Source organism: Litorimonas taeanensis, assembly GCF_003634015.1.
GTDB classification, from domain to species: domain Bacteria; phylum Pseudomonadota; class Alphaproteobacteria; order Caulobacterales; family Maricaulaceae; genus Litorimonas; species Litorimonas taeanensis.
Genome location: NZ_RBII01000001.1, coordinates 1,211,102 through 1,268,772, shown reverse-complemented (window position 1 = coordinate 1,268,772; position 57,671 = coordinate 1,211,102). Strand labels below are relative to the sequence as shown.

The 57,671-nt window shown below is 48.4% G+C and carries 49 protein-coding genes (1 of these 49 cut by a window edge); 23 read left to right on the top strand and 26 right to left on the bottom strand.

Annotated elements, in window-relative coordinates; genetic code table 11:
* The 4 genes in view from pgl to DES40_RS05875 are tightly spaced (at most 26 nt apart) and all read left to right on the top strand, a layout consistent with a single transcriptional unit that may run on beyond the window.
* Positions 1-377, top strand: partial view of a 6-phosphogluconolactonase gene (gene pgl / locus DES40_RS05890; protein ID WP_121099592.1) — the 3' portion only. Its footprint begins 349 nt before the window's first position; 377 of the gene's 726 nt are visible here — the last part of the coding sequence; the start codon falls outside the window, past its left edge; the stop codon is at positions 375-377.
* Entirely contained in the window at positions 378-2,240 is a 1,863-nt protein-coding gene (edd, locus tag DES40_RS05885) for a phosphogluconate dehydratase (protein WP_121099591.1), read from the top strand. It begins immediately after the preceding gene.
* Positions 2,237-3,190 carry a glucokinase gene (gene glk / locus DES40_RS05880; RefSeq protein ID WP_170144900.1) on the top strand — a complete coding sequence of 318 codons (954 nt, stop codon included), beginning with the start codon at positions 2,237-2,239 and terminating at the stop codon, positions 3,188-3,190. The genes edd and glk overlap by 4 nt, the downstream gene beginning before the upstream one ends.
* Positions 3,191-3,216: 26 nt before the next feature.
* Positions 3,217-4,260: an SMP-30/gluconolactonase/LRE family protein gene (locus tag DES40_RS05875; RefSeq protein WP_121099589.1), complete on the top strand. Its 1,044-nt coding sequence runs from the start codon at positions 3,217-3,219 to the stop codon at positions 4,258-4,260.
* Here DES40_RS05875 and DES40_RS05870 read toward each other — a convergent pair.
* A complete protein-coding gene (locus DES40_RS05870) occupies positions 4,257-6,143 on the bottom strand; it encodes an ABC transporter transmembrane domain-containing protein (RefSeq protein ID WP_121099588.1) in 1,887 nt (628 codons plus the stop codon). The two genes, DES40_RS05875 and DES40_RS05870, sit on opposite strands and share 4 nt — an antisense overlap.
* 129 nt (positions 6,144-6,272) lie before the next feature.
* On the opposite strand from DES40_RS05870, the gene recQ reads away from it, so the two are divergent.
* Positions 6,273-8,063: a DNA helicase RecQ gene (gene recQ / locus DES40_RS05865; RefSeq protein ID WP_121099587.1), complete on the top strand. Its 1,791-nt coding sequence runs from the start codon at positions 6,273-6,275 to the stop codon at positions 8,061-8,063.
* Position 8,064: 1 nt separating this feature from the next.
* On the opposite strand, the gene DES40_RS13170 is transcribed toward recQ, so the two are convergent.
* Positions 8,065-8,232, bottom strand: a complete 168-nt coding sequence (locus DES40_RS13170) for a hypothetical protein (protein WP_170144899.1) — start codon at positions 8,230-8,232, stop codon at positions 8,065-8,067.
* 74 nt (positions 8,233-8,306) lie between these two features.
* Positions 8,307-8,747, bottom strand: coding sequence for a redox-sensitive transcriptional activator SoxR (gene soxR / locus DES40_RS05860; protein WP_121099586.1), 441 nt, complete (start codon positions 8,745-8,747; stop codon positions 8,307-8,309).
* 57 nt (positions 8,748-8,804) lie between these two features.
* On the opposite strand from soxR, the gene DES40_RS05855 reads away from it, so the two are divergent.
* Positions 8,805-9,326 carry a VOC family protein gene (locus tag DES40_RS05855; protein ID WP_233345447.1) on the top strand — a complete coding sequence of 174 codons (522 nt, stop codon included), beginning with the start codon at positions 8,805-8,807 and terminating at the stop codon, positions 9,324-9,326.
* 77 nt (positions 9,327-9,403) lie between these two features.
* Here DES40_RS05855 and DES40_RS05850 read toward each other — a convergent pair whose 3' ends face one another.
* From DES40_RS05850 to DES40_RS05830, 5 genes are all read right to left on the bottom strand, one after another.
* Positions 9,404-9,952 carry a GcrA family cell cycle regulator gene (locus DES40_RS05850; protein WP_121099585.1) on the bottom strand — a complete coding sequence of 183 codons (549 nt, stop codon included), beginning with the start codon at positions 9,950-9,952 and terminating at the stop codon, positions 9,404-9,406.
* A gap of 217 nt (positions 9,953-10,169) precedes the next feature.
* Entirely contained in the window at positions 10,170-11,753 is a 1,584-nt protein-coding gene (locus tag DES40_RS05845; RefSeq protein ID WP_121099584.1) for an ABC-F family ATP-binding cassette domain-containing protein, read from the bottom strand.
* Between the two features lie 60 nt (positions 11,754-11,813).
* Positions 11,814-13,136, bottom strand: coding sequence for a PepSY-associated TM helix domain-containing protein (locus DES40_RS05840; RefSeq protein WP_170144898.1), 1,323 nt, complete (start codon positions 13,134-13,136; stop codon positions 11,814-11,816).
* Positions 13,137-13,141: 5 nt separating this feature from the next.
* Positions 13,142-13,744, bottom strand: a complete 603-nt coding sequence (locus DES40_RS05835) for a hypothetical protein (RefSeq protein ID WP_121099582.1) — start codon at positions 13,742-13,744, stop codon at positions 13,142-13,144.
* Between the two features lie 63 nt (positions 13,745-13,807).
* Positions 13,808-15,973 carry a TonB-dependent siderophore receptor gene (locus tag DES40_RS05830; RefSeq protein WP_121099581.1) on the bottom strand — a complete coding sequence of 722 codons (2,166 nt, stop codon included), beginning with the start codon at positions 15,971-15,973 and terminating at the stop codon, positions 13,808-13,810.
* A gap of 242 nt (positions 15,974-16,215) precedes the next feature.
* Here DES40_RS05830 and DES40_RS05825 point away from each other — a divergent pair, with 242 nt between their 5' ends.
* Both DES40_RS05825 and DES40_RS05820 read left to right on the top strand, forming a co-directional pair.
* Complete coding sequence (locus DES40_RS05825) at positions 16,216-17,049, top strand: ABC transporter permease (RefSeq protein WP_121099580.1); 834 nt, start codon at positions 16,216-16,218, stop codon at positions 17,047-17,049.
* A 14-nt stretch (positions 17,050-17,063) separates the two neighbouring features.
* Entirely contained in the window at positions 17,064-18,269 is a 1,206-nt protein-coding gene (locus DES40_RS05820) for an aspartate aminotransferase family protein (RefSeq protein ID WP_121099579.1), read from the top strand.
* A gap of 33 nt (positions 18,270-18,302) precedes the next feature.
* On the opposite strand, the gene DES40_RS05815 is transcribed toward DES40_RS05820, so the two are convergent.
* Complete coding sequence (locus DES40_RS05815) at positions 18,303-18,674, bottom strand: UrcA family protein (RefSeq protein WP_121099578.1); 372 nt, start codon at positions 18,672-18,674, stop codon at positions 18,303-18,305.
* Between the two features lie 476 nt (positions 18,675-19,150).
* Here DES40_RS05815 and argF point away from each other — a divergent pair, with 476 nt between their 5' ends.
* On the top strand, positions 19,151-20,089 hold the full coding sequence (argF, locus tag DES40_RS05810; protein WP_121099577.1) for an ornithine carbamoyltransferase: 939 nt from the start codon (positions 19,151-19,153) through the stop codon (positions 20,087-20,089).
* 11 nt (positions 20,090-20,100) lie between these two features.
* On the opposite strand, the gene DES40_RS05805 is transcribed toward argF, so the two are convergent.
* From DES40_RS05805 to DES40_RS05795, 3 genes are all read right to left on the bottom strand, one after another.
* Positions 20,101-20,478 (bottom strand): VOC family protein, encoded by a 378-nt coding sequence (locus DES40_RS05805; protein WP_121099576.1) that lies wholly within the window; start codon positions 20,476-20,478, stop codon positions 20,101-20,103.
* Positions 20,479-20,597: 119 nt separating this feature from the next.
* Positions 20,598-21,071: a GNAT family N-acetyltransferase gene (locus DES40_RS05800; protein ID WP_121099575.1), complete on the bottom strand. Its 474-nt coding sequence runs from the start codon at positions 21,069-21,071 to the stop codon at positions 20,598-20,600.
* Between the two features lie 5 nt (positions 21,072-21,076).
* Complete coding sequence (locus DES40_RS05795) at positions 21,077-23,980, bottom strand: SEL1-like repeat protein (RefSeq protein WP_121099574.1); 2,904 nt, start codon at positions 23,978-23,980, stop codon at positions 21,077-21,079.
* 203 nt (positions 23,981-24,183) lie between these two features.
* Between DES40_RS05795 and DES40_RS05790 the strand changes: the two genes are divergently transcribed.
* The 5 genes from DES40_RS05790 to DES40_RS05770 all read left to right on the top strand — a co-directional run bounded on the left by DES40_RS05790 (position 24,184) and on the right by DES40_RS05770 (position 29,358).
* The gene (locus tag DES40_RS05790; RefSeq protein WP_121099573.1) at positions 24,184-24,726 is read left to right on the top strand and encodes a MerR family transcriptional regulator; all 543 of its coding nucleotides are present in this window, start codon (positions 24,184-24,186) and stop codon (positions 24,724-24,726) included.
* A gap of 21 nt (positions 24,727-24,747) precedes the next feature.
* Entirely contained in the window at positions 24,748-26,538 is a 1,791-nt protein-coding gene (locus DES40_RS05785; RefSeq protein WP_121099572.1) for an acyl-CoA dehydrogenase C-terminal domain-containing protein, read from the top strand.
* A 72-nt stretch (positions 26,539-26,610) separates the two neighbouring features.
* Complete coding sequence (locus DES40_RS05780) at positions 26,611-27,768, top strand: acyl-CoA dehydrogenase family protein (RefSeq protein ID WP_121099571.1); 1,158 nt, start codon at positions 26,611-26,613, stop codon at positions 27,766-27,768.
* A gap of 7 nt (positions 27,769-27,775) precedes the next feature.
* Complete coding sequence (locus tag DES40_RS05775; protein WP_121099570.1) at positions 27,776-28,477, top strand: crotonase/enoyl-CoA hydratase family protein; 702 nt, start codon at positions 27,776-27,778, stop codon at positions 28,475-28,477.
* Positions 28,478-28,482: 5 nt separating this feature from the next.
* Entirely contained in the window at positions 28,483-29,358 is an 876-nt protein-coding gene (locus DES40_RS05770; RefSeq protein ID WP_121099569.1) for an alpha/beta hydrolase, read from the top strand.
* A 26-nt stretch (positions 29,359-29,384) separates the two neighbouring features.
* Here the strand turns inward: DES40_RS05770 and DES40_RS05765 are convergent, their stop codons facing one another.
* On the bottom strand, positions 29,385-30,305 hold the full coding sequence (locus DES40_RS05765) for a thioesterase family protein (protein WP_170144896.1): 921 nt from the start codon (positions 30,303-30,305) through the stop codon (positions 29,385-29,387).
* 8 nt (positions 30,306-30,313) lie between these two features.
* Complete coding sequence (locus DES40_RS05760; RefSeq protein ID WP_121099567.1) at positions 30,314-30,754, bottom strand: transcriptional repressor; 441 nt, start codon at positions 30,752-30,754, stop codon at positions 30,314-30,316.
* Positions 30,755-30,925: 171 nt separating this feature from the next.
* On the opposite strand from DES40_RS05760, the gene DES40_RS05755 reads away from it, so the two are divergent.
* The 3 genes from DES40_RS05755 (at position 30,926) to DES40_RS05745 (ending at position 34,668) form a co-directional block, all read left to right on the top strand.
* The gene (locus tag DES40_RS05755; protein WP_121099566.1) at positions 30,926-31,720 is read left to right on the top strand and encodes a SapC family protein; all 795 of its coding nucleotides are present in this window, start codon (positions 30,926-30,928) and stop codon (positions 31,718-31,720) included.
* Positions 31,721-31,882: 162 nt separating this feature from the next.
* On the top strand, positions 31,883-33,979 hold the full coding sequence (locus DES40_RS05750; protein WP_121099565.1) for a protein-disulfide reductase DsbD family protein: 2,097 nt from the start codon (positions 31,883-31,885) through the stop codon (positions 33,977-33,979).
* A 65-nt stretch (positions 33,980-34,044) separates the two neighbouring features.
* Positions 34,045-34,668 (top strand): redoxin family protein, encoded by a 624-nt coding sequence (locus DES40_RS05745; protein WP_121099564.1) that lies wholly within the window; start codon positions 34,045-34,047, stop codon positions 34,666-34,668.
* Positions 34,669-34,737: 69 nt separating this feature from the next.
* Here DES40_RS05745 and DES40_RS13350 read toward each other — a convergent pair whose 3' ends face one another.
* From DES40_RS13350 to ffh, 3 genes are all read right to left on the bottom strand, one after another.
* Entirely contained in the window at positions 34,738-35,514 is a 777-nt protein-coding gene (locus tag DES40_RS13350; RefSeq protein WP_233345446.1) for a DUF2853 family protein, read from the bottom strand.
* Between the two features lie 149 nt (positions 35,515-35,663).
* Positions 35,664-36,137, bottom strand: a complete 474-nt coding sequence (gene rpsP / locus DES40_RS05735) for a 30S ribosomal protein S16 (protein ID WP_121099563.1) — start codon at positions 36,135-36,137, stop codon at positions 35,664-35,666.
* 42 nt (positions 36,138-36,179) lie between these two features.
* Positions 36,180-37,787 (bottom strand): signal recognition particle protein, encoded by a 1,608-nt coding sequence (ffh, locus tag DES40_RS05730; protein ID WP_121099562.1) that lies wholly within the window; start codon positions 37,785-37,787, stop codon positions 36,180-36,182.
* A gap of 391 nt (positions 37,788-38,178) precedes the next feature.
* Between ffh and DES40_RS05725 the strand changes: the two genes are divergently transcribed.
* On the top strand, positions 38,179-40,257 hold the full coding sequence (locus tag DES40_RS05725) for a TonB-dependent receptor (protein WP_121099561.1): 2,079 nt from the start codon (positions 38,179-38,181) through the stop codon (positions 40,255-40,257).
* 35 nt (positions 40,258-40,292) lie between these two features.
* On the opposite strand, the gene DES40_RS05720 is transcribed toward DES40_RS05725, so the two are convergent.
* From DES40_RS05720 to DES40_RS05695, 6 genes are all read right to left on the bottom strand, one after another.
* Positions 40,293-41,717 (bottom strand): sensor histidine kinase, encoded by a 1,425-nt coding sequence (locus tag DES40_RS05720; protein ID WP_121099560.1) that lies wholly within the window; start codon positions 41,715-41,717, stop codon positions 40,293-40,295.
* 210 nt (positions 41,718-41,927) lie between these two features.
* Complete coding sequence (rplT, locus tag DES40_RS05715; protein WP_121099559.1) at positions 41,928-42,305, bottom strand: 50S ribosomal protein L20; 378 nt, start codon at positions 42,303-42,305, stop codon at positions 41,928-41,930.
* Positions 42,306-42,335: 30 nt separating this feature from the next.
* Complete coding sequence (gene rpmI / locus DES40_RS05710) at positions 42,336-42,536, bottom strand: 50S ribosomal protein L35 (RefSeq protein ID WP_121099558.1); 201 nt, start codon at positions 42,534-42,536, stop codon at positions 42,336-42,338.
* A gap of 171 nt (positions 42,537-42,707) precedes the next feature.
* Positions 42,708-43,634, bottom strand: a complete 927-nt coding sequence (locus DES40_RS05705; protein ID WP_121099557.1) for a CPBP family intramembrane glutamic endopeptidase — start codon at positions 43,632-43,634, stop codon at positions 42,708-42,710.
* A 19-nt stretch (positions 43,635-43,653) separates the two neighbouring features.
* Positions 43,654-44,193 carry a translation initiation factor IF-3 gene (gene infC / locus DES40_RS05700; protein ID WP_121099556.1) on the bottom strand — a complete coding sequence of 180 codons (540 nt, stop codon included), beginning with the start codon at positions 44,191-44,193 and terminating at the stop codon, positions 43,654-43,656.
* 93 nt (positions 44,194-44,286) lie between these two features.
* The gene (locus DES40_RS05695) at positions 44,287-45,423 is read right to left on the bottom strand and encodes a glycosyltransferase family 4 protein (protein ID WP_233345445.1); all 1,137 of its coding nucleotides are present in this window, start codon (positions 45,421-45,423) and stop codon (positions 44,287-44,289) included.
* Positions 45,424-45,444: 21 nt separating this feature from the next.
* Between DES40_RS05695 and DES40_RS05690 the strand changes: the two genes are divergently transcribed.
* From DES40_RS05690 to clpB, 4 genes are all read left to right on the top strand, one after another.
* Positions 45,445-46,188, top strand: coding sequence for an alpha/beta fold hydrolase (locus tag DES40_RS05690; protein WP_121099555.1), 744 nt, complete (start codon positions 45,445-45,447; stop codon positions 46,186-46,188).
* 8 nt (positions 46,189-46,196) lie between these two features.
* On the top strand, positions 46,197-47,072 hold the full coding sequence (prmC, locus tag DES40_RS05685) for a peptide chain release factor N(5)-glutamine methyltransferase (RefSeq protein WP_121099554.1): 876 nt from the start codon (positions 46,197-46,199) through the stop codon (positions 47,070-47,072).
* 207 nt (positions 47,073-47,279) lie between these two features.
* Complete coding sequence (locus tag DES40_RS05680; protein ID WP_121099553.1) at positions 47,280-47,897, top strand: DUF4167 domain-containing protein; 618 nt, start codon at positions 47,280-47,282, stop codon at positions 47,895-47,897.
* Positions 47,898-48,042: 145 nt separating this feature from the next.
* On the top strand, positions 48,043-50,625 hold the full coding sequence (clpB, locus tag DES40_RS05675; RefSeq protein ID WP_121099552.1) for an ATP-dependent chaperone ClpB: 2,583 nt from the start codon (positions 48,043-48,045) through the stop codon (positions 50,623-50,625).
* 47 nt (positions 50,626-50,672) lie between these two features.
* Here clpB and DES40_RS05670 read toward each other — a convergent pair whose 3' ends face one another.
* Entirely contained in the window at positions 50,673-51,434 is a 762-nt protein-coding gene (locus DES40_RS05670; RefSeq protein WP_121099551.1) for a DUF4282 domain-containing protein, read from the bottom strand.
* A gap of 92 nt (positions 51,435-51,526) precedes the next feature.
* On the bottom strand, positions 51,527-52,993 hold the full coding sequence (locus tag DES40_RS05665) for a M23 family metallopeptidase (RefSeq protein WP_121099550.1): 1,467 nt from the start codon (positions 52,991-52,993) through the stop codon (positions 51,527-51,529).
* Positions 52,994-53,183: 190 nt separating this feature from the next.
* On the opposite strand from DES40_RS05665, the gene DES40_RS05660 reads away from it, so the two are divergent.
* Positions 53,184-56,417, top strand: a complete 3,234-nt coding sequence (locus tag DES40_RS05660; protein WP_121099549.1) for an intermembrane phospholipid transport protein YdbH family protein — start codon at positions 53,184-53,186, stop codon at positions 56,415-56,417.
* A 28-nt stretch (positions 56,418-56,445) separates the two neighbouring features.
* On the opposite strand, the gene DES40_RS05655 is transcribed toward DES40_RS05660, so the two are convergent.
* A complete protein-coding gene (locus DES40_RS05655) occupies positions 56,446-57,132 on the bottom strand; it encodes an MBL fold metallo-hydrolase (protein ID WP_121099548.1) in 687 nt (228 codons plus the stop codon).
* Positions 57,133-57,671 lie beyond the last annotated feature (539 nt).

Sequence of the window (57,671 nt, the reverse complement as noted above, 5' to 3'; positions counted from 1 at the left end):
AAGAGCTCACGAAGACGTTCGACGAAACTTTTCCTGATCCCATCGATGTATGCGTTATGGGTATGGGAAAGGATGGGCACACGGCCTCTTGGTTCCCGCACGCCTCAACTTTGGCGCAAGCTTTTGAGATAGATGGAGCGGATTCATTAGTCTGGCAGGACGCGACAGGCCAAGCAGGAAATAGCGGATTTTGTGACCGGATTACGGTGTCACTCCCCTTGGTAATGCGGGCTAGACATGTGCCGCTCTTAATTCCGGGGCATCAAAAGAAAACTGTATGGGACGTAAGCGGCGAAAAGGATGTTTTCGAAGCGCCTGTTACGACGCTGCGCGCGGCAGGCCCGCGATTGACCGTATTTACGCATCTAGGAGAATAAATGACGAACGCCCTTATTCAAACCGTTACGGATCGTATCATCAAACGGTCTAAGGAAACCCGACAAGCTTATCTTGCGGACTGTAAAGCCAATATGCGTCCCGGGCCGCGCCGACGTCGTTTAACCGAAGGCAACGTCGCACATGCTAGCGCCGCTTGCCCTGTATTAGAAAAAACAGAGATATTGGGCGCGAAGTGGGCCAATATCGGCATTGTTACGGCCTATAATGATATGCTTTCTGCACATCAGCCTTTTGAGCGATTTCCTTCGATAATTAAACATGCGGCCCGCCGCGCCGGTGCTACGGCACAAGTCGCAGGCGGAGTTCCAGCAATGTGCGACGGCGTAACTCAAGGCCAAGACGGAATGGAACTCTCGCTTTTTTCTCGTGACATTATTGCTTATTCAACGGCGATTGCCTTGTCGCATGATATGTTTGATGGCGTAATCCATTTAGGTGTCTGTGATAAAATCGTTCCGGGGTTAATGATTGCGGCCCTGAGATATGGATATTTACCCCAAATTTTCGCGCCAGCTGGGCCCATGCCTTCGGGGATTAGTAATCCAGAAAAAGCGCGTATCCGCCAATTATTTGCCGAAGGAAAAGTTGGCCGAGAAGAACTTCTTGCCGCTGAAAGCGCATCCTATCACGCGCCAGGAACCTGCACATTTTATGGCACGGCAAATACAAATCAGATGCTTATGGAAATTATGGGGATGCAGCTCCCTGGGGCCTCATTTGTACACCCGAATACCCCATTGCGGGATGCCATAACGGCGCAAACGACTCGGCGCCTCGTGAGCATGACGAATATGGGAGAGAGCTTTACGCCCGCTTGTGATATCATTGATGAGAGAGCGATTGTAAATGGTTTGGTCGGTTTGATGGCGACTGGTGGATCGACTAATTTGACCATTCACCTCTCTGCGATTGCGAAATCGGCTGGGATATTAATTAACTGGGATGATTACTCCGACATATCAAAGGCCGTGCCATTGATATGTAAAATTTATCCTAATGGAATTTCTGATGTAAATCATTTCCATGCTGCGGGCGGGATGGCCTATCTAATTCATGAGCTCATTAATGAAGGTCTCGTCCATACCGATGTAACCACAGTGGCCGGCGGTGAAGGCCTGATTGAATATACGCGTGAACCCATTAAAAATGCACATGCAGACCCAGACCCCGTCTTGTTCCGCAAAGGGCCAACTGAATCGCTTGACCCAGAAATTTTAGGCTCCGTGAAGACGCCTTTCCGCGAAGATGGTGGGCTACGATTAATGAGCGGTAATTTAGGGCGCGGCGTCATGAAGATTTCTGCTGTGAAACGCGAGCATTGGATTGTTGAGGCTCCTGCCATTGTCATTAATCATCAAAATGAACTGATGGAGATGCACAAGTCAGGCATTCTAGAACGTGATTTTGTCGCTGTTGTGCGTTTCCAAGGCCCAGCGGCCAATGGCATGCCAGAATTGCACAAATTAACGCCTGTATTGGGCGCGCTCCAAGATAAAGGGTATAAGGTGGCTCTGGTAACGGATGGTCGTATGTCTGGGGCTTCGGGTAAAGTGCCAGCGGCAATTCATATGCATCCCGAAGCGCTGCATAATGGCCCGCTCGCCAAGGTCAGGTCAGGTGACATCATACGCCTAGATGCAGAAACGGGCACAATTGATGTGATTAGTCCAGAAGAGCTAGACAGCCGCGAGGTGGCGGCAAGACCTAAGCCAGACAATCTTTCTGCCCTTGGCATGAACATGTTTGCCCCGATGAGAGAGCAAGCGGATAATGCTGAAGCCGGGGCTTCTGTCCTTGGTGATCCTGAATGGGCTGCCCATTTACGCAGGCCTCTTGCATGAGCGGCCTGACCCTAGTCGGAGATGTGGGAGGGACGAATTGCCGGTTTGCTCTGGCAGAACGTAACCCTCAAGGCACAATAGAGCTCCACCACTCTGAACGGTTCGCTGTCGGAGATTTTTCTAGTTTTCATGACGCTGTGAAAGGGTATTTAGACGCACAGAAACTGACACCGAAAAAAGCCGCCTTCGCCTTTGCAGGGCCAAAATTTGGTGATGAAATTCGTATGACAAATGTGGATTGGGTCGTCTCTGAATCAAGTTTAAATGAAAAGTTCGGTTTTGACGATGTTGTCGTATTAAATGATTTCGTTGCAATGGCGAATGGAGCCACCGTTATTCCAGATGATGGCTTTGACGTTTTGCTACCCGGTAAGGTCAATTATAATAAACCGATTGCGGTGATGGGGCCCGGTACAGGTCTTGGTATTTCCTGCATTATTCCCGGGCAACCTTTGCGGATTGTGCCTACGGAAGGTGGTCATACGGCCTTCGCGCCACAAAATGCTTTTGAGCAAGAAATTTTAACGCATCAATTGGGGTTAATGCCTTATGTTTCGGCTGAAAGCCTTATTTCTGGTCCCGGCATACCGCGTTTATATAGAGCGATTTGCGCCATCAGAGACGAGGTGGCAACCTTATCTAAACCAGAAGAAATTGTGGCAGCGGCACAAGCCGATCCTAAGTCGGCGGCGCGTTTAACGGTCGTCACATTTTGCAATCTACTGGGGGGCTTTGCGGGTAATGCCGCTCTAACAATGGGCGCGTCTGGCGGTGTTGTATTAGGTGGAGGGGTCTCGCGCCATATAGCGCCTTTCTTTGATCAATCTGAGTTTAAAGAGAGATTTAAATCTCGTGGACGTGGCAGTTTTTTCGTCAAAGATGTGCCTGTACGATTAATTACTATTGATTTTGTTGCTCTATACGGCGCGGCGGCAATGGTATTAAATTAAATCAAAAATTATTCGAGAGACCTGCTATGAAGACATTATTGCTTTTATCTCTGAGTGCTTTTTCTCTATTGGCCTGTCAGCCAAAAAATGAGGCGACTACAGCCCAAGGTGAGGCCGCTAACGTAGTAGAACCGTCCTATATCGGCGCAGTAGAGATGACGGCCTCTGGTATCATTGATCCTGAAGCAAAAATAGAGGATTTGGGCGGGGCCTTTGGCTGGTCGGAAGGCCCTGTTTGGATAGCAGAGGAGAGCCGAGTTTTATTTACGGACGTCCCCGGTAACATCATGTGGAGCTATAAAGAGGGGGAGGGTTTAACAGAGTTTCTTTCTCCATCGGGTTTGCCTGATCCCAAACCAGATTACATTAGTTCACAAGGGGCAAATGGACTTATTCGTTTAAATTCAGAAGAAATTCTGTTGCTCGATCATGGGCATCGCGGGCTCTATGCCATGAACCTTTCAACGCGAAAGACACGGCTGATTGTTGATAAATATAATGGGAAGGCGTTCAATAGCCCTAATGATGCGGTTTTGCATAAAACGGGTATTATATTTTTCACAGACCCGCCTTATGGTCTCGCAGGACAAGACCAATCTAATGTCAAAGAAATACCTTTCAACGGTGTTTATGCTTATTCTCCATCGGGAGAGGTGACACTTATAGATGACAGTCTGACGCGTCCTAATGGCATCATTTTGTCCCCCGATCAGCGCACGCTGTATGTGTCGAATTCAGACCCTGAAATCACGATATGGAAAGCTTACCCAGTGGCGGAAGATGGGGCTGTCGGAGACGGTGAGATATTCTTTGACGCAACAGCTGATTTTGCCAAGGGCGAACGGGGTAATGCAGACGGCATGGCTGTCGATACGGAAGGTCGTATATATGCCACAGGGCCGGGCGGCGTCATCGTATTTTCACCGCAAGGAGAGCGTTTGGGCCTCATTCGCACGGGTAAATTAGTCGCAAATGTCACCTTTGGCGGTGCGGACGGTTCTGTTCTTTATATGACCTCTCATGATATTTTAGCGCGCGTTCCTATGCTGGTCACAGGGCAGGGGTTTTAACCCGCATTAAACTGTAGAGAGGCGAGGCGGGCATAAAGGCCATCTTGCTGAACAAGGCTTTCATGCGTGCCTGTTTCGACTATTCTGCCTGCATCCATCACAATAATACGGTCTGCCTTTTTCACTGTCGCCAGACGATGGGCGATGACTAAGGAGGTTTTGGTTTCTGCCATAGTTTCAAATGCGATTTGAACCGCTCGTTCGCTCTCAGCATCAAGGGCGCTGGTCGCCTCGTCTAATAACAAAATAGGAGCATCCCTTAAAATCGCTCGCGCAATGGCAATGCGCTGACGTTGACCACCTGAAAGGGTTACAGCTCCTTCGCCCAGATCTGTATTATAACCTTCGGGTAGTTTTTCGATAAAATCATGCGCAAATGCGGCTTTAGCGGCGCGAATGACATCTGCATCTGTAGCGCCTTCGCGGCCATAACGAATATTATCATAGGCCGTCCCAGAAAAGAGCGGTGTGTTCTGTTGAACGATAGCAAATTGCTGACGCAGATTTTGAGGTGACATGTCTTTGATAGACACACCATCTAAATTAATCGTCCCTGTCTGCGTGTCATAAAAACGGAGTAGTAATTGAAATATCGTTGATTTGCCAGCCCCTGAAGGCCCGACAAGCGCGACGGTCTCGCCCGCTTTGATATCAAAGCTTATGTCTTGAATGGCTTGTTCCGTCGGACGGGAAGGGTAGGCAAAAGTAACATTACTGAAAGTCATTGCGCCCGTCGCTCGGCTGAGGTTCTGGGGATGGGTAGGGGCAATAATTTCTGCCTCCTCGGAGAGCAAAGCCATAACGCGTTCTGTGGCGCCTGAGGCTCGCAATAATTCCGTCCAAGTGCCAGTTAAGAAGCCGACATTTGAGACAGCGGAAATAGCAAGGAATATGAACTGAACAATGTCCCCGCCCGTCATGCGCGCTTCGCCTGCTGCATTCGTTTCATTCACAAGGCTGGCACCATACCACATCACCCCCAGCATGCCCGTGAGGCCAAGCCCAAAGATTACAAAGGTCATGATAGACCGAATGAAAATGCGTTTTTGATTGGACGAGAAAGTGTCTTCGACAGCGCTGGCAAAGCCTCTTCTTTCATAATCTTCACGCGTAAAGGCCTGAACCGTTGCCATAGCCGATATACTTTCGCTGGCGCGGGCAGAGGCAGAGGCCAGATTGTTTTGACCCCTGACTGATAGCTTTCGAATAGAACGGCCAATAAGAATGGCAGGCAGTAAAATGACAGGGCCAATCAGTAAAACCAGCAGGGTCAATTCCCAGCTTACAAAGAACATTATGATAATCGCGCCAATCGTTACGACGAGTGAACGCAGTGCAAAAGAGAATGACGACCCAATGACTGTTTCAATCAGTGTGGTATCCGTCGTAAGGCGAGATAAGACTTCGCCCGTTTTCAGAGTCTCAAAAAATCGCTGATCCAGTTCGGTCAATTTATCATACACAGCTTTGCGGATATCGGCGATGACGCGCTGCCCCAAAACGCTAATTAAGTAAAACCGTAAGGAACTAAAGACGGCCAATGCCAAAACAATCAGAATAGCAAATATAAAATAAGCGCTGAGGTCCTGACTTTGTCCGATGGCATAGGTCGCGCAATACTCTAGGGGTTCAGCATCACCAATAAAACCGCAATCGACGATAACTTTGGCCGCCAATGTCATGGCAAGGTTAAGTCCTGCGGCTATAATGAGAGCCGCAAGGAAAAAGACTAGCGTTAAAGGGTATCGGCCAATGAAAGGCCAGAGCTGTCTAAGGGGCTTAACCGTTTTAGCTTTTGTACGCTTATTTGAGTCCTCTTCGATTTGCACAGCCAAAGCGGCTCCGCTCCCTCGAACTCCATCCATATCCGCCGTTTCAGACATTCAAACAAACTTCCCTATTTGTGAACCGCCGCCATAGCGTTTAACGCAGAGAGAGGCGAGACATAATTATGCAGAACTATCTTGCCGATAGTGCTTGTCACCTCCTGTCAAAAACTTATCACGGCGTCTATGGCCAATCCCCGCGACATATTGAAAGCTCAATTCGGTTTTGACGAATTTCGTCCGGGTCAAGAAGGCATCATCTCTAAAATTTTAGAAGGACAACCTGTCTTGGCGGTGATGCCGACGGGGGCGGGTAAGTCTCTTTGCTATCAAGTGCCGTCACAAATTTTGGACGGGCCAACAATTGTGGTTTCGCCCTTAGTGGCGTTGATGGACAACCAAGTGGCTGGCCTTCGGGCAAATGGAATTATGGCGTCTTGTCTGCATTCAGGGCAGAGCCGTGAAGATAATATAACGCAATGGCGTGATGTGACGACAGGGCGAAGTAAAATTCTTTATGTTTCGCCCGAGCGTTTAATGACGGACCGTATGCTTTCTGCAATGAAGGCTCTTAAGCCCGCTTTATTCGTTGTGGACGAGGCACATTGTGTGTCTAAATGGGGGCCTGCCTTTCGGCCTGAATATGCAGATTTAAACCGTTTACATCAGCTTTTTCCCGAAACGAATTTAGCGGCCTTTACGGCGACAGCCGATGAGGCCACGCGTCAAGATATTTCCACGCAATTATTTGGGCAGGGCGGAGAAATAATCGTTCACGGCTTTGATCGGCCCAATTTATCACTGGCGGTGATGCCTGTTGATAATCGGCCTCGCCAAATCAATAATCTTTTGATTAATCAAAAAGGGAATAGTGGTATTGTCTATTGCCTGTCGCGTAAGAGCACTGAGACATATGCCCAATCATTACGTCAATCGGGTTATAAAGCGCTGGCTTATCATGCAGGTATGACAGCCGAAGCGCGGTACGAAAATCTAGAACGCTTCATGGCCGAGCCCGGCATTATCATGGTCGCCACTATCGCCTTTGGAATGGGTATAGATAAACCAGATATTCGTTTTGTTTATCACGTGAATATGCCGTCTTCGATGGAAGCCTATTATCAAGAAATAGGGCGTGCAGGCCGTGATGGATTACCGGCGGAGACGGTGCTTTTGTTTGGTTTGGATGATATTCGTCTGCGTCGTCAATTTATCACCAATGATGGCAGTGAGCGCGATCATCAAATGCGGGAATTTAAACGGTTGGATGCGCTTATTGGTTATTGCGAAACAACGGCTTGCCGAAAACAGGCATTGCTGCATTATTTTGGTGAAACGATTCAACCTTGTGGAAATTGTGATAATTGCTTGAATCCTCCCGAACAAGTGGAGGCTAGTCAGGCGGCGCGGGCTATAATTGCTGCGATCGAGCAAACAGGCCAGCGTTTCGGTACAGCCCATATTGTATCTGTTGCAAGAGGCGAAGACACGCCCCGAATTCATCAATTTAATCATGACAAATTACCGGCCTTTGGGCGAGCCAAGGATTTAGGTAAGGCTTTCTTACAAGCTCTTATAAGGCAAGCTGTAGCACGTGGTGTATTGGGGATGGATATTTCCCGTTATGGCGCCTTAACGCTGACAGGGATGTCAGAGGCGATTTCATCGGGACAGCCCTTTAATATACGTCCACCAATGAAGTCGACAGCGAAAGCAGAACGTCAAGCTAGAGCCAGTCAGCAAGCGGATATGTCAGATAAAGATCAAAGTTTGATGATCCGACTGAAATCTCGTCGTTCGGAACTCGCAAGAGAATTGGGGAAGCCTGCATTCGTAGTATTTTCAGACGCCACTTTGATGGATATGGTTGCAAAACGCCCAACATCTCGAGAAGACATGCTGGGCGTCTCAGGGGTAGGGGAAACTAAATTCGCGCGTTTTGGCGAAGCGTTTTTAGATATTCTTTTATCAGAATGATTTAATCATTCGTATCGACGTCAATACCATCTTCATCAACGTCAATAGACAGTGTGGGCTCATCTGCAGACTGTCCGCTGATATACATATAGCCAAGGCCGAGTACGGCTACGAGTAAGGCGCCGACGATGAAATAAAGACCTTTGTTTGAATCAGACCTGTTAGACATAAAATTCCCTCATATTTTGTTTTCGATAAGAGACAAACGCTGCAAGGGGAGCACAGTTCCCATATAAGTTTGTTTTACAAAAGAAATTGAGGGCCAGGGCCGTTTTCTCTGGCTTTGTCGTCAGTATTGTAAAGCGCGCAATGCTGCAATGATAAGCACCCGCAGCCCATACAACCCGTTAATTTCTGTTTTAATCGGGCTAAGTCTTCAATGCGTTTGTCAATGTTTGCCCCAAAGGATTGGCTGATTTTTTCCCAGTCTTTTAACGTTGGGGTGCGTCCATTGGGCAGGCTATCGAGCTCTGTCTTGATAACTTTGAGAGAAAAACCGAGTTTCTGAGCGATAATAATGAAGGAAATTCGCCTAATATCAGCCGCTTCAAAAACGCGTTGCCCGCCTGAGTTTCGTCCCGCTTGGATTAAGCCTGCTTCTTCGTAAAACCGTATGGCCGAAACAGCGACGCCTGTTCTTTCGGCGACTTTGCCTATCAAAATTCCTTTTTTAACTTTTTCCATAATATGTCTTGACCTCAACTTAACTTGAGGTCGTAGCCTGTTTTCAAATTAGAGGCAATGAAAGGTATTATCATGCAAATGGCGACACTCGAACATCTGAACATTTCAGTGCAAAATCCAAAAGCGACAGCGGAAATGTTGGGCCGAATATTTGGATGGGAAATCAGGTGGCAGGGCCCAAGCTTGAATAAGGGTTATACGGTTCATGTCGGCGCCGCCGATAGTTATCTCGCTCTATATTCTGTCGGAAAATTGGAAAACTCAGATATAAAGCGATTTCAAAAGAAGGGTGGGCTAAACCATATCGGCATTGTTGTGGACGATATGGAGTCTGTAGAGGCGAGGGTTATTGCCGAAGGTTTCGTTCCACGTAGTCACGCCGATTATGAACCGGGTCGTCGGTTCTATTTTTTTGATAAGGATGCCGTGGAATATGAAGTGGTAAGTTACATCGCTGCGTCACCATCAATGACACCATCAATGACACCATCAAAGGCATGGGCCGGGCGAGAGGATGATGCAAAGGGATTTAAACGGGTTTTTGGCCGTATGTGCGAAACCCTTAGCCTGTTGAAATAGGCTTGCTGAGAATCAGATATAAAAAAAGGCGGTCACCCAAGGGGTCACCACCTTTTTGAAAGCTAAAGGCCTGTCGACTAGCGTAAACGCTTACGTGATGTCGGCGACGGGCCAAGAGCTTTCGTATTACTAGAAGCGCCGCGGCGACGGCTTGGCTGATAGGCCACGCGAGAATGCGCAACGCAATAAGGCTCATCAGGGTCAGTTTTTCGGCCACAGAAGCGGAACTCTGAACTTGTTGGGTCGCCAATTGGCCACTTACACATATGGTCCGTAATGGTCATGATCGTGGCAAACTCACCATTTGACATAGGTTTGGCTTCGAGAGGCGGCGGCGCAGGGACAGCGGCGGCGGCAACGATTTGTTGCGGCGTACGCGGTGCAGAGGGCGCGCGTGGTGTACGGGCCTTGGGTGCAGGTGCCGCCGTCGTCGCTGTGGCTGTCTTCGGTGCGGCTTTTTGCTTAGGCCGCGAGGGTTTAGCGCGACCAGAAAGGCCAAGGCGATGTACCTTGCCAATAACCGCATTGCGGGTCACTTCGCCAAGTTCTTTGGCGATTTGGCTGGCGGATAATCCTTCCGCCCATAACTTGGTCAATTTTTCGACGCGATCTTCCGTCCAAGCCATAATAAAATCCTTTTTCGAGTCTGCGGCGGCAAAGCTACAAACACTATATCTTGTGTCATGTAATGAGTATTTTTATCCTCATCCCCAAGATAAGGTAGAGGGGATAGAGCAGACCACAAGGTGGAAGCTGTACTTCTCCACAGGAAAGCCACAGGCAAAACGTGATAAGCTGTGGATGGATGAGTTGTCCACAGGCTCAGAGAATTGACGCGAAGGATTAAGCGCGGTCTGCCTGCATGACGAGCTTCTTATAGTCACGTAAGTCGCCATCATAACGCTTGGCTTTGCCTTTATTGACCAACCATAACCGGTCTGCCGTCGCTTCTGCGAGGTAAACATCATGGGTAATCAACAAGACTGCGCCCGGGAAGTCATTGAGGGCATAGATCAGGGCTTCACGGCTATCGATGTCCAAATGCGAGGTGGGTTCGTCAAGAATAAGCACGTGCGGCTTATCAATGGACATGAGCCCTAAGAGTAAGCGAACCTTCTCTCCACCAGAAAGTTTTTCAACATTGGTTTCTACTTTTTCGTGAGAGAACCCCATTTGAGCGGCCGCGCCGCGCGCTTTGTGTTCAGGTGTGCCTTTGGGCAGTTTTTGGGTCACATGGTTGAGTACGGTTTCACCGGCCGTTAATTCGTCGAGCTGGTCTTGGGAGAAATAGCCGATTGTCAAAGAGCTTGAAGCCTTACGTTGACCGCTCATAAGCGGGAGGCGCTGCGCAATAGATTTCACCAAAGTTGTTTTGCCTTGGCCGTTGGCGCCGACAATGGCGACACGGTCATCCGGATCAAGGCGAAGATTTACGCCAGACAGAATTTTGGCGCCTTCACCATAACCTAACTCAGCGTTCTCAAGCTCTAACATTGGCGGGGCCAATTTGCCTTTGGGCTCTGGAAAATTAAAGGGGACAGCGCGTTCCGAAATCGGAATAGCGATATCTTGCATCTTTTCGAGCATTTTCACGCGGGATTGCGCCTGACGCGCTTTAGACGCTTTCGCTTTGAAGCGATCCACAAAGGCTTGTAAATGGGCCCGTTCGGCGTCCTGCTTGGCCTTTTGGGCCTGAAGCTGGGCGCGTTTTGAGGCCGCAAGGGTCATCCAATCGTCATAACCTCCTGGCGTCAACATTAATTGCTGATGCTCTAATGCGAGCGTATGAGTAACAGAGCGATTAAGCATTTCGCGGTCATGGCTGACCATAATGACGGTATGGGGATAGCGCTGGATATAGCCTTCAAGCCAAGCGGCGCCTTCTAGGTCAAGATAGTTGGTCGGTTCGTCAAGAAGGAGGACGTCAGGTTCGCTTACCAATACCCCTGCAATGGCCGCGCGCATTCGCCAGCCGCCAGAGAACTCTTTTGTTGCGCGGTGGAAGTCTTCTTGGCTAAAGCCAAGGCCCTGTAAGACGATGGCGGCTCGCGTATCAGCGTTCCACGCATCCATATCAGTTAAGCGCTCATATATATAGCCAAGACGATCTGGATCTGTGGCTGTTTCGCTTTCTTTCATCAGCGCGTCGCGCTCGCGGTCGGCGGCGAGAACCACATCCATTATTGTGTCGTCTGTGGCAGGAACTTCTTGGGCAACCCAGCCAAGGCGAGCATTTTTATTAAGCTTTATTGCGGCGTCGGCGGTGGGGTGTTCCACTTCTTCGCGGATGAGGCGCAGCAGAGTGGATTTCCCTGTACCGTTACGGCCAATCAAGCCGACCTTCCAGCCAGCCGCAATAAAAGCTGTCGCCTTTTTAAACAGCGGGCGGCCTTGAACCGCATAATCGAGATCATTAATCGCTAACATGGGCGCGCCTTAATCGAGATGCGCTAAAATGCAAGAGAGAAGGGCGGCTAATGACTGATGTTAAGGGGTTTGCGGGTTATCTTTCATCTCAAGGGCGGATTTCACAGCCCCTGCCAGAATAAACAGCACAAGTCCTCCCCAAAATAAAGCCGCTAAATGCGACTGCGTGACTGGGATGAAGCGTGACGCTAGAAAGGTCATCCCTAAGAGGAGAGGTGCCCCCCAGACCAAGCCTTGCCAGGCCCCTTGCAAGCGCGGTGCGGCTCGGCCTTTTTGTATTCTTTTCAAGAAATAGATTTTCAAACCTGCTGTGATGATGAACATGAGGCAAAGTCCAAAAATGCCAAAAGCGATTTTGACGGGCAGGCCGCCAAAGGCACCGAAGTGAATACGATATACGGAATCGGCAAATTGCTGTCCTAGTGTTCCATCCGCAGATCCGACTGTATCAATGAAGTTTCCATTGCCGTCGAAATTATATTTCTCAGCATAAATGAGCCGGTCTTTATGTTCAGCCATAATCTGTAAATATTGGCCCTTTGTGTTTGGGTCATGCAAAATGACATATAGGGGCGGTCTATCAGGGTGGTTCGCAGCCATATAATCAAGGGCCTTTTCAATATTCGCCATAGGTGCCTTGGTCATATCAACTTCGGGTTCGGCGCCGAAGACAGGGGCAAAAACAGCGCCAGTATCCCCGTTATATTTCAGCGGCGCGATAGCGGCAGCCGATAATACAGCCAGACCAATCATCGCCCCAGTCAGAGAATTTGTAATATGAAAAGGGGCCGTCCAAACGCTCAGGCGGTTATGTAAATCGACTTGTTTCAGCTGTTCAGACTTGGAACGCCGGAAAGTGAAGGCTTCTTTGAAAATGTTGGGGTGTGCCAATAAGCCTGTGATAGACATGGCAAAAAGGAAGACGCCAAAAATAGCAACAATAATCATCCCAAAGGATTTTGGCAGGTGAAGATAGTAATGTAGGTCAATGAGGAAAATAGACCAAGGGTGAGCGATGCGATCCGACATTTGTCCCTTTGAATTGATGTAAGTCTCGACATTATCTGTTTGCGCAATCGCACGCGGTTGCTCTGGTGTCGGCATATGGATGTATAGGTGAGCGGAGTCCGGCTCCATCTGCATCGCCTCAATTGCCGCCGACTGCGCCGCAGCCGGGGTGAGGTCGGTGACGAACGGTTCGCCCCGTTGCTCAATCAAATGAATATCCTCTTTAAACACACTGACTGTGCCTGAAAGGACTATAATATATAAGACAGCTGCAATGGCGAGGCCTAAGGCCGCATGGGCGCTAAGGGCGCGTTTAACCAAAGAGATTGGTCCCTTTTCTTTAGGGTCAATACGGATTTGTGGATTTATTGGCATGTCCATTACCCTAGACCTCCATTTCCTATTAATAATAAGGCAAAGCCAATCAGGGTCAGCCCTAATAATGGACCCCAGCGCAAGCGTTGGTTTCGTGTGATTAAAACAACAGATGCCAATGCAGCCCAGATGATGGGGAAGAAAAACAAAGCGGTGACGAGTGCATTAGAGACCAGCATACCCAGAGCGAGCAAACATTCATGTAAACCTAATGCGGTTAAGAAAGAGACTGCGCCGCAAAGTAGAACGACAGTCAGAAAAGTTCCAACCCGTTTTAACACTTCAAGCGCGGAGAGTTTAGACGTGGCCTTTTGATTTCGGGCTTTAACGGTCTTAATTCTTTTTATCTGGGGTTTATCTTGTGAGGCCGAATAGGCGACAAAAATTAGGGCTTGGAGTGAGACCACTATAATACCCCACGACACGCCTCTATCCGCGCCTCCACCAGCAAAACTCCATGCGATAAGGGCGAGGAATATAGCGCCCCATCCTGCGAGTATTATAGCAAGACCTGCTGTTTTCGTTTTCCATGCGTTCCGTAACGCAAAAAGCCCGCTGCCCGAAAGCACCGTGCCGATTGTGCCGCCCGCCAATAAAGTCAGTGACATAGCTCCCCCTTTAGAAAAAACAGCCCCTTGGGAAAGGGGCTGTTTGTCAATGTTTTATCTGAATTAGAAACGGTAAGCGACGCGCCCTACGACTGTGCGGCTTTCACCGATGAAACAATCACCGCGTGAAAGGCACGTGCCATAATATTCTTTGTCAAAGATGTTCCGCGCATTCAGAGTGACGCTGACATCATCGAAATCATAGCCAATCATACCGTCAATAAGAGTCGCGCCTTCTGTGCGTACAAAGTCACTGACATTATGACCGAAATAACGTGCGCCAGCACCGAGGCGGAAACCTGTCAAAGGTCCCGCGCTCGGGCTCCAGCCCCCCCAGACTGAAGCTTGGTCTTCTGGAATACTCGTGAAACGGTCTCCATCAGGGTCTTGTGTGTCAATCATGCTGAGACTGCCGTCGATGTCGAAGTCACCGAATTTAGCTTGAGCTTGGATTTCAAAACCATCAATTTTGGCAACGCCTTCTTGCTGTGAAGGGATGTCCTGCCCCGTTAAGGCAGAAGGGTTGGCGAGATTAGATTGCTCGATTTCAAAATACGCCGCGGTTAAATAAATTGGCAGACCTGCGGGTTGATATTTAACCCCAAATTCGATTTGCTCACCTTCTTGAGGCTTTAAAGGGTCGCCAGTGACATTATCAACGCCGATGACTGGGTTAAAAGACTCTGCGTAACTGATATAAGGGTTCAAGCCGATAGGTGACTTATATAGAGCGCCGAAACTAGTTGAGATGGCGTCATCTTCGGCTGTTCCTGATGGGCTAACATTCTCAAACTCGTCAAAGCGAACACCGGCTGTTAAGACAAAGTCACCCACGCTCATTTGATCATTGATGTAATAACCCGTTGATTTTAGGTCGCTAAAGTCATCCCCTCTTGATGCTTCCACCGTTGCGCTATCCGGAACTTCTGATCCGTCATAAACAGGATTGAACACATTAAATGTGGTTGGCAATCCATAGAGATAAGCTGCTTGCTGCGTTGTGCCAACATTTTGGTGGTTAATACCGGCTAGGATCTCATGACTAAGCGGGCCCGTATCGATATGCGCGCGGAAACGCGCATCTATAGCGAATTGTTCTGAATCCGATATGGAGTCATACCAAGACCTAGCGCGGGCCGTGCCGTCGCTGGTGACCCGGGGCACGCCATTGCCTAGGAAAGTAATCCAAGCTTGGCGATATTCGGCGTCCGAATTCCGTTGGCGGGCCGTGGCTTCAAATCGTAAGTTTTCTGTCAGCTCTTGCTCAAGGAACAGAGTGATGGATGTGGATTTTGTATCATAATCACTGAAATTAGGATCGCCGACGTTTAAGCCTGAATCTGGTGCTGTTAATGGGGCATCAGCACAGACAGTTGGCGCGTCTATCGTGACGTCATCTGATTGGCAGCCAGAAATAGTAAGCGGCGTAAATTGTTGTGCTGTGTCGCCATTGCGCTCTGAATAATTGACAAGAGCTGTGACGCGCGTGCGATCATTTTGGAAGGTCACAGAAGGCGCAATGACAAGTGCATTGTCTTCTACGAGGTCAATTTGGGTATCACTATCGCGGTAAACCCCTACGAGACGGGCCGTCCATTCACCGTCACCCGAAAGATCAAGGCCAAAATCTCCACCAATTTGGGCTCGATTATGTGTGCCATATTCAAGTGTGATTTCGTTGCTAAGATAATCTTTATTCGCTTGCTTACTTATGGTGTTTAATACGCCGCCCGGTGAACCTTGCCCATAAAGAACAGAGGCTGGGCCTTTTAATACTTCTATCTGTTCTAGGGTATAAACATCTGACCGTGTGTTATTATAATTTCCAAAAAGCACTTGGATATTGTCGAGATATTCAGGGATGTCGAGACCTCGAACACGCGGGAAATCGCCCCGGGTAGAAAAGCCAAATGTATCACCAACAACACCTGCTGTGTAATTCAAAGCATCGTCAATCGTCAGGGCGCCGCGCTCTAGAAACTCATCAGCAGAGATTACGCTAATTGAGCGTGCTGTTTCCAAAATTGGAATATCAGACTTGGTCGCACCAAAGGTCGAGACGCTGCCAGTGACAACAACCTCGTCGTCATTACTAGCGTCTTGCGCTGCAGAAACCTGAGAGAGCGAGAATAAGAGGGGGAGGGCGAGTGCCGCGCTTTTGAGCAGCGATTTCGTTTGGCTTACCGACAAAGCGGAGAGGGAGCTGGATGATGGAGCATTAAAGGGCATTCATATCTCTTTTGTATAAATCTTGCATTGCGAATAGTTCGCATTTGCGCATCCTTTAGTGCACTTAATAGTGACTCTCAAGAGCAAAAATAGATGAAAAGGATATTATTACTGGATAAATCGAGTGAATATGCCCGCAGGCCCACAGGGGGCACTCTGATAGAGGGGGAGGATAAATGCCTCTTGGTTCAGATTGCATATCGTGAATTGCTCTGACTAGAAAAGGGGCGTAGAGGGCCCTTATGTCTGATATGTCTACGCTCATAAATGATTCCACAGCCCAAGACGGGCAATCTCCATCCGCTCGTAAATTTGGCTTTGTCAATTGGATGGGGCTTTGGACGCTTTATAAAAAAGAGTGTATGCGGTTTATGCGAATTTTCCCGCAGACGCTTCTGGCGCCGATTATATCTAACTTATTATATATGACGGTTTTTGTCTTGGCGTTCGCGGCCTTACGGGATGACCCCGAAGCCTTTATTGCTTTCCTTGCGCCGGGCCTCATTATGCTTGGTATTTTAAACAATGCTTCAGCAAACAGTTCGTCATCTGTAATGCAGGGGAAAATGATGGGCAGTATGGGCGATTTGCTTATGACGCCTTTATCTTATTATGAGCTGGCCATTGGCTGGGTCGGTGGCGCTGCAACGCGTGGTATCGTTGTGGCTCTCTCAACGGCGCTCGCTTTGTCTTTCTTTGCACCGCTTATGCCCGTACATATATGGGCTGTGTTATTTTTTGGTGTTTCTGCGGCTTTTATGCTTGGCATGGTAGGCGTTTTATCTGGCATGTGGGCAGAGAAATTTGATCAACTCGCCGTCGTGAACCAATTTATTATTTTACCCTTATCATTTTTGTCGGGTACATTTTATCGGATTGAGGTTCTACCGACAGCGTTCCAAAAACTCATTATGTTTAACCCGCTCTTTTATCTGATTGATGGGTTTCGTTACGGATTTTTAGGGGAAGCTGACAGCAATATCGTAACAGGTGTTGCCTTTATCAGCGCAATCAATATCGTATTGTTCATTACCGTTTTGTTGGTGCTTCGCGCAGGCTGGCGGATAAAATCCTAATATAAGAGTACATCATGGCCGAAGGCGACCACCTCTATAATACTTATAAACCTCCTCAAATCGAATTTGTTCGCGGAGAGGGCGCATATCTTTACACGGATAAAGATGAAAAATACCTCGATTTCATTGCGGGTATTTCCGTAAATTGCTTGGGACACAATCACCCCGTACCGAAAGCGGCTCTCATTGAGCAAGCGAATAAAGTTTGGCATGTTTCAGGCATGTATCAGCTGACGGAAGCCAAGACGCTCGCAAAGAAATATTGTGATGCTTTGCCGTTTGCAGGCAAAGTGTTTTTCACGAATTCGGGTGCGGAAGCGCTTGAATGCGCTATGAAAACGGCGCGCCGCTATCATTATGATAAAGGCGATGTAGATCGCTATGACATTATTGGTTTCCAAGGCGCATTCCACGGCCGTACTTTTGCGACGATTAATGCTGCAGGTAACCCGAAATATGTAAAAGGGTTTGGTCCTGCTTTGCCGGGCTTTATTAATTTACCTTTTGGCGATCACGAGGCTTTGCTTGAGGCGATTGGGCCAAACACGGCGGCCATTTTGGTTGAGCCCGTGCAAGGTGAGGGCGGCCTTCGTCCGCTCCCTACAGAATATCTCAGAACCTTACGTACGCTTTGCGACGAAAAAGGCATTCTACTGATATATGATGAAGTCCAATGCGGCGCTGGCCGTACAGGTAAGTTATTCGCTCATCAATGGGCTGAAGATGCCGAGCCTGACATTATGGCTGTGGCAAAAGGCGTGGGCGGTGGTTTCCCTCTTGGAGCGTGTATCGCCCGTGAAGACGTAGCCGCCTGTATGGTGCCAGGCACGCATGGTTCGACATATGGCGGTAACCCATTGGCCTGCGCTGTCGGTAACGCTGTATGGGATGAGATTTCAAAGCCTGAATTCTTGGATCAAGTTGTACGTGTTTCAAATTTCCTCAAGCAACAATTTGAGGGATTGAAAGATGAGTTTCCTGATGTCGTTTCAGAATTGCGCGGTAAAGGCTTGCTTTGTGGTATGCAGCTTAAAAAACCAGCGATTGAAGTACGGGCGCTCATGCTAGAGCGCGGAATGCTAGGCGGTAGCGCCGGAGACAATGTGCTCCGTCTTGCGCCTCCGCTTATTATTACCGAAGATCACGTCCGTGAAGCGGTAGATATTTTGCGCGATTGTTTCGAAGAAGCGCGCAAAATGGATGATTTCGTTCCCGAATAAAGAATCGTCAATCTTTAAGAGAATGAGGCGGGGTTATCCCGCCTTTTTTGTTTGTTCAGCGTGATAAGTCATGAGGTCTTCGACTTCTGACGTCGTTACAAATTGCTCTAAAATATCGGCAATGCATTCCTCGCGTGAAATCTCTTGTCCCGCATCATTAATAGAGCGGCCCATACCACACGCCATTTTAGCCTTTTTTTCCATTCTTGAATAAACAGACTCGACACCTTCAGGAGCCATAAGCTCAGCGCGTTTAAATGTAAGTTTATATTCGCTAGTGACGATTTCTAAGGCATGCGATGTCGCTGGTGCTAAAGTTGTCATTGCCGCGATAAGGCCCATAGCAACGGTTTTCTTGACTCGGTTTGATTTTGCGGCCATTTCTAGTGTGTCTTTCTTTAGCATGTTCGTTCCTTTCGAATTTGGTTTTAAAGACCCAACGGTAGGGTGGCAGCCCTGCCGTTTTTTTGTGAGTGATGTTTGGCTCACAACTTTGGCTTAGGCGCTTATTTTAAAATTTTGTAGGAAAAGCGAGAAAGGCCGCGGACTTCTGACAGCTTGCTTCTAATTTAACGAAAATTTACCGCGTTTTGCATAAGAATTACGCGTGATCCTGTCGTTTTAAGCGATTTTATACCTATTTTCCCGCGTGATGAGGGTTGGATTATGCAAGAATATCTTAAGTGTCGCTGAAAACGTCCTGCGATTTATCGTTTTTCAAGAACTCGCCTGCATTAGAACATGGCTGTCTTGAAGATATGCAAGGCGGTGCCTGATCTCGGCGTTTGGGTTTCAAAAGCGTCTAAAAATTGGGCGAAAAATTGGGTTTTCAGCGTGACGAAAGACCGTTAAAGACTAATTTTAGTTATTAGGTCGTCATAATGATCAAACATTTTCTCTCTCTTTCTGATCTTTCAAAGGCTGATTTGCGCGCGATTCTTGATGATGCGCATGCAATGAAGGCGGCTCGGCTTGGGCAGCCGAAAGGGGCGCTAGACAAAGATCCGGCTCTGAGTGGTCATACATTGGCCCTAATATTTGAAAAATCGTCAACACGTACCCGGTTCTCTTTTGATATGGGTATTCGCCAATTGGGCGGCAGCTCTATCACAGCCACATCGAGCGACATGCAATTGGGCCGAGGTGAGAGCGCCGCTGATACAGTGCGCGTTTTGTCACGTTTTGTCGACGGTATTATGCTGCGGGCCAATAGCCATGATACGCTTACTGAGCTCGCGACATATTCTGATGTGCCGATTATTAATGGTCTGACAGACTATAATCACCCTTGCCAAATTATGGCGGACCTTATGACATTAGAGGAACGGGCCAAAGCCACACATGGCAAAGACCTATCAGAGATGACTCTGTCTTGGATTGGAGATGGTAATAATGTGTTGGTCAGTTTTGTTAACGCCGCAGCGCAATTGGGCTATGCTTTGCGTATCTCTAGCCCCGAAGGATACCGCGTAAATGGACAAACGCTTGAAGCCGCCAAAGCTAAGGGGGCCAATATTACCGCAGACCTGACCCCTGCCGAAGCGGCGAAAGGCGCAGACGCTCTTATCACGGATTGTTGGGTGTCGATGGGGGATACTGATAAAGAAGAACGTCTGGCAGCATTCCCGCCTTATCAAATTGACCAAAAGTTATTAAAGACAGCGGCCCCAGACGCAGCTTTCTTACATTGCTTGCCTGCCTATCGGGGGCAGGAAATGACGGCTGAAGTTTTCGAAGGGCCACAAAGTGTTGTTTGGGACGAAGCTGAAAACCGTATGCATGCGCAAAAAGCCGTCATTAAATGGTGTTTTGGAAAATAGCTAAACGGCGATTACCCTCTGCACATTGCGCAGACTTTATTGCCTGCAGGGTCTCTCAAATAAGCGAGATAAAGTCTCATGCCATTGGCTTCGCGCCAGCCGGGTGGGTCTTCGATAGCGGTTCCGCCATGGTCTAGACCGGCTTTGTGAAATGCATCTGCTTCTTCTGGGGTCGCCGCGGCAAAACCAAGCGTGCCGCCATTTGCGCCGCAGGCAGGGTTTCCGTCAATTGGCTTGGTTAGCATGAAAACGCTACCCTCATGTATATACATAGCGCGGCCTTTGGGATCGACGCGTCCAGGGCGAACGCCTAATGTCTCAAGAGCGGCATCGTAAAATGTTTTTGACGCTTCCACATCTTCGGCGCCGATCATAACGTGACTGAACATAGGGTCTCCTTCTCTTTGTTCTGTTTTGTGCTAGGAATATTAGGCCCTGTCGCAAAGCAATATTTGCGCATATACTCTATTAATACAGGGGGCTTTGAGTTGTGGCGGGGGAGTAGCGACTATAAGGCCAGCCGCATATATCGTGACTGAGAACCAAGCGGGTTTTCATAATATTGCTCTACATCCTGAAATCCCAAGACTTCATAAATGGCATTGGCATGGGCAAGGCCGGGGTCAGTATCTAAATATAACTCTGTATAGCCAAGCATACGCGCTTCATTAATGGCGGCTTGGCTGAGGCGCTTTCCTAGGTTTAATCCGCGCCCCTCAGGCGAGACATAAAGACGTTTTAATTCAAGTAGGTTTGGTCGCAAAAGTTTTAACCCGACAGCACCAACGGCGTTTTCGCCGTGCCGGGCCAGAAAAAGGCGCGTATAGGTCGTTGGGAAGTTAGCGAATTCTTTTTCCGTGCCTTGAAAGGATAAATCTTGGCCCAAATAGTCCGTTACGAATTGCAAATAGTCGAGAAATAACGCCTTTACTGCCGCGACATCTGATTTTGATGTCGCAGGGCGTACCTCCACATCCGGCATAATGTTTACGCGCCAGCGGCGATGGAGAGCTTATCAATAAGAGTGGGGGAGACTTGTCCCGTGACTTCCATGCCATTGGCCTGTTCAAACCGAGTGATGGCTTGACGTGTTTTACTTCCCATAATGCCGTCGGGGGCTCCTACTTCAAAGCCCATATTGCTCAGGAGTGTTTGCACTTGCTTCAGCTCTGCCACTTTGGCGGCGGCTTGGCGGTCTTTCTCCGCTTTATTCCAAGGAAGGTTCTTAAAGATACCATTCGCCGCTTGATTGATTTTGACGGGCTCAAAGTTTTGAACACGAATTTTCGCGGCCTCAAGTTCAGCAGGGGGCACAGAGGCGTCTAGGGCCTGCAGACGGGCTTTGGCGGCTTGGTCGCCTTGAGAGGCGGCGATCGAATACCAGAAATAGGCATCAGCCACATTCGGTTTCACGCCTTGACCGTTTTCATATAAAATGGCGAGGTTGAATTGTGAATCTACAACGCCGCGTTCTGCCGCTTTCTCAAACCATCCTGCCGCAGTTGTCATGTCGACCTCTACGCCGCCATTTCCATAAGCGTAATAAATGGCAAGATCATGCATGGCGATGCGATTGCCGGCGCGTGCAGCACGCTCCGTCAAATCTTTGGCCAGTTCTGTGTTTTTCTCAACGCCTTCGCCGGCCTCGTATATTTTAGCCAGACGATATTGCGCAGCGGGTAAGGTTTGCGACGCAAGGCGGATGTTTTTGACGCCAGCCTCGATATTATTTTGTTCTAATTGGGAAAGCCCTAATTGGAATTGTGCGATAGCGTCACCCTTGGCGGCGGCTTCTTGTAGGCTGCCTGCTTCAGCGGCTGAAATTCTGGGGGCTTGATTTTCCGCATACACGCCTATTGTCGGCGCTGCATTTTCTGCCAGTGACGAATCTATGGTTTGATGAGTATTGGTTTGACCTAAATCCTGCGTCAGAGACCCTCCAAGTGTAGGGTTCTGCAGAGGCTGTTCCGTTGTGACGGTTTTTGAGAGCGGGTCATTATTGCCAAATAAGATTGTTTTCGCAGCAAAAAGACCAATAAGCGTGACCCCTGTTGCCATAGCCGCAACGCGGACATTACGACCCGTTAAAGCGGGTAAGAGTTCAGACGATAATAGCGACCCAGATTTCTCTTTTTTGGCTTTGCGTGCCCGTTTGGTAGGCGTTGCGCCAATACGCACTTCATCCATACGCTCTTCGCCATAAGCAGGGTCAGCATAAGGCAGCATTGGGTCGCCTGCCGGTAGGTTCTCTACATCATTATAGTTCAGAGGCGCGTCTGTTTGCGCAACGTCGCCATAAGGGGAGGGTGCAAAATGAGCCGCCTCATTACCGCTTAAAAAAGGCGGAGGCGTAACGACGCCGTTATTATGGGGCAGTGGGTTTGAATAGGCCGTTTCTGGTTCTTGTAGGAAAGCCGGCTGTGCTGGTGCTTGCGGAGCATATAATGCCTGCGGCGCTTGAGGCTGATAGGCGGCAGGGTCAAATTCCACAGGGCCTGTTTGCGGCTGCGCCTCAATTGGAGCGTCAATTGTTTCAGTAAGAACGTATTCATTCACTTCGTCGGCAAAGGTTGCCGCGACAAGAGAGCGCCCTGCGGCCATAGGGGCTGCACTTGAATGAGGGTATGGCGCGGCAGGAATAGGCTGCGGCGCGGGGGCCGGCGGGGTTTGCGGCGTGAAGTTTACAATATTGGATGGGTTGTTTGGCGCATATGCTGTGCCCGCTACTGTGCCTACGGGTTCCGGCTGTGTCGGCGCTGGGCGAGATTCAATCGTTTCAACGCTCTGTTTTGTTTGCATCAAATCCTGACCCATGATTTCGGATTGGGTTTGAAGCGCTTCAAAATTAGCATCCATTGTATCAAGGCGTGATTGAAGCGTATCAATTTGCTGGGAGAGAGCCGCGATTTCATCAGATAGATGAATTTCAGGGAGGTCAGACGCGGCGGTATTGGCAAATTGCTCGGCTTGCGCGTGAATTTGATCTTGTATTTGTGCCTTAGTGCGAGCCAAATTGGTCGCAGCTTCTTTCCCGGCGGCTTCTAATCGGTTGATCCGCATTTCAAGAGACTGTGTATTGTTCTTGAACTCGGCTTCACTCTTGGCCGTGGCATCAGAAATTCTGGCGGAAATGATATCCGAAATAAAGTCATCTTCACGAGAATTACGTTTTGTGATTTCTTCGCTCAGGCTAGCGACTTTATCGCCAATCATGCCGAAAGCTTCAGTTGTGTCAGCTTCTATTGTTTCAAGGCGTTCAGATAGACGTTTCTCAACCAATCGCAGGGCTTCAGAGGCTGCAACTTGATCCTTTAAAATTCTATCCTCAACCGCTTTGGCCAAATTGGCTAAGTGACGGTTGATTTTCGCAATGGCGAGGGCTTGATGACGTTCAGAATTATTCAAGCGCGTTGTTGCTGAATTCAGCGCAGTTTGTACGGCTTCGGGGTTAGGGTGGCTCAACGCTGATGCTAGTGTGGCTTTTATTTCGGCCTGCGTCGTGGCGAGGCTTTGTTCCATTTCTTCTGATAAGCGGCCAACACGCCGTGAGAGTGCAGATTTTTGACTGGCGCTCTCTTTTTTTGTACGTGCGTCCAGATTGGCGACGACCTCTTCAAGCGTTTTTACGCTTTTGCGAGTAAGAGTATCTGCCCGCTTCATCCGCGTTTCAAGCGAGGCGAGCGACTTTTGCATTTCCGTCAGGGTCGGACGCTTGCTCGGCGCAGACTTCTTAGGGCCCGTTTTCTTAAGAGTTGTTTTTTTAGCGGCCGCCTTGTTGCGCGGTTCAGTTAGAGGCGCTTGAGTAGCAGGGCTTTCTTGGGGCAGGGCTTTGCTCTCGGCTGCACTTGCCGGTTTGGTTTTCGCTGAGGATGTTTTACGCGACTGGCTCATGCGACTCCCGACTTCCCAATAAGTCTTCTCAAACCCTATCTCTCCCGAAGAATCAGGTCCGATTTTGAGACAAACTGCGCCATTTGTAGTTAACGCCGCGTTAAGGCGTTAACCTTTTCCGCACGAATTATTCGTTTTTCGCCATAAGGACTCTCATACTGTTTTTGCTTGACGTTTACGTTAACGTAAACTATAAATGCCGCATGGAAGTCGCCACACATAAACATCGAGTCGAAAGTTGGGGTATTCGCCAATTTTCAGAGATGTTTGACGTGACGGCTCGGACAATCCGTTTTTACGAAGATAAGGGTCTGTTGAGCCCTGAGCGTGAGGCGGGTGTTCGTGTCTTTAGCCCCGCAGATCGTGCGCGATTTGAGCGTATTATGCGGGCGAAGCGATTAGGCTTTTCACTCGATGATATTAAAACGGTGTTAGATGTAACCAAAGGAAATGTCGCGGATAGGGGGGCTTTGACCCGTCGGCGCGCTAATTTTCAAGCGGTTATTGAAAGCCTCGAAAAGCGCCGCGAAGATATTGAGCTTATGAATAAAGATATGCGCGATATTGTGGCGATTATTGATGAACATCTTGAAACAGCCGAAGAAGAGCCAAGCGTAGAAAGTTTGGCCGCCAAATATGAGGCCGCCTTTAAAAAGAGCCTTGCCCATTCGGATGAGGGTCAAGGCTACAGCTTTGACTACCAAGCCGACGATTTTGCACCTTCCAACCCCGAAATTTCCAAATAAACCCCTATTAAGGAAAAAGTTATGCCTAGTTATAAAGCCCCCGTTCGCGACATGCAGTTTTTGCTTCATGAAGTTCTTGGATTTGAAGACCTTCAATCATTCGAAGCTTTTAGTGAGGTCGATCGTGACCTAGCGGATGCTGTTCTTGAGCAATCCTCAAAATTTGCCGAAGAAGTTTTGGCGCCTCTGAATATTGTGGGGGATCACGAAGGCTGTACGCGCCATGATGATGGTTCAGTCACCACCCCAACGGGCTTTAAAGATGCCTTTAAGCAAATGACCGAAAATGGTTGGACGGGGCTTTCCCTTGATCCTGAATATGGCGGCCAAGGCATGCCAGGTATGTTGGGCATTGCAGCGTCTGAAATGTGGTCATCTGCGAATATGGCTTTTGCGATGTATCCTGGCCTAACGGGCGGTGCCATTAAAGCGATTCACACAGGGGGATCGCCTGAACAAAAACAGACTTATTTGCCAAAAATGATTGCAGGTGAGTGGACAGGTACAATGAACCTGACGGAACCGCATTGTGGTACAGATTTGGGTCTGTTGAAAACAAAAGCCGTTCCAAATGGCGATGGTAGCTATAAGATTTCTGGTCAGAAGATTTTCATCTCGGCTGGTGAACATGATATGTCTGATAATATCATTCACCTTGTTTTAGCGCGTATCGAAGGCGCGCCAGCGGGCACAAAAGGAATTTCACTCTTTATTGTACCGAAGTTCAAATTGGACGAAAATGGAAACCCGGGCGAGCGTAACCTTGTGTCATGTGGTTCAATCGAAGAGAAAATGGGTATCCACGGTAACTCCACTTGCGTCATGAATTATGACGAAGCGGAAGGGTATCTTATCGGCGAAGAAAACAAAGGTCTTCGCGTTATGTTCGTCATGATGAACGAAGCCCGTATCGGCGTTGGTTTACAAGGCGTTGGGCAGTCAGAGGTTGCCTATCAAAATGCAGTTGCCTATGCAAAAGACCGTCTGCAAGGCCGCTCTCTTGCGGGCCCAAAAGAGGCTGATAAGCCAGCTGACCCTATCATTGTACATCCTGATGTGCGCCGCATGTTAATGGAGACAAAAGCCTTTAACGAAGCGGGCCGCGCGCTCTTATATTGGGCCGCAAAACAAGAGGATGTAGAAAAGCACTCAACAGATGAAAAACTAGTTGAGAAATGTGACGATTACCTTGGCCTTTTGACACCTGTTGTAAAAGGTTACCTCACAGATATGTCTATGAAGACAACGATTGACTGCCAGCAAATTTTTGGCGGTCATGGATTTATCGAAGAATGGGGCATGAGCCAATTTGTTCGCGATAACCGTATCGCGTTGATTTATGAAGGTGCAAATGGCGTTCAGGCGCTTGACCTTGTGGGCCGTAAACTTGCCCGTAATGGTGGCCGCGCGTTGATGACACTTAACAGTGAAATCGCTGAGTTCTTGAAAGAGAATAAAGAGACAGAAGGCCTTTCTGAATTTATGGATGGCTTGTCTGGCGCACAGAAAAAACTCACCGAAGCGACTATGTGGTTGATGCAAAACGGTATGTCTGACCCGAATAATGCGGGTGCAGGTTCTGTGGACTATATGCACATGATGGGACTATCTATTTTGGCCTATATGTGGGCGCAAATGGCTGTTGTGGCCCAAGCTGCAATTGATAACGGATCGAATGAAGACTTCTATCCGAACAAGCTGATTACGGGGCGTTATTTCATGTTGCGTATGCTGCCTATGCTCGACGCGCATTTAGCGAAAATTAAAACGGGCGCAGCCCCTGTTATGGCGCTTGATGAAGCGGCATTTTAAATAAATTAAAAATAAACCTCGGTCTCCGGGCCGAGGTTCTCTTACGTCTAACGATAACAAATTGGAGTTCCCATGGCCGCGATAGATTTTAAAAACCCTGATTGGTATGATGAAGAAGACATCAATATTTTCCGCGAAGCCGTTCACGGATTTTATGCGCGCGAAATGGCGCCCCATTCAGAAGAGTTTCGTAAGAACAAGAAAGTCGATCGTAAATATTGGAATATGGCGGGCGAAATGGGCCTGCTTAACTGCGCTATCCCTGAAGAATATGGCGGGGGCGGTGGAGATTATCGCCATGAGATGATTATCATGGAAGAATTGGTCAAAGCCAATGTCGACGGTTTTGGCCTCTCTCTCCATAACGCCATTGTTGCGCCATATATCCTGCATTACGGTACAGAGGAGCAAAAGCAAAAATGGTTGCCGCGTATGGCATCAGGCGAGCTTGTTGGCGCTATTGCCATGTCAGAACCAGGAACGGGTTCAGACCTTCAAAACGTAAAAACGAACGCTAAAAAAGATGGCAATGGTTGGGTGCTGAATGGTTCTAAAACCTTCATCACCAATGGCGGGACGGCTAACCTTATCGTGATTGTTGCGGATACGGGCGGCGAGGGCAAAATGTCCAAATCCTTATTCGTGGCCGAAACGGACGGCCTTGAAGGGTTCCGTCGTGGCCGCATTCTCGACAAGGTGGGTATGGATGCCCAAGACACGGCCGAGCTTTTCTTCGACGATATGAAATTACCAGCCGATGCCTTGCTTGGGCCAGAGACTGGTCATGGCTTTATTCAATTAATGAAAGAATTGCCGCAAGAGCGCCTTAACATCGCTGTTCAAGGTGTTGCGCAAATGGAAGCTGCTCTGGAAATGACGATTGAATATTGCAAAGAGCGTCAAGCCTTTGGCAAGCCCATCATGAGCTTTCAAAACACACAATTTGAGTTGGCTGAATGTAAAACCATTGTCACGATTGCCAAAGCTTTCACATATGATTGCGCTGAAAAACATCTCCGCGGAGAGCTCGACACAGTCACGGCATCTATGGCGAAATACTGGGTCACCGATAAAGAGTGCGAAGTTATTGACCGTTGTCTCCAGCTACACGGCGGCTATGGCTTTATGAATGAATACCGTATTGGCCGTATGTATCGCGATAGCCGCGTTCAGCGTATTTATGGCGGCACGAATGAGATTATGAAACTTCTCATTGCGCGGAGTTTGTAAGAACGCCATGACTGATCTTGTTACTTATACTCTGAACGGCAATGTGGCCACCATCGCTATGGATGATGGCAAGGCCAACGTCCTGTCGACCCAAATGATTACGGAATTGAATGAGGCTTTTGATAAGGCCGAAGCTGATGACGCCATAGTTGTTTTAACGGGCCGCGAAGGCATGTTTTCTGGCGGATTTAATCTTAAGGAAATGCAAGCAGGGCCAAAAGAAGCCATGATTTTGACCTCGAAGGGGTCAAAATTGGCGCGCCGTATAATGGCCTTTCCAAAGCCCGTTATCGCCCTTTCTACGGGGCACTCTATCGCTATGGGGGCTTTCTTATTATTGGCGTGTGATTATCGTATGATAGCAGACGGAGACTATAAGGTGGGGTTGAATGAAACCCTCATTGGGATGACGATGCATAACTTTGGTATTGAAATTGCCCGTTATCGCCTTGCGAAAAACTATTTCAATCGCTGCGTTATTAATGCTGAGATTTTCAATCCAAAGGGCGCTGTGCATGCAGGCTTTATTGACCGTATTGTGCCGGCTGAGCAAATGCCGATGGCCGGAGCAATGGCTGGGCAAATGTTTGGTCAGCTTAATATGACGGCGTTCAAAGGCACGAAATTACGCTCCCGAAAAGCCGTGTTTCAAATCCTTGATCAAGCCATTGAAGATGATCTTGACCCAGAGAAAATTCACGCTGTCTAAGCCCCATGCGCCGCGAAAATTATGATATTAAGGGCGGAACACTCTCTGCCCTTCATTTTGGGGATGAAAGCCAGCCCGTTAAACTGGTCATGTTGCATGCAAATGGACTGAATGCCCAATCTTATCGGGGTTTGCTTGAACCCTTAGGGGTGCATGCCCTTTCATTGGATTTGCGCGGTCATGGCATGACCCAATTACCGATTAACCCCAAAGGTCTTCGCAACTTTTATGGCTTTCGGGATGATGTCGTAGAGTTCGTGCAAAACTATATTGAAGGGCCGGTAATTCTGTCGGGCCACTCCCTTGGGGCTGTGGTCTCAATGCTCAGCGCACCGATTTTAAAAGATAAAATGGCGGGCTATGTGGGTTTTGACTTGCCGCTTTTATCCAGTTTCCTACGTGTGGTTTTTAAAATGCCGGGCGGCTTGGATTTTCTAAAATCTAAATTGCCGATAGCCGTTGCTGCGGGGCGTCGCCGCTCTGAATTTGATAGCTTAGAACAGGCTTTTGGGCGCTATAAAGATCGCGGAATATTTAAAGGGTTTCCTGACGCGACCCTGAGGGATTATGTAGAGGGCGGCTTTATCCCTTCCCAGAATGGCTATAAATTGGCCTGCAATCCAAAGTGGGAACAATCTATCTTCCCCTCTCATGACCATGATTTATTTGGCGCGGCCAAACAATTGCCACTCAATAATACGAAAGTTGTGTTTGCGACCTCGGATGCGCCCAGTACAGCGTTTACCCGAGCCCATATGCGCGGCGTGATTGGTAAAGAGAATGTAGAGCGTCTTGCGGATACCAATCATATGTTTCCGCTAAATCAGCCAGATATAGCGCGCCCATTTTTGCTGGACGCGATTAAACGCGCAAAAGTTTAATCAAAGCTCATATCCTTTGAAAATCTTTATCCCTTTAATTGCGGAATGACATTCTCATTCAGATGTTCGACTTGTTCTGGTGGTGTTTTTACCAATTTCCGAGTTTTGGTGTTGAACAAACAGCCTCTAGCCGTAGAAGTCATGTAACATTCGCCCGTCACAGGGTTGAGAAGGTTATGCATTATCCCGCGTGTGTAAATATCAGCGCCTAGAAAGGCAGGCACATAGGCATAAGCATCACCTACCTCTGGAAAGCTGTGAAACACGGCTCTGGCTTCGAGTAGGGCGCCCATACCACCGGCTTCGCGGTAATTTGGATCATGCAATTCGGGCCAACCATCGTGGAACCATCCGCCTGAGGACGTCGTTCGCCCAAAATAAGCCTGCGGCGTAATTTGGCCGATATTATTGCCTTCTTCTTCTCCAAAAACGCCCGCTCCGACAACGGATAACCCTAAATCGAGTAAAGCCTCTAAATTGAGCTTGAGAGGCTCTTTCGTCAAATCAATATTACGCGGCTTGGCTGGAGCGGGTAACTCTACCAAAAATCGAGGAGCCGCTTCTTTTACGCGCGAGGGCCAATTAAAGGCGCGGATTTCGTGGATGTAAATATGTTCAACGGTCTCGACGACTGTGGCGGCAATGCGTCCGTCATAATGATACATGATATGGCAAAGCTTCGCCGTTGTTTCATCTAACGAAATCAGTCCGCTTTCAATTTTCAGCGCGTCACCCGGGCGCGCTTCCGCTTGGTATTTGATGTGAAAGTCGCGAACGCGAACGGTGCTGTTTGCATCGTTTTTAAACGCGTCAGGAAGGCCCATGCGGATAATCAATCCCGCTCTGGCTTGTGCGGTTTTATAAACATAATGCCGCATATTCAGATGGCCCAGTTCATCGCACTCCCATGCTGAACACTCACCCGCCCATGTTAATGTAAATGGCATATCTGACCTTAAGCTGCGCAATGGGCGCATTGCCCATAATGTTCGACGACGCTTCGATTGATGTGAAATCCGTCTGGTTTGCAATTTGTATGATCATGCGCATGACGCTCTTCAACGGATTGACAGGCTTCGCATATGAAAAACTCGGCCAGATGACCCTCATGTTTATGATCACAGGCTATGAAGGCGTTAATGGCTTCTATGCGGTGGATGAGGCCGTGTTTGGATAAGAAGTCCAGAGCGCGATATACTGTAGGGGGCTTTGGCGAGCCCAATTGGGGGCTTAATCGGTCAAGCAGGTCATAGGCTTTCACGGCCCCGCCATCAGAGATAATCAATTCCAAGACATGTTCTCGCAGAGGGGTGAAGCGCTCTCCTGCGCTCGTAACCGTGTTTCTGGCGCTGCTAAGGCGTTCACTTAGGCTCTCAGTATCAATATTGTCTCTCATGCGGTGCTCTTAGCCTGATTTGACTTTATGTGAAAGGCGTCAATCCTGTGTTGAACCCATTCATCAAATTGTCTAAAGGCTTCATGGAATTTGGCTCTACTGGTCTTGACTAGTGGAGCTACATCTTATTTAGGACACGAAATTTAACACCGCCTTTGGGGAAGGACCACCATGGCCAAGAAACCAGAAACTAAAGCCGATAGCAGCGTTGGCGTAACGGGTAACGTAATGTTTTACAAAAACCCGCAACCTTTATCTTTGGAAGCTCATAAAAGTTTTGGCGTAAAGCCCGTTGCAAAACCTTTTGAATTTATGGCTGATCAGCACTTCTTGCCTATGACGGCTCCAGAATTTGGTGCAGCAGCTGCGTCATTCCCTATTATCTTTGCAGGTGAAAATCGTTTGCCTTTGGCCGTTATGGGTATCCGCCAAAACGAAAACCTATTCGTGACGGATGGACAGTATAACCAAGATTTCTATATGCCAGCTTTTGCACGCCGTTTCCCATTTGTTTTGGCGGCTGACCAAGCCAATGACCGCTTTGTTGTTTGTGTTGATACAGATGCAGAATGCGTCACAGATAAAAAGCCAACGCAAAGCTTCTTTGATAAAGACGAAACGTCAGCTTTCACAAAAGAAGCCTTCCAGTTCCTGCAAAACTATGAGCGTGATCGCCAAGCAACATCTGTCATGATTGAAGATTTCAAAAAAGCAGACCTTTTTGAGCAAAAAGAAATGAACTTCCGCGGACAAAACCCTGATGGTTCAGAAGCTCCTGTTCAAAAAATCGCAGATTACTTTGCCATTAGCGAAGAGCGTCTAAAGAATTTGCCTGCTGAAACACTCAAAGAATATTCAGACCGTGGTTACTTGGCTGTGGCTTATGCCCATCTTGTTTCCTTGGGGAACTGGCAGCGCCTTGTGAATATTACTTTGCGTCGTTCCAGAGACGAAGCCTCTGCTTAAGTTAAGCGAGGTTTTAAAGTTTAAACCCGGATTGGAAACAATTCGGGTTTTTTATTGTCTAAATCTTTAATCTATAAAAGCGGCGAACCAAACGACTTCACCTCTGCGTGAGGACAGGGGAAAGCCTGTTGGCCCTTTTATGAATTTGCGGTACGAGCCCATATGAAAGCTTTTCTTCTCAGCCTATTTGCGTTTTTAATTTCAATCTTACCGCTGACGGCCTTGACGGCTCATGCAGCGGAAAGCGCTGAGATTGATACAGGTAAAGTTGTGGCTTCGCTTGTTAGTTCCCATGACAGTGCGGCCCCAGGGGAGACCATTCATGTGGCTCTGCGTACCGTATTAGATAAAGGTTGGCACACATATTGGCGTAATCCCGGCGATAGTGGTGAGCCCGTTCAGCTCGACTGGGTGTTAGGCGCGGGCTGGGAGGTCGGAGAGATAGTTTGGCCCTTGCCAATGACCCTGCCGACAGGCCCCATCATCAATTATGGTTTTGAGGGCGCGCCGCTCTTTCCTGTGACTTTAAAAGTGCCAGAAACAGCCGCAATAGGTACGGTTGAAACGATTGAAGTCGATTTTTATTATCTCGTTTGTAAAGATGTATGTATTCCCGAAAATGGCGTTGCGTCTATTGATTTGCGCATTGGTGAAAACGTCAAAGACGTTTTGTGGGAAGCGCTCATTAACGAAGCGATTACTCAGGCCCCCAAGCCTGTTTCGGTAAAGGCTGGCGTTTCGAAAACAAATGATACAGCCACCATCACGGTAACAGAGTTGCCGGAAGGTGATTTTTCTAACGCATATTTTTTCCCTTTTGATCAGGGAATCCTGATGCATTCAGAGCCGCAAAAAGTGGAGCTGGGGACTAAGGGTATCGCTTTAACGAGCCCATCAGATTATGCGTGGGATGAGGGCCTGCCAGATACACTATCAGGCGTTCTATCTTATGAACAAAACGGCCGATCTGTCGGGGCTGAGATAGCCTTAACAGTCGGGGACAATTTGGATGTTGGCCTAAGCCCTGCAAAAGGACAATTGGCAGAGAGCAATATCGGCCTTGTTGGAGCAATATTCGCGGCGCTTTTGGGCGGCTTAATCTTAAATCTAATGCCCTGTGTTTTTCCTATCATTTCTATGAAAGCGCTCAGCATTGCAAAAACAGCGCATGGTGAACGTACTGTCATTCGGCGTGAAGCTTGGGCCTATACAGCTGGCGTGATAGCGACATTTATAGCCCTCACGCTTTTACTATTAGGGTTGAAAGCCGCCGGAAATGAAATTGGTTGGGGTTTCCAGTTACAATCACCGCCCGTTGTGGCGCTCTTGGCTTTGCTCCTCTTTGTAATTGGGTTGAATTTATTGGGCCTATTTGAATTCGGTGCCAGACTGCAAAATACAGGTTCTGGAATTGCCGCAAAAGGAGGGCTGAAAGGTTCATTCTTCACTGGGTTGCTTGCCGTAATTGTAGCCACTCCCTGTACTGCGCCCTTTATGGCCGGTGCTGTGGGGTATGCCTTGGCGCAGCCCGCTTTGGTCACGATTGCGGTGTTTATGGCCTTGGCCATTGGATTTGCCTTGCCGTTTTTAATCATGGCTTATGTCCCCGGATTATTAAAAGCGCTGCCGAAACCTGGGCCTTGGATGGTACGCTTTAAAGAATTTCTTGCCTTTCCAATGTTTGCGGCCGCAATTTGGCTTGTTTGGGTCTTAACTATGCAGGCAGGATCTGGCGGCATGATAGCTATTTTGATTGCTATGCTTTTGGTGGGGTTTGCGCTTTGGTTATTCCGAGTACAAAATTACGTGTCCAAAGGTTTGGCGATTATATTGTGTCTTGCGGCCATCGTTTTATGCCTAACCCTCACGACCGAGAGCGATACGGATACGGTCTTAGAAAAACAGGCGTGGTCCCCAGAGAAGGTAGAGGCTTTGCGGGCAGAGGGTCGCCCCGTCTTTGTGGATTTCACCGCGGCATGGTGCGTGACCTGCAAAGTGAATGAAAAATTGGTTCTGGATAAAGAAAAAACTAAAGCGCTGTTCAAAGAAACCAATACGGCTTTCTTAATAGCTGATTGGACAAACAAGGATGATGTGATTGCCGCTGAGCTTGAATCTTATGGTCGGGCTGGCGTGCCACTATATCTGATGTTTTCGCCCCATGGCTCAAGCGATTCTAACAATTCCGTGAGAGCTGAAGTTTTGCCTCAAGTGTTATCTTATAATGTGTTAAAGACTGCAATTGAGGAAGCCCAGTAAAGGGTTGTCACTCAAGCGCCCGCTATCGGCGTCAGCGCTCGTTTATCATTCTAAAGAGGATTATAATGACAAAATTATCACGCACTTTATCCCTAGCCCTAATTGCAAGCACTCTAAGTTTTGCCGGGACAGCGAGCGCCAAAATCGCAACAGGTTCCACAGTTTCCAACATGACGGTCACAGATTCTAACGGCATGACGCATAATCTATCGGATTATAAAGGTAAAAAAGTCATCCTAGAATGGACGAATGATGGCTGTCCTTATGTTCAAAAACATTATGAAACTGGGAATATGCAAGCCATACAAAAAGAAGCCACAGCGGATAGCGACACAGTTTGGCTCTCAGTCATTTCTAGCGCGCCCGGTAAGCAAGGCCATGTATCTGGCGCCGAAGCCAATAATTTGACTGTGACAAGAGACGCTGCGCCAAGTGCTGTTGTGCTTGATCCAGAAGGTACAATGGGTAAGGCGTTCAACGCCAAAACAACGCCGCATATGTATATCATCGATGCTGACCAAACTTTGGTGTATCAAGGTGCGATTGATGATAACCGCAGCGCGAAACATTCAACAGTCGCCACAGCGAAAAATTACGTCAAGGCGGCTCTTGCAGATATGGAAGCGGGTCGACCTATCGCAGAGTCAGACACGGCGCCTTATGGGTGTTCAGTAAAATATAAGAGCTAGATTATTCGAGCCTCTAATTAAAAAAGCCCGCCTAATTTGGCGGGCTTTTCATTTGGGGGAAGGCTATCGTTAAAGCGACGCTAATCGCCCTTCATTTTTCGCAAGAAGATAATAAAACGTGACGCGGTTCTTTTTATTGTCTGATTTCATTGTTTCGCAAACGGCCTGTACCTTGGCGTCTAAGATGTCGGTTTCATCTTCGAGGCCCAATTTCTTAATGAGCCAACTATTGCGTACTGTGTGACGTTCTGTCTCGTCTGAGCAGGCTACAAAACGACCGTCATTATTACGGAGTGCGATACCGCAATGGATGACGATTTTACGCACAACAGATATATCCGCTGCGGCGTCAAAACGCTGAACATCCGCGAGGTAAGGGGCGTATTTATCAGTGTCTGCTGTGGCTGAGGCAGGCTGGGTTTTTGGTGCAGGCGTTTCCTTTTGAACATTTTTGGTAACCGCCGCTTTTGCGGGCTGGGTTTTTTGAGGCTTAGCTTTTTTGGCCATTGGCTTAGATAATTTATCAATCTGCGCGTTTAAGCGTTCAATTTTAGCTTCCAGTTCAGCGACTTTTTTAGTGGAATTTGACGTCTTAAAAGCGCGTTTCGGCATTTTGAACTTCAGTTTTTCAGAGACATCCGTTTTGACTGTGGAAGACAGAGTATTGAACTGAGTTTCGACTTTTTCTCCATGAGAGACACAGGTTTCGAATAGGTTTTTAACGAGCGTGCTGGCCTGATCGCTTCGTAATTTAGCACGGTCATATGCAAAACCATGTAGGCCGATATAGGCGCGGCGCGCCGTCGTAAGAGGCTTAAGCTTTTTCTCAAGAGTCTTGGTCGACATAATGTCCCCCTAAAAGATGGATAATACATGTCTGATAGCGAGATAAATTAGAAACCGCGCCCTAATGCGGTGGGGGGAACATTTGAATGATTTGCGGCATAAAAAAAGCCGCCCCGAAGGACGGCTTCATGTCTAAAACTATCAAAAGACTATTCTTCTGATTTAGCTTCTTCAGCAGGCGCTTCTTCAGCAGGCGCGGCTTCAGTGGCTTCTTTTGCAGCCGCTTCAGCTGCTTTTTTAGCTTCAGCAGCGGCTTCTTTTGCTTCTGCTTCGGCGGCGGCGCGGGCTTCAGCTTTCTCTTTACGCTCTTCTTCTCGCTCTACAGCTTTTTGGCCAGGCTTACCTTTTTGAGGATTGTTTCCAGCTTTCCATTCCCAAAGGCCAGCGGCGCCAAGAAAACGTGCAACGCGCTCTGTTGGCTGTGCGCCTTTTGAAAGCCATTCTTTACACTTTTCGACGTCTAACTGTACGCGGTCTTCTGAGTCTTTTGGAAGCATTGGGTTGTAACGACCGACGATGTCGATGAAACGACCATCACGCGGCGCGCGAGAATCCGCAGCAACGATGCGGTAGTAAGGACGTTTTTTGGCGCCGTGACGGGCCAGTCTTAGTTTGAGAGCCATGATGTTTTTCCTTTTAATCTAGCAATCGGTTGAATTCTGTTTCTATTTCTTTTTACCAAAGGGGTTGGCGCCTAATCCCGGAAGGCCGCCGCCAAGGCCGGGGAGTTTCGGCCCCCCGCCGCCCAGACCACCAAGGCCAGGGAGCTTACCAAGGCCGGCTGGCAGGGATTTTTTTAGCTCTTCGAGTTGTTCTGGGGACATATCTGCAGGGTTAGGCATGCCGCCCATGCCTTTACCGGGCATCATACCGCCGGGCATTTTGGGCATGCCAGGCATACCGCCCATTTGCTGCATTAGGCCGGCCATGCCGCCTTTGCCCATTTTCTTCATCATATCAGACATTTGGCGGTGCATTTTGATGACCTTGTTCACTTCTTGCACACTCATGCCTGAACCGGCGGCGATGCGCTTTTTGCGCGAAGCCTTCATCAGGGCAGGGTTACGACGCTCTTCTGGCGTCATGGAGAAAATAATCGCCTGTTGCTGTTTCAAAAGATGATCATCAATCCCGCCAGCCGCGTCGATTTGTTTCTTCATTTTGCCCATGCCGGGCATTAATTTCATCAGGCCGCCCATGCCGCCCATTTTCTGCATTTGACCAAGTTGTTTGGCGAGATCATCCAAATCAAATTGGCCTTTGCGCATTTTCTCTGCGGCGCGTTCGGCTTCTTTTTGGTCGATGACTTCTGAGGCGCGTTCGACAAGCGAAACGATATCGCCTTGCCCTAAAATACGTCCTGCAAGGCGTTCTGCGTCAAAGGCTTCTAGCCCGTCTAATTTCTCGCCTGTACCTAGGAATTTAATGGGTAGACCTGTAACGGCGCGCATAGAGAGCGCCGCACCGCCGCGACCGTCGCCGTCAATCCGAGTCAGGACAAGACCTGTAAGCGGCAGGCGCTCATGGAAGCGCTTGGCCGTTTCAACAGCATCTTGGCCCGTCAGGCTATCTGCGACCAGAAGGGTTTCAATAGGCTGCGTTTCCTTGGCGATAGCCTCAACTTCGTCCATCAACTCATCATTGATGGTGGTGCGGCCCGCCGTATCGAGGAAGACAACGTCATACCCGCCCTTGGCGCCTTCGCTCATGGCGCGTTTGGCGATCTCGAGGGCGCTTTGCCCCTTGATAATAGGTAAGAAACCAACATCGGCTTGCTTAGCCAGCATACCGAGCTGTTCCATCGCGGCAGGGCGATTCGTATCCAGCGAGGCAAGAAGGATTTTCTTTTTAAACGCCTTTTTTAGGTAAAGCGCGATTTTACCCGATGTCGTGGTTTTACCAGAACCTTGAAGGCCCGCCATAAGAATGGCAACGGGCGGACGACCTGAAAGGTTAAGATGTGTGGCCTTGGCCGCTTCTTCTTTATCAGCGTCTTCATCAGAGAGCGTACCGCCAAGCATGTCGATAAGGGCGTCATTGACGATTTTAACGACCATCTGGCCGGGCTTGATTGATTTAATAACCTTTTCGCCAACGGCTTCGCGGCGAATTTTTTCGACGAAGGTTTTAACAACGGGCAGGGCCACGTCAGCTTCTAGCAAGGCGACGCGGATTTCACGCATAGCGGCATTAACGTCTTTCTCTGATAGAGCGCCGCGCCCTGTCAGATTGTCAAAGACATTACCAAGCTTATCACCTAATGTGTCGAACAAATGTTCACCTCAAAATTAGCAATGCCCAATGCACAAGAGCCGCGGTGAACGTAACACGTCGACCACGGGACCCCGTCTGCATCTCGCACAGCGCGGAGCGCAGGAATAAATCTGCGCTGAATTAAGGGGCGTTTATTGAAAACTGGCGGAAGTGTCAAGCAAGCTTATTCGCTGCGGATAAGCCCGTTCAAAGCGTAAGCTAGGATTATGTTTGAACACCTGCATAAGGTGTTGCGAAGTTTAATTGTTTGTAATTTCAAATTGTTTTGGCCGATTTATAAAATACAGATAATCAATCAAAATAAATGAAGTTGTGACGCAACTCTTATTCTCTTTCTGTCGTATCTGAATTAGAGGGATACCCCTGTCAGATATCGATATAAAGAGAGCCATGACTTTTACAAAACCACCATATTTTCATCAGAAACTTTCTCTGAAAAGCGTCTCAAGCCTTGGCTTAATGGTGGGGTTATTGTCCCAACCCGCCTTTGCCCATGATGACTTGCTTCACAGGGTTGATGAAGTTGTCGTATATGGGCGGGCTCTGGATAAGATCGGCGAAGCCAAGACAGCCTCAGAGGGCACTGTTGGCTATTCGGATTTCGAAAACCGACCGCTGAGTCGTTCAGGCGAGTTAGTGGAAGTCATCCCCGGGGCTGTGGCCACACAACATTCAGGTGAGGGGAAATCCAATCAGTATTTTCTGCGGGGGTTTAACCTTGATCACGGGACTGATTTTTCAGCCAGCGTTGACGGCGTGCCCGTCAACCTTCGCACCCACGGGCATGGGCAAGGTTATCTTGATCTGAACTTTGTTATTCCTGAACTTGTTGAGAGAGTGGACTACCGTAAGGGGCCTTATTCCGCGCAAGTAGGGGATTTCTCTACTGCGGGTTCGGCGCAATATCTGACACGAGAAAGCCTCGATCATAATTTTCTTCAACTGACGGCGGGGGAATATGGTTATCTGCGCGGCGTGGCGGCGGGTACGCAGCAGCTCTCGGAGAGAACAAGTCTCCTCTTAGGGGGAGAAATACAGCGCTATGACGGGCCTTGGGATCTGGATCAGGATTTGAAGAAGTTTAACGGTCTGGCCAAACTCATCCATGTGGGCGGTCTTAGCCGCTCTGTCTTGAGCGCTAGTTATTATCAAAGCGATTGGACGGCGACGGATCAAATTCCATTAAGAGCGGTGCAGGAAGGTACAATCGACAGATATGGCTTTATCGATGATGATTTAGGCGGTGAAACACATCGTGCCTCTCTGGGGTTTGACAGTCAGATTTTTTCAAGTAGCGGCGCCGAGACGAATATAAATTTATACATAGTAGATTATGATCTCTCTTTGTTTTCTAACTTTACTTATTTCTTAAATGACCCAGTTAATGGGGATGAGTTTGAACAGCGTGATAGTCGCCAATATTTTGGGGGCTCAGTAAATCATAGCCGTCAATTGTGGGATAATCTTACACTGAGTACAGGTGCAGAGTTCCGCCGTGATAATATTGGCGAATTAGGTTTATTTAATACCGCCGGGCGCGAGCGCCTCTCTACGGTTCGCCAAGATAAAGTCAAAGAGACGAGCGCCGCAATTTGGGGTGAAGTGGAATATGCCCTCACCAATAGCTTACGCGTGAATGGCGGGATTCGGGGGAATTATTTCAAAGCGGATGTCGAGGCCTTGTCTCTTGCGCAAAATGGCGGCGAAAGCGATGATACGCTCTTATCGCCGAGCTTGGGCCTTGCGTGGCAGGCCGCGCCTAATCTGGAACTTTACGCTAATTACGGGCAAGGCTTTCACTCCAATGATGTGCGCGGCACAACAATTTCAGTGGACCCTGTTACCCTTGACCCCGTTGATACAGTACCCTTGCTGGTGAAATCAAAAGGCCAAGAAATAGGCTTTAGACTCGAAAAGGGTGACTTTCGTTTAAACGCGGCCGCCTTTTACTTAGAGCTTGATTCTGAATTAGTATTCGTTGGCGATGCGGGCACAACCGAAGCCAATGATGCGACAGAACGTTTGGGTGTTGAGGGCAATATATTCTGGTTACCCAATGATTGGCTCGTTCTGGATGTAGGGGGCGCCTATACCGATGCGCGTTTCTCTGATGTCGCGATTGCAGATAGAATTCCCGGTGCCGTAGAGACGGTATTATCAGGCGGCGCATTGATGAAGTTTGACAAGCTCACTCTGAATACGCGCCTTCGTCATTTTGGGGCGGCTCCTTTGATAGAAGACAATAGCACGCGTTCAGAGCCGACAACCTTGGTCAATTTTTCCGCGCATTATGATTTGCACGATGTGACCTTTGGCCTAGAGCTTTTGAATGTCTTGGACGCAAAAGATTCCGATATTAGCTATTTATTTGAATCCCAATTAGCAGGCGAAGCGCAGCCTGTGGAAGACATTCATTTTCATTCCGTAGAGCCAAGGCAAATAAGGGCCAGTATTCGCTATAATTTTTAAGCTTTTCATACAGATAGCCTTGCCCAAGCTTTTGCTTATGCGATTTTTTGGGCGTGTATATGCGGCGAAATCGGCGCTCCTGAGGCCTTTATGTCTGCTGTAGTTTTATCTGTGTTCGGCGCTGTGTTCGGCTTTGTGTTTTCTTCGGCTTTCATCAATGGCAAGGGGATGTGGACGGTGAACATGGTGCCATAATTCAATCGGCTTTCTAGATTGATTGATCCCCCCATGGCTTCGACCATCCCTTTGGTAATCGAAAGGCCCAAGCCTGTGCCTTGGGTCTGTGTTGAATGGCGATTATCGACTTGCTCAAAGCGTTTGAAAACGCGCTCAGTATGCTCTTCGGAAATGCCAATCCCTGTATCGCGTACATAAAGATACAAATCGAAAACATCTAAATTACGGCTCATGCCTTTGACAAAGATATCTATACGGCCTTCTTTCGTAAACTTCACCGCATTGCCAATCAGATTATTGGCGATTTGTCTGAGACGGCTTTCATCCCCAATAAACATCGTCGGAACATAAGGGTCATAATGTAGGCCTAATGAAATTCCTTTTCCCAAAGAGGCAGGGTGATGCAATTGAACAAGGTCATTGAGAATTTTTGCTAAATTCAGAGGCGCGTCTTTCAAGACAATTTTGCCTGCATCAAGTTTTGATAAATCCAACACATCATTGATAATCGTGACGAGGCCATCACTACACCCCTCAATGATTTCTGAATATTGTCTCTGCTTTGGATCCAAATCTGTTTTAAGCAAAAGCCCCGCCATACCTATGACGCCATTAAGAGGTGTGCGAAGCTCATGGCTCATATTCGCCAAAAAGCTAGATTTTGCATGATTAGCTTCTTTTGCGAGGCGAACATGTTTCTCCATCAGAGAGAAAATATAGGCGATACTGAGAGAGTACAGCGCCATAATCGTCGAAATAATGAGCAAGGCAATTGTACATTGAATGGCGCGTTGGAAATTTTGCCCGTCATAAAGAATTGGATTAGCTGGGAGAGTGGGTGGGGCCTGTGATGAAATATAATAAAGATACCAAATGAAGGCTGTATTGATGACGCCAAATATAGCGACGAGGCGCCAATTCCCAATCGTACCATTGATGATGGCGCCCACCACTAACAGGGGTAACATGGCTGTGTTGATGCCGATGTGATCCGGGTAAGCCGAAGCGCCAATTCCAAGTAATATAAGGCCAGAACAGAACCCCGCATAGACAGAGAAGTTTTTATAATACCGAATGAGGTAAGTCGCGCCAATAACGCAGGCTGAGGCAATGATAGAAATCCAATGGTCATGCGTCCAGCCGCCATAGGTATAGGTCATAAAGATCAGGTTGACGATCTGTGACGCGATAAAGACCCAGCCAATAATATAGACAGTACGAGCCTTCAGCAGGTCAGCGGCTCCCGTGTCGTCTGCTGCGCGTAGCAAGCGCTCATATGGCATGAGAAATTTTATAATTTCGCCCTATCTAGAAAACTGATTATTTTCTTAGAAGACGATGATTACGAAACGGTTATTTTTACAATCATCAATGCGTAACTATAATTTATCACCCTTAGGCAGTTTAAATCTTTCCTATGGGGCATCCCTTTTGTTTCCCCAAAAAAAAAGCGCCCCTTATGGGACGCTTTGAATTCTCGTTTATTAAGCGGATTAGGCTTTAACAGTGTGCGGCTGGCTAGCGTGCTTTTTCGCAGTTTCAACAAGCGCTTTAAAGCTTTCTGGCTCATTGCCAGCCATGTCAGCCAAGACTTTACGGTCAAGGTTGATACCGGCTTTGTTTAGGCCATCCATGAAACGACCATAAGTCAAACCGTGTAAACGTGCAGCCGCATTAATGCGTTGGATCCACAAAGCGCGGAACTGACGCTTTTTCAGCTTACGGCCGATATAGGCGTACTGACCGGCTTTTTCGACGGCTTGGTTAGCGATACGGAAAGTATTTTTACGGCGACCGCGATAACCTTTGGCGGCGTCGATAATTTTTTTGTGGCGTGCGTGTTTTGTGACGCCGCGTTTTACTCGTGACATAATATTACTCCAGTAAGATAAGGGCGGCGATTAGCCGTTTGGCATGAATGATTTTTTGATACGCTTTGCATCACAGTCTTTAAGAACTGTTGTGCCGCGCAATTTACGAATTTGGTCATTCGTACGTTTGATCATTCCGTGACGTTTGCCGGCTTGGCCAGCTTTCACTTTACCACTAGAGGTAATTTTAAAGCGCTTTTTTGCGCCTGACTTGGTCTTCATTTTTGGCATTTCGGTCTCCTGATTTGGTGTCTTGCATCAGACCCGATGCGCGACACAGCCTTTGTGAGTGTATAGGCATGCCTGTTAGCCCATAGCACTGCGGTTTCTGAGTCACCTCAGAAGCGGGCCTTATAGTGTTTGCGCAGAGACAGTCAAGCGGTAGAGCACAGCTATACGGGCCTAAATACCTTTCTTTTGGTTTTGCTTTTCACGCCAATGATTAAACCCAATAATGATAGCTGTCAGAGCAAAAATGAGTACGGCATCCTCTATCGCACTCCGCCATGTTATCATAGGCTCTGGCCCTGTCCAAATTGCAGAGTGCGGCAAAGTTGGGTCTGCATATCCAAAGACTGTAAACACAAAGAAATTATTACCTATATGGACACCGATAGCGCTTTCCAGACCTTGATCGGCATAACTTAGCCAACACATGGCCATGCCAAAGGCAAAAATACTCAGCATATAAGGGAGCATTTGCTGATAGGCTTCGGGATTCGCCATATGTAAAGCCGCAAATAACCCACTGGTGATAATAAAGGCTATCCAAGGCCGTTTCGTTATCTGGCTAAGGCCTTGGTTTAAATAACCGCGGCAAAGAATTTCCTCAGAGGCTGATTGAATGGGCAATAGGAAGAGCATGATACCCAACATGATAAGGTACCCTTTCCAATCTGGGTGAAGTACGACTTCATCAAAATCTTCAAAGCCCAACCCATATTCCACTGCCGTCAAACTGCCATAAACAATGAGGACGATGACAAAGCTTATTAAAAGGCGGTTCCACCGAAATGTGGGGGCCGTGGTAAGAAGGCGTTTAAGCGGGAGCCGATGCCAATATTTATAGATAAGAAATGGGACGATAAAGGCCGGGATGAAATAGATCCAAAGCATCAGGGAATCCCCATAGCCACTTCGCGGGAAATTAGGGTCTAGGGGGAGTTGCCATTCAGCGGGTAGAAAATCAAAAAGGCCGAAAAGGGGAAGGGCCAAAAGGTCAGGGAGGGTTAATAGGATGAGCGCCCCAAAAAGCCAATGCCCATATGAAATACGCCGCGAAAGCGGCGCATTGGGAAACTTTAAAAAATAATTGGGAGTGTCTGACATTTACGAAAGACGGCGTGGCCTAGCGCGGGGCTAGCACCATAGTCATCATACGACCTTCGGTCTTTGGCTCGAACTCAACTTTGGCGGTTTCGGCAAAGTCTTCTTTGACGCGTGCCAAAAGGTCCATGCCACGATCCATATGGGCCATTTCACGCCCGCGGAATCTTACGGTGACTTTTACTTTGTCGCCTCGATCAAAGAATTTTGTCATGGCTTTCGTTTTCACGCCGTAATCATGCACGTCGATATTCGGGCGCATTTTAATTTCTTTGAGCGTCTGCGTCCGTTGGTTTTTGCGGTTCGCAGCTTTTTTCTTTTGATTTTCGAAACGTAATTTACCGTAATCCAAAACTTTGGTTACGGGGGTTTCACCGGGGGCGACTTCTACTAAGTCGAGGCCTGCTGCAGAGGCAGCGGCAAGGGCTTCTTCAAGAGAGACAACTCCTCGTTTTTCACCTGTCTCAGTGATAAGAAGGACTTTGGGGGAAGTAATGTCCCGATTGATGCGCGGACCCTTGGGCTTTTTAGCAGGGGCTGCGGCTAATGGGCGTCTAGCGATGCGGAATTCTCCTAAGATTGTTAACGTTGGTCAGAATATGGCGGTAAAACCGCAAATTTTCAAGTGGTAAGGCGGGCGCTAAAGGCGCTTTTCCTACCGTATAACGGCCCGATAGACGCCAATTGTGCGTAATTGCAATGATTTTTTTGAAAAATATCGCGCTATGCGAGATCGCGCCTTTCCCCCATCATAGCTTGGCCAAGCTATGGCTTTGCGAATGGCTTTCGCCATAGCTACAGAATCATGCGCGGGGACGAGCCAACCTGTCTCTTCATCCTTCACCGTTTCCAAGGCCCCGCCTAGGGCCGTCGCAACAACAGGGCGGCCCATTGCCTGTGCTTCGGCGGCGATACGGCCAAAGGCTTCGGGCTCATTTGAGGCGCTAAGGACGATATCGGCGGCGGCGAGAATAAGGGGCATATCAGGTCTATGCCCGGCGAGTATAACGCGATCAGAGAGTCCTAGGCTTTGGGCCTTGGCTTTAACTTCGGCGACATAATCATCACGGCCTTGGGGATCCCCCACAAGGATGAGGCGGCAGAATTCTGGCAGTTCGGCCAGAGCCTCTATGGCATCAAGCTGCCCTTTCCAGCGGGTTAACCGACCTGGCAATACAATAAGCTTATCGCGCTCCGTCCCCCATTCAAGTCTTTGCGCCGTAATGGCTTCTTGACTGACAGTCATGGGGTCAAAGCGTTTCATATCGACGCCGCGATGAATAACGGTGATTTTGTCAGGGGCGCATTTATGCGTTTTAAGAATATGGGCTTTCGTAAATTCAGAATTGGCAATCACGGCGTCGCCTTTGGCCATGACGGAATTATAAAAACGCTTTAGGCTGTTATTTGCATTATAAATGCCGTGATAGGTCGTCACGAAAGCCGTATTAGTGAGCTTGGCCGCAAAATAAGCGGGCCAAGCAGGTGCGCGTGAACGGGCATGTATCACATTTATATTATGGGCTTTGACAAGTTTTGCGATTTGCAAAATACGCGGAATTACTGTGAGCACGTTTTTACTGCCGATGGATGCGCTGTGTAATATACCGCCAAGCGCTTTTATTTCTGTTTCTAATCGCCCGCCCGCAGAGAGGACATGGGCTGTATGCCCTGCCTCTGTTAAGGCCTCGACAATCTCTACCGTCGTACGTTCAACGCCACCTGCATTCAAATCAGGTAAGATTTGCAGTATGCGCAGGGCAGGGTTATCGAGGCGAGACTCATTCATCATTTAGAACCTTAGAGGGATTTTATGACTAACGCACCAGACTTTCTTGAAATCTCTGACGGAACAAAATTAGCTTATCGCAAAGTTGAGGGATTCTCTCCGACTGTGATTTGGTGTGGGGGGCTTAAATCTGACATGATGGGTTCAAAGGCTGTATATTTGGACAGTTGTGCCAAAGAGCAAGGCTTCCGTTATATTCGATTTGACTATTTTGGGCATGGCGAGAGCGATGGTAACTTTACAGAAGGCACACTTAGTCGCTGGAGCGCGGATATTATTTCGGTCATTGACAAGCTTTGCGATGACGAAGTCATTTTGGTGGGGTCTTCAATGGGGGGCTGGGCCAGTCTCTTAGCGGCTCTGGAGCGCAAACAACGCGTTAAGGCTATGGTGCTTATCAATCCGGCGCCTGATTTCACAGAAAAACTTAGGCGCGCGAAATGGGGTGAAGCCGAAGAAAAAGCTCTCATTGAAAATGGCGTGGTATATGAAACGTCAGGGTATGATGAACCTTATGCCTATTCAAAAAAGTTGATGGATGATGGTAAAGCGCGGCAAATACTCGATGGGCCTATCGCGCTATCCTGTCCTATTCGGATTTTTCAAGGGTCAAATGATACAGTCGTACCGCCGGCCCATAGCCGATTAATCGTCGATGCTGTCGAGAGCGAAGATGTCACCTGCACGCTAGTAAAGGGGGGAGATCACAGCTTGTCGAGAGCTGGGGATTTGCGACTTATCTCTGCAGCTCTGAAGGCTTTGTTTTAGGCGGGCGTATGAGCACGGCGCCCAATACATCACAGACATATGTGGTTCAGAGCTATAAGCGCCAATTGACGGAGCGCTTTCGCAAGGCGGGTATTGTGGCTGCACAAGAAGAGGCGTTAGACCTCCTCATGGCGGTGACGGGCTTTAGTCTGACGGACATCGCCTTGCGCGGAAAAGATGAACTCTCTGAAGTGGCAATGATGTCTCTATCGAGACTTGCGGCGCGTCGTTTGGGCGGCGAACCGCTTGATATGATTTTGGGTTGGCGTGAATTTTATGGGCGCAAATTTAAAGTCACCAAAGATGTGTTATCGCCGCGTGGAGACAGCGAAACGCTCATCCTTTCTTGCCTCTCTGCGTTAGAGGGTAAAACATCACCATCAATCTTAGATCTCGGCACAGGGTCAGGGGCGCTTGCCTTAACGCTTTTGGCAGAGCGGCCGGATGCGCAGGCTCTGGCAGTGGACCTCTCAGACGCGGCTTTGTCCGTTGCCAAGGAAAATGCGAAAGCCTTAAAGGTCGTGGATAGATGTGAACTTATTCAGAGCGATTGGTTTGAAAATGTTACCGGGCAATTCGATCTGATAGTGTCCAATCCGCCCTATATAACGAATGCGGCCATGGAGGCCCTAGAGACCGAAGTTTTGAATTATGACCCCGATTTAGCCTTAAGGGGCGGGGAGGATGGTCTTGAGGCTTATCGTAAAATCCTATCGGATTATCGGCCATTTTTGAAAATTGGCGGCGCTCTATGGGTGGAAATTGGATATGACCAAGGGGCGAGCATTTCTGAGCTTTTCAAACAGAACGGGGTCGTCGCGCCTAGAGTTGTCAAAGACCTAGCAGGGCATGATCGCTGTGTGGGCGGTGAATACCAAATTTAAAGGTTATATGAAATTTAAATCAAAAAAGACTTTGCGATAGTGGTTGGGTTTGCTACGTCAAAGTCACAGGCCAGAACAGTCCCGTTAAAAGATTCGTGGAGAAATTTAACAAGGACACAGCCTAAAGTCCCAATTGCTATGACATTTATGCCTAATCCGAGGCTGATGCGTGCGAGGGGAAGAACATTATCCTTATAGGACAAGACTATGAAGCGTCAGCGCGGTCGTAATCGTAATAATAACAATAATCGAAACAATAATAACAGTAATCGATCTATGGACAGTAATGGCCCAGACGTGAAAGTTCGCGGTACGGCCAGCACAATCTATGAAAAATATACGACTTTGGCGCGCGATGCGGCGAGTTCTGGAAACCGCGTAAAAGCCGAAAGCTATCGTCAACATGCAGAGCATTATCTGCGTTTGATGAACGCTCAAGAAGCTGCCAAACAAGAAGCCCGTGAAAAGGCTGAGGCCGAACGTGCGGCTCGCGGTGAAAATGAGAACGATGACGAAGACGGAGATCGCCGTAATAATAACCGTAATCGCAATCAAAATAATAACCGCCGCCGTCAACAAAAGACCACGGATGATGAGACAGCGAATACGGGAACAGAAACCCCTAAATCCCCTGACGGGTTAGAGGTTGTTAATCCTGAAGCCGAAGTCGCTATTGTTAAAAAGACGCGCAAGCCTAAAGCTGTGAAAGCTGAAGCTGCCGCAGTGGACACTGCAGAGGCGGAATCAGAAGAGGCTGCCCCCAAACGCCGCCGCAAAGCGCCAGCAAGAAAAACATCTGACGACGCGGTCGAAGCCGCCGAGTAAGCAGATTTTCTGGCGAAGACATTCAAACCTCGACTTAACCGTCGGGGTTTTTTGTTATGGGCCACTCTTGAAGGTGAGGAATAAAATCCTACATGTCTATGCGAAAGAGATGTTTGCTTTCCGAACTTAGATTTTAAGGTGAAACATGGATATCCAAGCCTATACACAACGGGGCCGTACTGTCATCCAAACGGCTCAGACTGAAGCGCTAACGCGTGACCATCAACAATTGACGCCGCTTCATATTTTCTATGCCCTTTTACAAGAGCAGGGCGGTTTACCGAAAACCCTGTTGAAAATGGCCGGTGGGAACATGGCGATATTAGAAGCCGAAATAGAGAAGGCACTTGGTAAGCTCCCACAAGTCCAAGGCGGGGCGGGATTGTCATTATCAAAAGAGAGTGCCAAGACTTTTGCGAATGCTGAAAAGTCTGCCAAAACCGCAGGCGATGCATTTGTTACGGTAGAGCGGCTATTACTCGCCACAGTCTTAAATGCAGATAAAACCTTGAACGCGGTTTTAACGGCGTCAGATATAGAGAGTTCAAAGCTACAAGAGGCGATAAAATCTGTGCGAAAAAATGATGATCCTGTGACCTCTGATGCCGCTGAAGATCAGTATGATGCGTTATCAAAATATGCGCGAGATTTGACCCAAGCCTCACGCGACGGAAAGCTCGACCCTCTCATCGGACGGGACGAAGAAATCCGCCGTACAATCCAAGTGCTATCCCGCCGTTCTAAAAATAATCCTCTCTTAATTGGGGAACCCGGTGTGGGTAAAACCGCCATTGCCGAAGGGTTGGCGAACCGCATCGTGTCAGGAGACGTTCCCGAATCTATCCGCGATAAGCGCCTCTTGGCTTTGGATATGGGGGCGTTGATTGCCGGCGCGAAATATCGCGGGGAATTTGAAGAACGCCTCAAAGCTGTTTTAAAAGAGGTCGAAGCCGCCAATGGCGAAATCATTCTCTTTATTGATGAAATTCATACGCTTGTTGGCGCGGGTAAGACGGATGGGGCCATGGATGCCGCTAACCTTTTAAAGCCCGCTCTGGCGCGTGGAGAACTGCATTGTGTCGGCGCAACAACGCTGGATGAATATCGGAAACATTTAGAAAAAGACGCAGCCCTAGCGCGCCGTTTTCTAACCGTGTTTGTCACAGAACCGACCGTCGAAGATACCGTCTCTATTCTACGCGGATTGAAAGAAAAATACGAAGTCCATCACGGTATTCGAATTTCCGATTCCGCCATCGTTTCGGCGGCTCAACTTTCAAACCGTTATATCACGGATAGGTTTTTGCCAGATAAGGCCATTGATTTAATGGACGAGGCCGCGTCACGCCTGCGTATGCAAGTGGATAGCAAGCCTGAAGCGCTCGATGAAATTGACCGGCGTTTGGTACAATTAAAAATCGAAGTCGAAGCGTTGAAAAAGGAAAAAGATCAAGCCTCCAAAGACCGCCTGAAAAATCGCAAAGAGGAAATCAAAGACCTCGAAGCGCAATCAAGCGATATGACTTTGGCGTGGGAAGCTGAAAAGTCCAAATTGGCCTCTGCCGCAGATGTAAAAGAACAGCTAGAACAAGCCCGGCATGCCCTGCAAGATGCCGTGCGCCGCGGCGATTATGAAATGGCCGGACGTTTGCAACATGAAGATATTCCAGAACTTGAAACCAAAGTGCAAAAGCTAGAATCCCAGAATGACGATACAGCGTCTTTGGCCTCTGAGACTGTGACCTCAGAAACCATCGCGGCGGTTGTGTCTCGTTGGACGGGTGTACCGGTTGAAAAAATGCTCGAAGGCGAGCGAGATAAATTGCTGACAATGGAAACCGTTTTGGGCGCGCGTGTCGTTGGCCAAGAAAAAGCGGTCGAGGCCGTTTCCGATGCTGTGCGCCGTGCTCGCGCGGGGCTGAGAGATCCTGCGCGGCCCATTGGCAGTTTCATGTTTTTAGGGCCGACAGGTGTAGGTAAAACGGAACTGACCAAAGCGCTCGCCGAATTTATGTTTGATGATGACCAAGCGATTACACGCATGGATATGTCTGAATATATGGAGAAACACTCGGTCGCCCGCTTGATTGGGGCGCCTCCGGGCTATGTTGGATATGATGAAGGCGGCGCGTTGACCGAAGCGGTAAGACGTCGTCCCTATCAGGTTGTTCTTTTTGATGAGATTGAAAAAGCGCATCCCGATGTCTTCAATGTGTTACTGCAAGTCTTGGATGATGGCCGCCTAACCGATGGGCAAGGCCGAACTGTGGATTTCCGAAATACGCTTATTATCCTGACATCCAATATAGGGGCGCAGCATCTGTTGAACCTCGCCGATGGCGATAATGTAAATGCGGCGCGTGTCGGTGTGATGGCAGAGGTGAATAGCTATTTCCGTCCAGAATTCCTCAATAGGCTGGATGAAATATTGCTGTTCGAACGTCTGAAACCGGAACATATGGGCGCGATTGTCGACATTCAAATGAAGCGGCTCCAAGGGTGGCTGAAAGATAAATCTATCACGCTCAGCCTATCTGATTCCGCTCGTACATGGTTGGGTGAAAAGGGATATGATCCGTCTTATGGTGCGCGCCCATTAAAACGTGTCATCCAAAAATCCGTCCAAGACGAACTCGCGCGCGAGATATTGGCGGGTCGAGTCTCTGATGGGGATGAGATAAAGATTAGCGAAGCGGGTGGTAAAATCCGTATCAGTAAAACCTCATAAAAAAACCCGCCAATTTGGCGGGTTTTTTATTTAAAGGCTTAACAGGTTTAATCTGCTTTTTTCGGACCCGGCTTTGCGCGCGGTGTACCGTCTTTTTTCAACAAATTACCGTCTTTATCACGCAGAGCTTTGGTGCCTGGTTTTGGGCCGCGTTTCTTTGTTGTCGTGGTCTTTTTAACGGCTGTGGTCTTTTTGGCTGTTGTTGTTTTCTTGACCGCCGTAGGGGCCTTTTTTGTAGAAACCGCTTTGGTCGTCGTTTTCGCCTCTATGTCAACCGTTTCCGAGGTGGCTTTGGACGCCGCTGTCTTTGATGCCGCTGTCTTTTTGGCAGAACTTACTTTGGTTTTTGTGGCGCTTGTAGCGGCTTTGGCTTTGGACTGAACCGTTTCAGAAATGTCTTCCATACTGTCCTTCACACCATCTACGGACGACTTGGTTCTTTCCGTTGCGGCTTGTGTTAATTCACGCGCGCGCTTAGAGGCGGCTTCTGCCGCTTTTTTGGTTTCGGCCATAATATCAATATCCGCGCTTTCAGACTTCCCGCCATCGGGCGATAAATTGTCATTAATGCGGAAAATTGCCACGGCGATCTCGCTGACGAGGCGGATCGTGAAGAGCGCAAATAGAATTGTCGCAAAGGAATTAATGAAAATTACAAAGCCAGCGATTGGGCCGAGTTTCAATGCCGCCAGACCTTCAGCAAAGAGGTCGAGCCCCCAAACAATAATGGCTAACCAGAAAAATGGAATGATAAGTTTTTCTTTCAACAATTTGTCGAAAGAAAAGAAAAAGTTAAATAGATTTTTCATGCGGGTCTATCCTTTGACTGTGCCTAAATCGCAGCAATAAAACGAGTTTAGCGCTTCTGGCAAAGGAATCAACTTCCACGTAAAGTCGTTACCTATTGCTGTTCAGGCGAGGGTGAATGTGTCGGCTCGCTGGCTTCTACGCTTAAGACAACTTCGCCAATGGGGGCGGCGGGTCTGATGACTTCGGACTTTTCACGAAGGGCATCGATTTCTGCGCGTCTTTGTTTGAATTTCGGCATTTCTGTTTTACCCAATGGTTTGCCTGAAAGTTGAGACAAGCGGCGAGGGTTAATTTTCTTGCCATTATGTATGACTTCATAATGTAAATGCGGCCCCGTAGATCGCCCAGTCGTTCCCACATAACCGATGACTTGGTCTTGGGTGACATATTTACCCGCGCGAATGCCGCGCGCGAAACCATTCAAATGCGCATAAGCGGTTTTATAACCATCTGTATGACGAATGCGTATATAATTACCAAAACTTCCAAATCGATTGGCGCGTTCTACTGTGCCTGAACCTGCTGCCAAAATGGGCGTTCCGCGCGGAGCAGCAAAATCAACGCCGGCATGCATTTTACGATAACCCAATATGGGGTGTTTCCGGCGACCAAAGCTCGATGAGAGGCGCGCGCCATTAATGGGTGTCGCGCGTAATTTACGTTTCGCTGTTTTACCGTCTTGGTCGTAAAAATTCTCGCGTCCATCCTCTCCGGTATAGAGATAATATTCCGAAGTTTTACCGCGCGGAGAAAAGCTCGTGTAAAGAAGGTCTCCAGATTTTATCATCTTACCTTTGCGATCACGGGCGACTTCAAAAAACATCTCAAAACTGTCACCGGGTTGGATGTCACGTTGAAAGTCGACGGAATATTCATAGATATTGGCAAATTGGGCCACGACCCGATCTGGCGCGCCCAGCCGCGTGGCATCCAAGTAAAGTGAGTTCTCAATCGTGGACTGTACGGACACCGTTTCATATTTGAATTCCGCACTTACGCCGCGAGCAGTGTAGTTTTCGCCTCTGCGTTCCACAAAAACAGTTTGTTCCAGTGTGGGGCGGAAGGTCATATTCTCCAGCGTTTGTCCCTTGAAATAAAGGTCAAATTTTTGGCCAACTCGGACATTTCTGGGTTTGTAAACTTCGGCGAAGGCTTGCGTTACGCGATAGGCCTCTGGGCCTGTCAGGCCGTTATTTTGCAACATTGGGCCGAGGCTATCTCCAGATTTAACCACGAGGGTTTTTTGCGTAATAGGCGTGTCAAAAGGGTCTGAGTCGAGCGCCATGTCATAACGCGTTAAATCCACTGTGGGGACTTTCACGCTCATGACCGCAGGCGGCGAGTCTGCTTCGGATTCACCATTGGGCAAAGCAATGGCGGCGACAAGTGCGACAACGGCTGTGGCGCCTAAGAACTTCCAACGATTGCGTCGCGGAATAGCCGTGTTTGAATAGTCTTTATAGGCTTTGGCGCGCACAATTAATCCTGACTTAGCGGCCTCAAGCGGCGACTTTTTAGGGGGAAGTGGGTCAAAGTTAGACTTTTCATCGCCGGACATAAATTACCTTAAGTATGTTTGTATTTTGTCTGTCAAAGACACGGTGTTAACCTAGTTTGCAGAATGACCCCTAAGCAAGTGTTAAATCTTTTCTACTGCGCCGTAAACTTACGAAGTTTTTATATAGTCGCAGGGTTTTTCTTGCCGTAAAGTTATTTCACCTGAGCGGGGAAAGGACCTATAAGCAACTATGCTAACACCGAGCCAGCCCGGCGCCGAAAAAAGCCCCTCTGACAAGAGTCCGAATCCTAAACGCGGGTCTGTTTGGAAAATCGTGCTTTGGGGAGTGGCCGTCCTTTTTGTCATCGCCATTTTATTGGCTATTTTCTTTTGGACGCAGCGATACAGCTTGATTGAAAATTACGCCAAGAACCTGCTGAGGGAACAAGGCATAGAGGCAGAGCTCTCTATCACAAGCCTGTCTCGGGAGGCTGTCATCCTGCGCGATGTGTCTTTGACCTATCAATCAGAGCCTTATCAATCAGAGCCCTCGCCATTTTTTAAAGCCAAACGCATAGAGGCGGATTATATTTTAAAAGAGGCGATGAATGGGCGTATGAAGCGTCTAAGGTTGGTTGAACCATTTGCCAAAATTACGTTGGATGAACAGTTCCGTATTATTGATGGCTGGCTCCCGCCCCGTGACCAAGAGTCAAATGGCGCGCCAATCACTATTCCAGAATATGGTTTGCAGATCGAAGACGGAGAATTTGATATGGTGACGCCATATGGCGAACCTATCATTTCTATCAATGCGGACATAAAAGAGACCGACCAATTCGTTGCCACGCTTTTGTTAAAACCTTCGTCTTATCAATACCAAGATTGGACAACCGAGGGCAGTGCGCGCCTCGATATGAAAGTCGATGGAAATAACAAAGATATAGATGGTTTGATAAAAATCGATAGCTTAGCGGGTGAGGGCTTAGTCGTTTCAGAGGCTACCTTATCCATAGTGGGGCCTTTGACGGTAAATACACAATTGCCGATAGATATAGATACGCTCGATATGGATTTTAACGGGCGCATCACAGGGGCGGCGGAACTGATTAAAAACAGGGTTTTTAGTTTAGACACAAGCGAGTTTGACTGGTCTGGCGCGATTATGCGGCGCACTCAGAGCCGTGTCTCTCCACATGTTGAAGGTCAGTTGGGCCTCGCAACAGAGAAGTTTTCAATCTTGAATAAAGACAGGGCAAAGGAATTGGCGCAATTGCTGACCCTGTCTGAGCCTTTGTTAAAGACGCCTATAGCACAACATTTTTCTCCATCCCTGACGGCGACCCTTGAAAACCTATTGGAGCAATCGGCGATTGATACGCGCGCAGATATCAACTTCGACGGCGAAACGGCAAGTATTGCTCTGGTGGCTCCGTTTAGAACGCAGCGGAATAAGCAGACTCTTGAGGTCTGGCCCAGTGCTGACGCGCCTCTATATGTTTGGAACCATTCTGACAAAGCCATGCAATTGGCCTTTAATGCGAATTTGAACCGCCCCGTTCCCTTGGCGCTGACAAATGCGCGAATGGGCGCCGTGTCATCAAATGCGTGGCAGTTACAAGGCGTTACACAGTTTTCAGGGCAGATGGCTACCCAGGCCAGTTGGCGCGTCAAAGCCGATGGCGAAGCCACACGATTGGCGCCTTTCAAAGCCAACCTCAATTATGTCTCAAATGAGAAAACAAGGCGGCTTATGGTGCAAGGCGGCATAGATTTCGATGGGCGCTTGCCAATGGGCTATGTCGAAAAATTGGTGACGCGCGGGCGCGTGGATCTAAACCTTGCGCCCTTGGGACAAAATGGTTTGTCCCTCAATTATACGCCGTCTGACCCGATAATGACCTTGTCGAAATTGACCAATGACACCGATTGGATTTTAAAGGATGTGTCTTTCAAACTTGCGCCTAAGGCATCAAAAGCGGGCCCGCATTTTGCGACCCAAGGCCTTGATAAAGCGAAAATAGCGGCTGGTCTTGAAACGGTTTCATTCTCTGCATTCCATAAAACCGAAGATAACAACTTTGCAATTCAGGCCGATAGCGTCGTTGCTGATGGGGCTCTGAATTTTACCAAAGCAGTGCAAGATTGGACATTAGATTTTCAATCGGCGCATATGACGTCTGATACCCTGCCGATGCCTGGCACAAAAGCCTATATTCCGACAGGCTCTGCGGCGATTAATTACACAACAGACGCTTTGAATTTTGACTTTGAAACCCCGTCTTTGAATGTGTCTTTATTGCAAGGCAGCGCTGAAGGCCTCGCCGTGAAGGCCAATGGCACCCCTGATGATTTTTGGATTGAACATTCGGGCGGTGTCATTGAAACGGATATGGCCGATATACCGCAATGGCCCGTGACGGGGAGAGCGCATTACACGACAAGCGGTATTTCAGGCCATGCCGAGGCCGTTGTACCGCGCGCCAATAACGCCATTGTCAAATCGGATTATCATTATTTCGAGGGCGCGGGCAGCGCGCAGGTTAATCTAGAGAGCCTCGTCTTCAAGCCAAGGGGGTTTCAGCCACAAGATTTAATCCCTGCGCTTCGCGGTAAAATCACCTCTGTTGAAGGCGTCGTCGCGGCGACTGTAAACCTGACCTTCGCCGATGGAGCCCTAGAACAATCAGATGGCGTTCTGGATTTAACGAACATGAATTTCAGTACGCCGCCCGGCCCGGTAAAGGGGCTTAATACGCAAATTAAACTTAGCTCGCTTTTACCGTTTCAGAGCCAAGGGGTTCAAACCCTGACGCTAGAAGAGTTCAATCCTGGCATTGCCTTGAAGGGCGGGGCGGCAGAGTATGAGTTATTGCCCGAAGGGGTTAGAATTACGAGCGCGCGCTGGCCATTAGGGGAAGGGGCTTTTGCTTTGGATCCCTTTACGTGGAGTTACGGCGCGCTTCAGAACCGCGTTGTTATGCGACTTGACGACATTCCGATTAATGAGCTGCTCAAAACATTTGGGAATGAAAAAATCGAGGCGACAGGTATCGCGAGAGGCGAATTCCCCGTGGTTGTTGAAGGTATCAAAGTGACGGTGGATAAGGGCTTTATCGAGGCCAAAGACGGCGGAACTATCCGATATAATCCAGATGAAGGCACCGCCGTGACCTATTCTCAGGAACAAGCCTTAGACATTATTCGCCGTCAGGACACGGCAGAGTACAGAAATCTGGCCCGTGACGCGATGCGCGAGTTTAAATATCGTGAACTCAGAGCCTCTGTTGACGGCCCGCTGGACGGTGATGTCGAACTTGCCGTCGTTTTTGACGGCACCAATAAAAAGGTTCTGAACGGACAGCCCTTTGAATTTGACATAGAGGTGCAAGGGGAGCTGTTTAACATTCTGCGCAGTTTTAATTCAAATGCGCATTTGCAATCACAGCTACGAAAGCAAGCCCAAGATTTAGCGGCAGAATAAACGCAGGGGCGGCTGAATAAACTCAGGCTTAGCCGGGCCCAGAATGATTAGCTTGGCTATTGCCGATGACGCGGTCGCCAACATAGGGATTATCCGCCCGCTCACCACCAAATGTCCCCATAGGGCCATGGCCCGGTACAAAGCGCATATCATTTCCTAGCGGCCAGAGCTTGTTTGTGATGCTGTCTATCAATTGTTGATGATTGCTTTTCGGGAAGTCCGTTCGCCCGACAGAGCCGCGAAAGAGTACATCGCCAACGAAAGCGATTTTCATATCTTGGTTATATATAACGACATGTCCCGGCGTATGGCCCGGTGTATGGACCACGCCAAATTTAACGCCGCTAAGTTCCAAAACATCGCCGTCTTCTAGATAACGGTCAGGGACAACATTTTTTCCCATACCTGCATGGCCATATTTCGACCATTGGTCAGAAATACTGTCCATCCAAAATTGGTCATCCTTGTGCGGGCCTATGACCTCTACATTTAGCTTTTCACGAATTTCATCCGCGCCGCCCGCATGGTCAAGATGACCATGTGTTAGCCAAATTTCTTTCAGCTTTATTCCCATCTCGTCGAGGGTTTCTTGTAAACGCGGGGCTTCTCCGCCCGGATCGATAAGCACGCCTTCTTTGGTGTCCACATCATAGAGAAGGGAGCAATTTTGCGCAAAAGGCGTAACAGGAAGAAGTTTAAGATCTAATCGGGCCATGAACGCTATGTGAACAGCTAGGCGGTTTGGGTCAAGAGGAGAGACTGTATCGCGAACAGTTCAGCCAAGGTTCAGATTGAAAACTGTATTCAGAGTGCAGGGATTAGGTTCCCTCTCTCTTCTCAACTATGCCCTGTCGGCCTCCCGACGGGGTTTTTTTTGGTCTTAATGCGCGGCCCAGACAACACGGTAGAGACAACGCGGCCCAGACAGGGCGGCAAAGAACGCCATATTGCGGCGATAATGATTATGCCTGAGCGTTAAGTATCAAGTTTAGAAATATCGTGTGTAGGCAGAATCATTAAGTCCTCTCCACATTCACCTATATGAAGTTCTTGTCATGTTTTGGACACATAGAGGAGAGGTGGGGTTCGATAGACAAGGTTATTCCCTTCGAACTTGTGGAATTTGTGTAAGAATAGTCTCAAAAATTTGGGCGGAGTTTGCCCATATTTTTGAGGAGCTTCAAATTTAATTATACACAAAATGCACTGGGCGGTGCAGTGATGCACCGCCTATTTTTTTGCCCCATAGGGGGG

What these genes read in the sequence shown, in the direction of transcription:
- edd (WP_121099591.1), top strand. Translation starts at nt 378, where the DNA reads ATGACGAACGCCCTTATTCAAACCGTTACGGATCGTATCATCAAACGG.
- glk (WP_170144900.1), top strand. Translation starts at nt 2,237, where the DNA reads ATGAGCGGCCTGACCCTAGTCGGAGATGTGGGAGGGACGAATTGCCGG.
- DES40_RS05875 (WP_121099589.1), top strand. Translation starts at nt 3,217, where the DNA reads ATGAAGACATTATTGCTTTTATCTCTGAGTGCTTTTTCTCTATTGGCC.
- DES40_RS05870 (WP_121099588.1), bottom strand. Translation starts at nt 6,143, where the DNA reads ATGTCTGAAACGGCGGATATGGATGGAGTTCGAGGGAGCGGAGCCGCT.
- recQ (WP_121099587.1), top strand. Translation starts at nt 6,273, where the DNA reads ATGGCCAATCCCCGCGACATATTGAAAGCTCAATTCGGTTTTGACGAA.
- DES40_RS13170 (WP_170144899.1), bottom strand. Translation starts at nt 8,232, where the DNA reads ATGTCTAACAGGTCTGATTCAAACAAAGGTCTTTATTTCATCGTCGGC.
- soxR (WP_121099586.1), bottom strand. Translation starts at nt 8,747, where the DNA reads ATGGAAAAAGTTAAAAAAGGAATTTTGATAGGCAAAGTCGCCGAAAGA.
- DES40_RS05855 (WP_233345447.1), top strand. Translation starts at nt 8,805, where the DNA reads ATGAAAGGTATTATCATGCAAATGGCGACACTCGAACATCTGAACATT.
- DES40_RS05850 (WP_121099585.1), bottom strand. Translation starts at nt 9,952, where the DNA reads ATGGCTTGGACGGAAGATCGCGTCGAAAAATTGACCAAGTTATGGGCG.
- DES40_RS05845 (WP_121099584.1), bottom strand. Translation starts at nt 11,753, where the DNA reads ATGTTAGCGATTAATGATCTCGATTATGCGGTTCAAGGCCGCCCGCTG.
- DES40_RS05840 (WP_170144898.1), bottom strand. Translation starts at nt 13,136, where the DNA reads ATGCCAATAAATCCACAAATCCGTATTGACCCTAAAGAAAAGGGACCA.
- DES40_RS05835 (WP_121099582.1), bottom strand. Translation starts at nt 13,744, where the DNA reads ATGTCACTGACTTTATTGGCGGGCGGCACAATCGGCACGGTGCTTTCG.
- DES40_RS05830 (WP_121099581.1), bottom strand. Translation starts at nt 15,973, where the DNA reads ATGCCCTTTAATGCTCCATCATCCAGCTCCCTCTCCGCTTTGTCGGTA.
- DES40_RS05825 (WP_121099580.1), top strand. Translation starts at nt 16,216, where the DNA reads ATGTCTGATATGTCTACGCTCATAAATGATTCCACAGCCCAAGACGGG.
- DES40_RS05820 (WP_121099579.1), top strand. Translation starts at nt 17,064, where the DNA reads ATGGCCGAAGGCGACCACCTCTATAATACTTATAAACCTCCTCAAATC.
- DES40_RS05815 (WP_121099578.1), bottom strand. Translation starts at nt 18,674, where the DNA reads ATGCTAAAGAAAGACACACTAGAAATGGCCGCAAAATCAAACCGAGTC.
- argF (WP_121099577.1), top strand. Translation starts at nt 19,151, where the DNA reads ATGATCAAACATTTTCTCTCTCTTTCTGATCTTTCAAAGGCTGATTTG.
- DES40_RS05805 (WP_121099576.1), bottom strand. Translation starts at nt 20,478, where the DNA reads ATGTTCAGTCACGTTATGATCGGCGCCGAAGATGTGGAAGCGTCAAAA.
- DES40_RS05800 (WP_121099575.1), bottom strand. Translation starts at nt 21,071, where the DNA reads ATGCCGGATGTGGAGGTACGCCCTGCGACATCAAAATCAGATGTCGCG.
- DES40_RS05795 (WP_121099574.1), bottom strand. Translation starts at nt 23,980, where the DNA reads ATGAGCCAGTCGCGTAAAACATCCTCAGCGAAAACCAAACCGGCAAGT.
- DES40_RS05790 (WP_121099573.1), top strand. Translation starts at nt 24,184, where the DNA reads ATGGAAGTCGCCACACATAAACATCGAGTCGAAAGTTGGGGTATTCGC.
- DES40_RS05785 (WP_121099572.1), top strand. Translation starts at nt 24,748, where the DNA reads ATGCCTAGTTATAAAGCCCCCGTTCGCGACATGCAGTTTTTGCTTCAT.
- DES40_RS05780 (WP_121099571.1), top strand. Translation starts at nt 26,611, where the DNA reads ATGGCCGCGATAGATTTTAAAAACCCTGATTGGTATGATGAAGAAGAC.
- DES40_RS05775 (WP_121099570.1), top strand. Translation starts at nt 27,776, where the DNA reads ATGACTGATCTTGTTACTTATACTCTGAACGGCAATGTGGCCACCATC.
- DES40_RS05770 (WP_121099569.1), top strand. Translation starts at nt 28,483, where the DNA reads ATGCGCCGCGAAAATTATGATATTAAGGGCGGAACACTCTCTGCCCTT.
- DES40_RS05765 (WP_170144896.1), bottom strand. Translation starts at nt 30,305, where the DNA reads ATGCCATTTACATTAACATGGGCGGGTGAGTGTTCAGCATGGGAGTGC.
- DES40_RS05760 (WP_121099567.1), bottom strand. Translation starts at nt 30,754, where the DNA reads ATGAGAGACAATATTGATACTGAGAGCCTAAGTGAACGCCTTAGCAGC.
- DES40_RS05755 (WP_121099566.1), top strand. Translation starts at nt 30,926, where the DNA reads ATGGCCAAGAAACCAGAAACTAAAGCCGATAGCAGCGTTGGCGTAACG.
- DES40_RS05750 (WP_121099565.1), top strand. Translation starts at nt 31,883, where the DNA reads ATGAAAGCTTTTCTTCTCAGCCTATTTGCGTTTTTAATTTCAATCTTA.
- DES40_RS05745 (WP_121099564.1), top strand. Translation starts at nt 34,045, where the DNA reads ATGACAAAATTATCACGCACTTTATCCCTAGCCCTAATTGCAAGCACT.
- DES40_RS13350 (WP_233345446.1), bottom strand. Translation starts at nt 35,514, where the DNA reads ATGTCGACCAAGACTCTTGAGAAAAAGCTTAAGCCTCTTACGACGGCG.
- rpsP (WP_121099563.1), bottom strand. Translation starts at nt 36,137, where the DNA reads ATGGCTCTCAAACTAAGACTGGCCCGTCACGGCGCCAAAAAACGTCCT.
- DES40_RS05725 (WP_121099561.1), top strand. Translation starts at nt 38,179, where the DNA reads ATGACTTTTACAAAACCACCATATTTTCATCAGAAACTTTCTCTGAAA.
- DES40_RS05720 (WP_121099560.1), bottom strand. Translation starts at nt 41,717, where the DNA reads ATGCCATATGAGCGCTTGCTACGCGCAGCAGACGACACGGGAGCCGCT.
- rplT (WP_121099559.1), bottom strand. Translation starts at nt 42,305, where the DNA reads ATGTCACGAGTAAAACGCGGCGTCACAAAACACGCACGCCACAAAAAA.
- rpmI (WP_121099558.1), bottom strand. Translation starts at nt 42,536, where the DNA reads ATGCCAAAAATGAAGACCAAGTCAGGCGCAAAAAAGCGCTTTAAAATT.
- DES40_RS05705 (WP_121099557.1), bottom strand. Translation starts at nt 43,634, where the DNA reads ATGTCAGACACTCCCAATTATTTTTTAAAGTTTCCCAATGCGCCGCTT.
- DES40_RS05695 (WP_233345445.1), bottom strand. Translation starts at nt 45,423, where the DNA reads ATGATGAATGAGTCTCGCCTCGATAACCCTGCCCTGCGCATACTGCAA.
- DES40_RS05690 (WP_121099555.1), top strand. Translation starts at nt 45,445, where the DNA reads ATGACTAACGCACCAGACTTTCTTGAAATCTCTGACGGAACAAAATTA.
- prmC (WP_121099554.1), top strand. Translation starts at nt 46,197, where the DNA reads ATGAGCACGGCGCCCAATACATCACAGACATATGTGGTTCAGAGCTAT.
- DES40_RS05680 (WP_121099553.1), top strand. Translation starts at nt 47,280, where the DNA reads ATGAAGCGTCAGCGCGGTCGTAATCGTAATAATAACAATAATCGAAAC.
- clpB (WP_121099552.1), top strand. Translation starts at nt 48,043, where the DNA reads ATGGATATCCAAGCCTATACACAACGGGGCCGTACTGTCATCCAAACG.
- DES40_RS05670 (WP_121099551.1), bottom strand. Translation starts at nt 51,434, where the DNA reads ATGAAAAATCTATTTAACTTTTTCTTTTCTTTCGACAAATTGTTGAAA.
- DES40_RS05665 (WP_121099550.1), bottom strand. Translation starts at nt 52,993, where the DNA reads ATGTCCGGCGATGAAAAGTCTAACTTTGACCCACTTCCCCCTAAAAAG.
- DES40_RS05660 (WP_121099549.1), top strand. Translation starts at nt 53,184, where the DNA reads ATGCTAACACCGAGCCAGCCCGGCGCCGAAAAAAGCCCCTCTGACAAG.
- DES40_RS05655 (WP_121099548.1), bottom strand. Translation starts at nt 57,132, where the DNA reads ATGGCCCGATTAGATCTTAAACTTCTTCCTGTTACGCCTTTTGCGCAA.